50 protein-coding genes and 4 pseudogenes (2 of these 54 cut by a window edge) are annotated in these 55,751 nt (G+C 63.5%); 34 read left to right on the top strand and 20 right to left on the bottom strand.

The genetic code is table 11. The features are described 5' to 3' along the window. Nucleotides 1–529 carry the 3' portion of an IclR family transcriptional regulator gene (locus KDK82_RS13660; protein ID WP_012204816.1) on the top strand. 203 nt of this gene lie to the left of the window's left edge, so the window shows 529 of its 732 coding nt (coding positions 204–732); its start codon lies beyond the left edge, outside the window; it ends in the stop codon at nt 527–529. 24 nt (nt 530–553) lie between these two features. Here the strand turns inward: KDK82_RS13660 and KDK82_RS13655 are convergent, their stop codons facing one another. The 3 genes from KDK82_RS13655 to KDK82_RS13645 all read right to left on the bottom strand — a co-directional run bounded on the left by KDK82_RS13655 (nt 554) and on the right by KDK82_RS13645 (nt 2,660). Further along, the gene (locus tag KDK82_RS13655) at nt 554–1,474 is read right to left on the bottom strand and encodes a ZIP family metal transporter (RefSeq protein WP_012204817.1); all 921 of its coding nucleotides are present in this window, start codon (nt 1,472–1,474) and stop codon (nt 554–556) included. Nucleotides 1,475–1,509: 35 nt separating this feature from the next. Then, nucleotides 1,510–2,145 (bottom strand): superoxide dismutase, encoded by a 636-nt coding sequence (locus KDK82_RS13650; protein ID WP_012204818.1) that lies wholly within the window; start codon nt 2,143–2,145, stop codon nt 1,510–1,512. A gap of 62 nt (nt 2,146–2,207) precedes the next feature. Next, nucleotides 2,208–2,660 carry a hypothetical protein gene (locus KDK82_RS13645; RefSeq protein ID WP_224986008.1) on the bottom strand — a complete coding sequence of 151 codons (453 nt, stop codon included), beginning with the start codon at nt 2,658–2,660 and terminating at the stop codon, nt 2,208–2,210. 120 nt (nt 2,661–2,780) lie between these two features. Between KDK82_RS13645 and KDK82_RS32790 the strand changes: the two genes are divergently transcribed. Continuing rightward, entirely contained in the window at nt 2,781–2,939 is a 159-nt protein-coding gene (locus KDK82_RS32790; protein ID WP_179217904.1) for a hypothetical protein, read from the top strand. Here the strand turns inward: KDK82_RS32790 and fabI are convergent. Continuing rightward, entirely contained in the window at nt 2,936–3,736 is an 801-nt protein-coding gene (fabI, locus tag KDK82_RS13640) for an enoyl-ACP reductase FabI (RefSeq protein ID WP_012204820.1), read from the bottom strand. The genes KDK82_RS32790 and fabI overlap by 4 nt on opposite strands. A gap of 124 nt (nt 3,737–3,860) precedes the next feature. Here fabI and KDK82_RS13635 point away from each other — a divergent pair, with 124 nt between their 5' ends. The 4 genes from KDK82_RS13635 (at nt 3,861) to KDK82_RS13620 (ending at nt 9,759) form a co-directional block, all read left to right on the top strand. Then, nucleotides 3,861–5,678 carry an extracellular solute-binding protein gene (locus KDK82_RS13635; protein ID WP_088165195.1) on the top strand — a complete coding sequence of 606 codons (1,818 nt, stop codon included), beginning with the start codon at nt 3,861–3,863 and terminating at the stop codon, nt 5,676–5,678. A gap of 96 nt (nt 5,679–5,774) precedes the next feature. Then, nucleotides 5,775–6,803, top strand: coding sequence for a microcin C ABC transporter permease YejB (locus KDK82_RS13630; RefSeq protein ID WP_013803046.1), 1,029 nt, complete (start codon nt 5,775–5,777; stop codon nt 6,801–6,803). A 143-nt stretch (nt 6,804–6,946) separates the two neighbouring features. Then, complete coding sequence (locus KDK82_RS13625) at nt 6,947–8,074, top strand: ABC transporter permease (protein WP_225614193.1); 1,128 nt, start codon at nt 6,947–6,949, stop codon at nt 8,072–8,074. Further along, nucleotides 8,071–9,759 (top strand): ABC transporter ATP-binding protein, encoded by a 1,689-nt coding sequence (locus tag KDK82_RS13620; protein ID WP_088165193.1) that lies wholly within the window; start codon nt 8,071–8,073, stop codon nt 9,757–9,759. The genes KDK82_RS13625 and KDK82_RS13620 overlap by 4 nt, the downstream gene beginning before the upstream one ends. 18 nt (nt 9,760–9,777) lie before the next feature. Here KDK82_RS13620 and KDK82_RS13615 read toward each other — a convergent pair whose 3' ends face one another. Beyond that, on the bottom strand, nt 9,778–10,404 hold the full coding sequence (locus tag KDK82_RS13615) for a lipocalin family protein (RefSeq protein WP_034398350.1): 627 nt from the start codon (nt 10,402–10,404) through the stop codon (nt 9,778–9,780). A gap of 244 nt (nt 10,405–10,648) precedes the next feature. Between KDK82_RS13615 and KDK82_RS32785 the strand changes: the two genes are divergently transcribed. Then, the gene (locus KDK82_RS32785; RefSeq protein ID WP_012204826.1) at nt 10,649–10,810 is read left to right on the top strand and encodes a hypothetical protein; all 162 of its coding nucleotides are present in this window, start codon (nt 10,649–10,651) and stop codon (nt 10,808–10,810) included. Between the two features lie 88 nt (nt 10,811–10,898). On the opposite strand, the gene KDK82_RS13610 is transcribed toward KDK82_RS32785, so the two are convergent. Continuing rightward, nucleotides 10,899–11,234 (bottom strand): chaperone modulator CbpM, encoded by a 336-nt coding sequence (locus KDK82_RS13610; RefSeq protein ID WP_034392145.1) that lies wholly within the window; start codon nt 11,232–11,234, stop codon nt 10,899–10,901. Beyond that, nucleotides 11,231–12,226 carry a DnaJ C-terminal domain-containing protein gene (locus tag KDK82_RS13605; protein ID WP_088165192.1) on the bottom strand — a complete coding sequence of 332 codons (996 nt, stop codon included), beginning with the start codon at nt 12,224–12,226 and terminating at the stop codon, nt 11,231–11,233. The genes KDK82_RS13610 and KDK82_RS13605 overlap by 4 nt, the downstream gene beginning before the upstream one ends. 168 nt (nt 12,227–12,394) lie before the next feature. Between KDK82_RS13605 and KDK82_RS13600 the strand changes: the two genes are divergently transcribed. The 9 genes and pseudogenes from KDK82_RS13600 (at nt 12,395) to typA (ending at nt 23,492) form a co-directional block, all read left to right on the top strand. Continuing rightward, nucleotides 12,395–13,240, top strand: coding sequence for a c-type cytochrome (locus tag KDK82_RS13600; protein WP_088165191.1), 846 nt, complete (start codon nt 12,395–12,397; stop codon nt 13,238–13,240). Further along, a pseudogene (locus KDK82_RS13595) lies at nt 13,237–14,579 on the top strand (cytochrome c). The gene KDK82_RS13600 and the pseudogene KDK82_RS13595 overlap by 4 nt, the downstream one beginning before the upstream one ends. A 9-nt stretch (nt 14,580–14,588) precedes the next feature. After that, nucleotides 14,589–14,990: a thioredoxin family protein gene (locus tag KDK82_RS13590; protein WP_052155372.1), complete on the top strand. Its 402-nt coding sequence runs from the start codon at nt 14,589–14,591 to the stop codon at nt 14,988–14,990. 265 nt (nt 14,991–15,255) lie between these two features. Next, nucleotides 15,256–15,834: a ribosome maturation factor RimP gene (gene rimP, locus KDK82_RS13585; protein ID WP_012204832.1), complete on the top strand. Its 579-nt coding sequence runs from the start codon at nt 15,256–15,258 to the stop codon at nt 15,832–15,834. A gap of 87 nt (nt 15,835–15,921) precedes the next feature. Next, nucleotides 15,922–17,409 carry a transcription termination factor NusA gene (gene nusA / locus KDK82_RS13580; protein ID WP_012204833.1) on the top strand — a complete coding sequence of 496 codons (1,488 nt, stop codon included), beginning with the start codon at nt 15,922–15,924 and terminating at the stop codon, nt 17,407–17,409. Between the two features lie 23 nt (nt 17,410–17,432). Then, entirely contained in the window at nt 17,433–20,294 is a 2,862-nt protein-coding gene (infB, locus tag KDK82_RS13575) for a translation initiation factor IF-2 (RefSeq protein ID WP_013803037.1), read from the top strand. Nucleotides 20,295–20,300: 6 nt separating this feature from the next. Next, nucleotides 20,301–20,672 carry a 30S ribosome-binding factor RbfA gene (gene rbfA, locus KDK82_RS13570; protein WP_012204835.1) on the top strand — a complete coding sequence of 124 codons (372 nt, stop codon included), beginning with the start codon at nt 20,301–20,303 and terminating at the stop codon, nt 20,670–20,672. A gap of 4 nt (nt 20,673–20,676) precedes the next feature. Beyond that, nucleotides 20,677–21,642, top strand: coding sequence for a tRNA pseudouridine(55) synthase TruB (gene truB, locus KDK82_RS13565; RefSeq protein WP_012204836.1), 966 nt, complete (start codon nt 20,677–20,679; stop codon nt 21,640–21,642). Between the two features lie 23 nt (nt 21,643–21,665). Continuing rightward, the gene (typA, locus tag KDK82_RS13560) at nt 21,666–23,492 is read left to right on the top strand and encodes a translational GTPase TypA (protein WP_034398352.1); all 1,827 of its coding nucleotides are present in this window, start codon (nt 21,666–21,668) and stop codon (nt 23,490–23,492) included. Nucleotides 23,493–23,652: 160 nt separating this feature from the next. Here typA and KDK82_RS13555 read toward each other — a convergent pair whose 3' ends face one another. Next, entirely contained in the window at nt 23,653–24,540 is an 888-nt protein-coding gene (locus KDK82_RS13555) for a LysR family transcriptional regulator (RefSeq protein WP_034392165.1), read from the bottom strand. An 83-nt stretch (nt 24,541–24,623) separates the two neighbouring features. Between KDK82_RS13555 and KDK82_RS13550 the strand changes: the two genes are divergently transcribed. From KDK82_RS13550 to KDK82_RS13535, 4 genes are all read left to right on the top strand, one after another. Further along, nucleotides 24,624–25,820 (top strand): CaiB/BaiF CoA-transferase family protein, encoded by a 1,197-nt coding sequence (locus KDK82_RS13550; protein WP_088165190.1) that lies wholly within the window; start codon nt 24,624–24,626, stop codon nt 25,818–25,820. Nucleotide 25,821: 1 nt separating this feature from the next. Then, nucleotides 25,822–26,319, top strand: coding sequence for a MaoC family dehydratase (locus tag KDK82_RS13545; RefSeq protein ID WP_088165189.1), 498 nt, complete (start codon nt 25,822–25,824; stop codon nt 26,317–26,319). A 42-nt stretch (nt 26,320–26,361) separates the two neighbouring features. Beyond that, a complete protein-coding gene (locus tag KDK82_RS13540) occupies nt 26,362–27,393 on the top strand; it encodes a tripartite tricarboxylate transporter substrate binding protein (protein WP_088165188.1) in 1,032 nt (343 codons plus the stop codon). 142 nt (nt 27,394–27,535) lie between these two features. Then, entirely contained in the window at nt 27,536–28,627 is a 1,092-nt protein-coding gene (locus KDK82_RS13535; protein ID WP_088165533.1) for an enoyl-CoA hydratase/isomerase family protein, read from the top strand. Between the two features lie 74 nt (nt 28,628–28,701). Here KDK82_RS13535 and KDK82_RS13530 read toward each other — a convergent pair whose 3' ends face one another. Beyond that, on the bottom strand, nt 28,702–29,367 hold the full coding sequence (locus KDK82_RS13530; protein ID WP_088165187.1) for a TetR/AcrR family transcriptional regulator: 666 nt from the start codon (nt 29,365–29,367) through the stop codon (nt 28,702–28,704). Between the two features lie 156 nt (nt 29,368–29,523). On the opposite strand from KDK82_RS13530, the gene KDK82_RS13525 reads away from it, so the two are divergent. Continuing rightward, entirely contained in the window at nt 29,524–30,219 is a 696-nt protein-coding gene (locus KDK82_RS13525; protein ID WP_088165186.1) for a hydrolase, read from the top strand. A gap of 15 nt (nt 30,220–30,234) precedes the next feature. Here KDK82_RS13525 and KDK82_RS13520 read toward each other — a convergent pair whose 3' ends face one another. The 4 genes from KDK82_RS13520 to smpB form a co-directional block, all read right to left on the bottom strand. After that, nucleotides 30,235–31,074 carry an anti-sigma factor gene (locus tag KDK82_RS13520; RefSeq protein ID WP_088165185.1) on the bottom strand — a complete coding sequence of 280 codons (840 nt, stop codon included), beginning with the start codon at nt 31,072–31,074 and terminating at the stop codon, nt 30,235–30,237. A gap of 10 nt (nt 31,075–31,084) precedes the next feature. After that, nucleotides 31,085–31,651 (bottom strand): RNA polymerase sigma factor, encoded by a 567-nt coding sequence (locus KDK82_RS13515; RefSeq protein WP_088165184.1) that lies wholly within the window; start codon nt 31,649–31,651, stop codon nt 31,085–31,087. 30 nt (nt 31,652–31,681) lie between these two features. Beyond that, the gene (locus KDK82_RS13510) at nt 31,682–32,098 is read right to left on the bottom strand and encodes a hypothetical protein (protein WP_012204847.1); all 417 of its coding nucleotides are present in this window, start codon (nt 32,096–32,098) and stop codon (nt 31,682–31,684) included. 109 nt (nt 32,099–32,207) lie between these two features. Then, nucleotides 32,208–32,681, bottom strand: a complete 474-nt coding sequence (smpB, locus tag KDK82_RS13505; protein ID WP_013803027.1) for an SsrA-binding protein SmpB — start codon at nt 32,679–32,681, stop codon at nt 32,208–32,210. 168 nt (nt 32,682–32,849) lie between these two features. On the opposite strand from smpB, the gene KDK82_RS13500 reads away from it, so the two are divergent. Both KDK82_RS13500 and KDK82_RS13495 read left to right on the top strand, forming a co-directional pair. Then, nucleotides 32,850–33,302: a type II toxin-antitoxin system RatA family toxin gene (locus KDK82_RS13500; RefSeq protein ID WP_088165532.1), complete on the top strand. Its 453-nt coding sequence runs from the start codon at nt 32,850–32,852 to the stop codon at nt 33,300–33,302. Next, a complete protein-coding gene (locus KDK82_RS13495; RefSeq protein WP_012204850.1) occupies nt 33,295–33,639 on the top strand; it encodes an RnfH family protein in 345 nt (114 codons plus the stop codon). Before KDK82_RS13500 ends, KDK82_RS13495 begins: the two co-directional genes overlap by 8 nt. A gap of 44 nt (nt 33,640–33,683) precedes the next feature. Here KDK82_RS13495 and KDK82_RS13490 read toward each other — a convergent pair whose 3' ends face one another. Continuing rightward, nucleotides 33,684–34,241: a DUF4124 domain-containing protein gene (locus KDK82_RS13490; protein WP_088165183.1), complete on the bottom strand. Its 558-nt coding sequence runs from the start codon at nt 34,239–34,241 to the stop codon at nt 33,684–33,686. A gap of 136 nt (nt 34,242–34,377) precedes the next feature. Between KDK82_RS13490 and guaB the strand changes: the two genes are divergently transcribed. After that, entirely contained in the window at nt 34,378–35,853 is a 1,476-nt protein-coding gene (gene guaB / locus KDK82_RS13485) for an IMP dehydrogenase (protein WP_088165182.1), read from the top strand. Nucleotides 35,854–35,952: 99 nt separating this feature from the next. On the opposite strand, the gene ilvD is transcribed toward guaB, so the two are convergent. Next, a complete protein-coding gene (gene ilvD / locus KDK82_RS13480) occupies nt 35,953–37,647 on the bottom strand; it encodes a dihydroxy-acid dehydratase (protein WP_071955098.1) in 1,695 nt (564 codons plus the stop codon). Nucleotides 37,648–37,740: 93 nt separating this feature from the next. On the opposite strand from ilvD, the gene KDK82_RS13475 reads away from it, so the two are divergent. From KDK82_RS13475 to KDK82_RS13455, 5 genes and pseudogenes are all read left to right on the top strand, one after another. Further along, nucleotides 37,741–38,670: a LysR family transcriptional regulator gene (locus KDK82_RS13475; RefSeq protein ID WP_034364366.1), complete on the top strand. Its 930-nt coding sequence runs from the start codon at nt 37,741–37,743 to the stop codon at nt 38,668–38,670. A 142-nt stretch (nt 38,671–38,812) separates the two neighbouring features. Beyond that, a complete protein-coding gene (locus KDK82_RS13470) occupies nt 38,813–39,091 on the top strand; it encodes a type II toxin-antitoxin system Phd/YefM family antitoxin (protein WP_012204855.1) in 279 nt (92 codons plus the stop codon). Then, on the top strand, nt 39,088–39,522 hold the full coding sequence (locus KDK82_RS13465; RefSeq protein ID WP_012204856.1) for a type II toxin-antitoxin system VapC family toxin: 435 nt from the start codon (nt 39,088–39,090) through the stop codon (nt 39,520–39,522). The genes KDK82_RS13470 and KDK82_RS13465 overlap by 4 nt, the downstream gene beginning before the upstream one ends. Nucleotides 39,523–39,553: 31 nt before the next feature. After that, nucleotides 39,554–41,170, top strand: coding sequence for a glutamine-hydrolyzing GMP synthase (guaA, locus tag KDK82_RS13460; RefSeq protein ID WP_043820812.1), 1,617 nt, complete (start codon nt 39,554–39,556; stop codon nt 41,168–41,170). Nucleotides 41,171–41,536: 366 nt separating this feature from the next. Further along, nucleotides 41,537–42,478 (top strand): annotated as a pseudogene (locus tag KDK82_RS13455) (IS481 family transposase); the annotation flags it as partial. A 17-nt stretch (nt 42,479–42,495) separates the two neighbouring features. Here the strand turns inward: KDK82_RS13455 and KDK82_RS13450 are convergent. After that, nucleotides 42,496–42,735: pseudogene (locus KDK82_RS13450) on the bottom strand (transposase); the annotation flags it as partial. Between the two features lie 467 nt (nt 42,736–43,202). Here KDK82_RS13450 and KDK82_RS32080 point away from each other — a divergent pair. From KDK82_RS32080 to KDK82_RS13435, 5 genes and pseudogenes are all read left to right on the top strand, one after another. After that, nucleotides 43,203–43,389, top strand: a pseudogene (locus tag KDK82_RS32080) (DUF2274 domain-containing protein). Nucleotides 43,390–43,405: 16 nt separating this feature from the next. After that, on the top strand, nt 43,406–45,628 hold the full coding sequence (locus KDK82_RS13445; protein WP_143343467.1) for an ATP-binding protein: 2,223 nt from the start codon (nt 43,406–43,408) through the stop codon (nt 45,626–45,628). An 8-nt stretch (nt 45,629–45,636) separates the two neighbouring features. Continuing rightward, nucleotides 45,637–46,725 (top strand): response regulator, encoded by a 1,089-nt coding sequence (locus tag KDK82_RS32075; protein WP_143343466.1) that lies wholly within the window; start codon nt 45,637–45,639, stop codon nt 46,723–46,725. A gap of 154 nt (nt 46,726–46,879) precedes the next feature. Further along, nucleotides 46,880–47,749, top strand: coding sequence for an HNH endonuclease (locus KDK82_RS13440; RefSeq protein WP_256974479.1), 870 nt, complete (start codon nt 46,880–46,882; stop codon nt 47,747–47,749). A gap of 548 nt (nt 47,750–48,297) precedes the next feature. Next, complete coding sequence (locus tag KDK82_RS13435; RefSeq protein ID WP_143343465.1) at nt 48,298–49,596, top strand: hypothetical protein; 1,299 nt, start codon at nt 48,298–48,300, stop codon at nt 49,594–49,596. A gap of 518 nt (nt 49,597–50,114) precedes the next feature. Here KDK82_RS13435 and KDK82_RS13430 read toward each other — a convergent pair. The 4 genes in view from KDK82_RS13430 to KDK82_RS13415 are tightly spaced (each overlapping or abutting the next) and all read right to left on the bottom strand, a layout consistent with a single transcriptional unit that may run on beyond the window. Further along, nucleotides 50,115–51,068, bottom strand: a complete 954-nt coding sequence (locus KDK82_RS13430; RefSeq protein ID WP_088165179.1) for a PD-(D/E)XK motif protein — start codon at nt 51,066–51,068, stop codon at nt 50,115–50,117. Next, the gene (locus KDK82_RS13425) at nt 51,061–53,379 is read right to left on the bottom strand and encodes a Z1 domain-containing protein (protein WP_088165178.1); all 2,319 of its coding nucleotides are present in this window, start codon (nt 53,377–53,379) and stop codon (nt 51,061–51,063) included. Before KDK82_RS13425 ends, KDK82_RS13430 begins: the two co-directional genes overlap by 8 nt. Next, a complete protein-coding gene (locus tag KDK82_RS13420; RefSeq protein ID WP_218827080.1) occupies nt 53,379–55,400 on the bottom strand; it encodes an ATP-binding protein in 2,022 nt (673 codons plus the stop codon). Before KDK82_RS13420 ends, KDK82_RS13425 begins: the two co-directional genes overlap by 1 nt. Beyond that, a protein-coding gene (locus KDK82_RS13415) for a DNA cytosine methyltransferase (RefSeq protein ID WP_088165177.1) crosses the window boundary here: on the bottom strand, nt 55,397–55,751 show its final stretch. The gene runs 1,310 nt beyond the window's last position; the window shows 355 of its 1,665 coding nt (coding positions 1,311–1,665); its start codon lies beyond the right edge, outside the window — the gene reads right to left on this strand; the stop codon is at nt 55,397–55,399. Before KDK82_RS13415 ends, KDK82_RS13420 begins: the two co-directional genes overlap by 4 nt.

Genomic DNA, 55,751 nt, shown 5'->3' with positions numbered 1-55,751 from the left:
GGTGCTGCGCATGGATGACGGCCGCTACGCCGTGGGCCCGGCCGTGGCGCGGCTGAACACCGTCTATGCCCGGCATTTCTCGCTGGACAGCGTGGTCATGCCCGTGCTGCGCACTCTGGTGCAGGCCACGGGCGAAAGTGCGGCCTACCACGTGCGCCAGGGCCAGGACCGGCTGTGCCTGTACCGCGTGGATTCGCCCCATCCCGTGCGCGACCACGCACGCACGGGCGATCTGCTGCCGCTGGGCCAGGGCGCAGGCGGGCGCGTGCTGTCGGCTTTCGATGCCGAGCTGTACGCCGCATCGCGCGGCGGCAGCCGCACGCAACTGGCCCGTGTGCGTGCCGATGGCTACTGCGCCATGGTGGGAGACAGGCACCGCGAGATCGCAGGGATTTCTGCCCCCGTGTTCAAGCGCGATGGGGAATTGGCAGCGGCGCTGACACTGACCATGCCAGCCCACCGCTATGAAGAGCGCCACGCCCGCCATGTGCTGGCGGCGGCGCGGGAACTGGGGCTTTTGCTGCCCTGAGCCAGGCGTGCGCGGTGCGCTGGCTCAGCCCAGGGCCGTGTCCAGCACCATCATCAGCACGAAGCCCAGCATGAGGCCGCCCGTGGCAAAGGCTTCATGGCCCTTGCGGTGCGACTCGGGAATGATTTCGTGGCTGATCACGAACAGCATGGCGCCCGCTGCAAAGCCCAGGCCCCACGGCAGCATGGCTGCCGAGCCGCTCACGATGGCTGCCCCCAGCACGGCGCCCACGGGCTCCACCAGGCCGGAGGCCATGCCCAGCAACACGGCAAAGCTGCGCTTGTAGCCTGCGGCCAGCAGGGCCACGGCCACCACCAGGCCTTCGGGCACATCCTGTATGGCAATGCCCGTGGCCAGCGCATTGGCGCGCAATCCGTCGTTGCCCGCATAGCCCACGCCGATGGCCAGGCCTTCGGGCAGGTTGTGCAGGGTGATGGCGAAGACGAACAGCCAGGTGCGCTGCAGCTTGCGCGCGCCTTGCGGGTCCAGGCCTTCGCGGCCCTTGATGAAGTGCTCATGGGGCAGGAGCCTGTCCATGAGCATGAGGGCGGCACCGCCCATCAGGATGGCCGAACCTATGACCCCGCCAGCCGCCCAGCTGCCGCCACCGAACAGTTCCTGGGTGCGCACGGCCTCCAGTCCCGGCAGGATCAGCGAGAAGGCGCAGGCGGCCAGCATGACCCCGGCGCCAAAGCCGAACAGGGTGTCCTGCGTGCGCTCGGACAGGCGCTGGGACAGCATCACGGGCACGGTGCCCAGTGCGGTCGCCAGCGCGGCGGCCGAGCCTCCGGCCAGGGCCTGGAAGACCACCGGATGGTTCTGGGCGTAGGCCCAGAACTGGCTGGTGAGCGCCCAGGCGCCGGCCATCATGATGGCCAGGCCTATCCACAGGCGGATGTTGGACCGTACGCTGGTCTTGGAGCGGAAGCGTTGTGGCAGATCCATGCTGGTCGAGGTCAGAGGTTGGCGTTGCGGACCGTTCAGCCGCGTGCGGCGGCGTAGCGGCGGGCCACTTCGGCCCAGTTGACTACGTTGTAGAACGCCGCGATGTATTCAGGGCGGCGGTTCTGGTACTTGAGGTAGTAGGCGTGCTCCCACACGTCCAGGCCCAGGATGGGGGTGGCGCCGGAGCCGATGCCGGCCATCAGCGGGCTGTCCTGGTTGCCACTGCTTTCCACGGCCAGCTTGCCGTCCTTGCCCACCACCAGCCAGGCCCAGCCGCTGCCAAAGCGCGTGAGCGCGGCCTGGGTGAAGGCGGCCTTGAAGGCATCGAAGCCGCCCAGTTCCCGGTCAATGGCCTGGGCCAGTTCGCCCGAGGGAGCACCGCCGCCGCCCTGGTCCACCGGGGCCATCACGGTCCAGAACAGGCTGTGGTTGGCGTGTCCGCCGCCGTTGTTGCGCACGGCACCGCGAACGCCTTCAGGCAGCAGGGACAGGTCGGCGATCAACTGCTCCACGGGCTGGCTGCCGTGCGGCGTGTCCTTGAGCGCGGCATTCAGGTTGTTCACATAGGCCTGATGGTGCTTGGTGTAGTGGATCTCCATGGTCTGCGCATCGATATGGGGCTCCAGCGCGTCGTAGGCGTAGTTCAGGGGAGGCAGGGTGTAGTTGCTCATGTGGTTTCTTTCAGGGACTACGGGGAAAAAATCGGTGCGTTGCGATGTCTGTGCGGCGGCAATCAATGCGCCAGCCGGGGCGGCAGGGCCGCAGCCGTGCAGTCGAAGACGCGGGCCGAGGCCTGAAGCGCTGCATCGATGCGGGGCTGGCTGCCGTGCTGGCGCTGCCACTGCAGCAGGGCTGAATGGGTTTCGCGCATATGGCGCCAGGCGGCGCTGCACACGGCGGCCGCATGGTGGCGCGCATCACCCAGGGCCAGCAGGCCCTGGTGCGCCTCGCACAGGTATTCGATGGCCAGTGCTGGCTGCTGGCGCAATGCCAGCAACTCGGCCAGGTTGTGGTGGGAGACCACCCAGGCGGCCATGCAGTGATCGGCGTGTTCCGCCAGCAGCGGGCCGGCGATGAGGCGCTGCGCCACATGCAGGGCCTTCATCTGCATGGCGAGCGCGCTTTCGATCTGGCCTGCATGGAAATGCCCATGGGCGCGGCGCGCCAGCTGCTCCCATTGATTCAAGGATGCTTGGGAGGGTGCAGGGACGGGAGAGGGCAGACTGAGGTCAGAGGTTGCTTGCATATCTGCTGGCTCCGAGGTTTTCAGAGGTTCTTTGATATTGATTTGAGAATTGTATTATTCATGAGAATCATTCTCATTCAAAACAAAAATGACCGTATGCAATCCGATGTGTATTTCCTTTCGCGCATCGGCAGGATGCGGGTGCCTGGATTCCAGGCGAAAAAAAGCCCCGCAGGCGGCAATGCCTGCGGGGCGGGTCACAGTCTGGCGGTGACTTAGACCTGGTCGGCCGACAGGCCTGCGGTCTGGCTGAAGCCGCCGTCCACGTAGGTGATCTCGGCCGTCACGCCCGAGGCGAGGTCCGACAGCAGGAAGGCGGCCACATTGCCCACGTCCTCGATGGTCACGTTGCGGCGCAGCGGCGATGCATCGGCCACGCGGCCCAGCAGCTTGCCGAAGTCCTTGATGCCCGAGGCGGCCAGGGTCTTGATGGGACCGGCCGAGATGCCGTTGGCGCGGATGGCGCGGCCGTCTGCCGTGCGGCCCACGGCCTCGGCCAGGTAGCGCACCGAGGCTTCCAGCGATGCCTTGGCCAGGCCCATGGTGTTGTAGTTGGGGATGGAGCGCAGGGCGCCCAGGTACGACAGGGTCAGCAGCGAGGACTTGTCGTTGAGGTAGGGCAGGGCCGCCTTGGCCATCGCGGGGAAGCTGTAGGCGCTGATGTCGTGCGCGATCTTGAAGCCTTCGCGCGACAGGCCGTCCAGGAAGTTGCCGGCGATGGCCTCGCGCGGCGCAAAGCCGATGCTGTGCACGAAGCCGTCGAACTTGCCCCAGGTCGCGCCAAGGTCCGCGAACAGCTTGTCGATCTGGGCATCGTCTGCCACGTCGCAGTCAAAGATCAGCTTGGAGTCGAATTCGGCGGCGAACTCGGTGATGCGGTCCTTGAAGCGCTCGCCCACATAGCTGAAGGCCAGCTCCGCGCCCTGTGCATGGCAGGCCTTGGCGATGCCGTAGGCGATGGAGCGGTTGGACAGAACGCCCGTGATCAGCAGTTTTTTACCGGCGAGAAAGCCCATTGTTGTTCTCCAGAGAAAGTGAGTGGAAGTGCGCACCAGCTGGCGGCGATGGCCGGGGCCCGCGTCAGCGTTTGCCAGCGGAAGGGCTGGCTGCGTGGTGCAGAATTGTCGCATGCGCCATTGGATGATTTCTTCGCTGCTGCTGGCCTCGGCGTGTGCGCCGGCCTGGAGCTCGCATGCCTATGCCCTGTGGGGCGAGCCCCGCTATGCCGAGGGCTTCAGCCATTTCGACTATGTCAACGCCAAGGCCCCCAAGGGCGGCGAGCTGCGCCTAGTGAGCAATCTGCGCATCTCCACCTTTGACAAATACAACCCGTTCACCATCAAGGGGTCGTCGCCCGCCTATCTGGCGGAGCTGATGTTCGACACCTTGCTGTGGCCCTCGCTGGACGAGACCGCCACCGGCTACGGATTGCTGGCCGAGGATGTGCAGGCCGCGGCCGACGGCCTGTCCGCCACATTCCGGTTGCGGCCCCAGGCACGCTTTCACAACGGCAAGCCCGTGCTGGCCGCCGATGTCAAGTTCAGCTATGACACGCTGGTGGGCCCGCATGCACTGCCCGGCTACAGAACGCTGTTCTTCGATGTGGCGGGCGTCGATGTGCTGGACGAACGCACCGTGCGCTTTCGCTTCAAGCAGCCGAACCGGGAATTGCCGCTGACCGTGGGGGCCATTCCAGTGTTCAGCCGCGACTGGGGCGTGGAAAACGGCAAGGCCAAGCCCTTCGACCAGGTGGTGACGGACACGCCCATCGGCAGCGGGCCCTACAAGATAGGTCCCGTGCGATTCGGCAAGGACATCACCTATGTGCGTGACCCGGGCTACTGGGGCCGCGATCTGCCTGTGCGCGTGGGCACGGCCAATTTCGATCGCATTTCCGTCAAGATCTACCGCGACAACACGGCGAGGCTGGAGGCGCTGAAGGCCGGGGAGTTCGACCTCATGCGCTTTTACAGCGCCGGCGACTGGGCGCGTCGCCTGTACGGCAAGCGTTTCGACCGGGGCGAGCTGGTCAAGGGCGAGTTCAGCAACAAGCTGCCATCGGGATTCCAGAGCTATGTGCTCAACGTGCGCCGGCCTGTGCTGCAGGACGTTCGGGTGCGCCGCGCCCTGGGCCTGGCCATGGACTACGAGTGGATGAACCGGCAGATGTTCTACGGTTCCTACCAGCGCGTGCGCGGGCTGTTCGGCAACACGGCCTGCGAGACCCATGGCGAGCCCTCGCCAGAGGAGCTGGCGCTCATGGAGCCCTTGCGCAAGAGCATCCCGCCGGAGGCCTTCGGCCCCATGGCCGAGCCGCCGCGCACCGATGGCGACAGCTCGTTGCGCGGAAATCTGCGCCAGGCGCGGCAACTGCTGGCCAATGCCGGCTGGACCATTCAGGATGGCGTGCTGCGCAACGCGCGGGGCCAGGCCATGGAGCTGGAGTACCTGGACAGCAGCGACTCGGGCATACGCCAGGTCTCGCCCTGGATACGCAATCTGGAAAAGCTGGGCATCCGGCTGCGCTTTCGCTCGGCGGACTATGCGCTGTACCAGCAGCGCGTGGAGAAGTTCGACTACGACATCATCTCCATCGCCTACCAGGGCACGAACAATCCGGGCCAGGAATTCGCCGACCTGTTCGGCAGCCAGGCGGCGGCAACCGAGGGTTCCGGCAATTTCCCCGGCGTGAAGAACCCGGCGGTCGACGCCATGATCCGCCGCATGACCGAGGCCAAGACAGAGGCGCAACTGTTGCCTGCCTGCCACGCACTCGAACGCATCATCACGCACGGCCACTATCTGATTCCGCAGTGGAGCGCGGGCACGCACCGCATGGTCTACGACTCCTGGCGCCTGGTGCGACCGGCCGTGGTTCCGGCCTATGCGAAGGGCGAGAGCTGGGCCATGGACACCTGGTGGGCCCGCATGCCGGTGCTGACCGCGCCGCCTCCATGAGCCGGCGTTGCGGCTGTGTCGTTGCGATCCGTTGCATGATGAGGGCGTCCCCCGGCCGGGGCCCCTCCCCGCAATGGACATAATGCAAGACTTCTTATGTGGGCCTACATATTCAAACGCTTGCTGCTGATGGTGCCGACCCTGCTGGGCGTACTGCTGCTGACCTTCGTGGTCGTGCAGTTCGTGCCCGGTGGCCCGGTCGAGCAGTATCTGGCCGAGGCCAAGGCCAGCGTGGGCCGTGGCGGCGAAGGCGGTGGCCTGGCCTACCGTGGCAACCAGGGGGTGGACCCCCAGCGCATTGAGCAGATCAAGGCCCTCTACGGCTTTGACAAGCCGGCCCATGAGCGCTTCTTCCAGATGCTCGGGCAGTTCGCGCGGTTCGACCTGGGGCGCAGTTTCTTTCAGAACAAGGATGTCTGGCAGCTGATCAAGGAGAAGCTGCCGGTCTCGGCCAGCCTGGGACTGTGGACCTTTTTCATCAGCTACCTCGTTGCCGTGCCGCTGGGCATTGCCAAGGCCGTGCGGGCCGGCTCGCGGTTCGACTTCGCCACCACGCTGCTGATCCTGGTCGGCTATGCGATTCCGGGTTTCGTGCTGGGCGTGGCACTGTTGGTGATCTTTGGCGGCCAGTTGCAGTGGTTTCCGCTGCGCGGGCTGACTTCCTCCAACTGGGACGAGCTGTCCTGGGGCGCGCGCATTGTGGACTATCTCTGGCATATCGCGCTGCCGGTGACGGCCATGGTGGCGGGCAGCTTCGCCATCACGGCCATGCTGACCAAGAATGCCTTCCTGGAAGAGATCCGCAAGCAGTACGTGCTGACTGCGCGTGCCAAGGGCCTGTCCGAGCGGCAGGTGCTCTACCGCCATGTGCTGCGCAATGCGCTGATCCCCATCGTCACCGGATTTCCGGCCGCCTTCATCGGCGCCTTCTTCACGGGCTCGCTGCTGATAGAGACACTGTTCTCGCTGGACGGCCTGGGCCTGCTCAGCTATGACAGCGTGATTCGGCGCGACTATCCCGTGGTGCTGGGCACGCTGTATCTGTTCACGCTGATCGGCTTGGTGACCAAGCTGGTCAGTGACCTTTGTTATGTGTGGGTGGATCCGCGTGTACGGTTTGATTGAGCGCCCCCTGAACGGCTGCGCCGTCTCCGCCTCTTGCTTTGCGGGGGGAGCGTTCGGGCCATTGGCGGCTGGCGCAGGCCCTTGCCTGGTGTCCCTGACTTTGGGCGGTCGCGCCACTGTGATGCAGCAACATGGAAACTGAGATGCACTCCCTTGCCGCTCCAGGCGCAGGGCTGCCCGGGGCAGCGCCTGTACCGCTGGCTGTGGTGGCAGTGTCGCCGGCGCGGCGGGCCTGGATGCGGTTCAGGCGCAATCGGCTGGGGTATTGGAGCCTGGTCGCTTTTTGCGTGATGGTGGTGCTGAGCCTGGGCGCCGAGCTGATCAGCAACGACCGGCCCCTGGTGGTGCGCTACGAGGGCCAGACCTACTGGCCGCTGTGGAACGATTATTCCGAGAAGACTTTCGGCGGCGACTTTGAGACGGCCACCGACTACCTGGACCCCTTCATCCGCGACCGCCTGCGCCAGGGCGACAACTGGGCGCTGTACACGCTCAATCCCTATGGGCCACAGGCGCTGAACTACTTTGCGACCTCGCCCAATCCGGCGCCGCCCTCGCGCGACAACCTGCTGGGTACCGATGACCGGGGGCGCGATCTGCTGGCCCAGCTGATCTACGGGTTTCGCGTCAGCGTGCTGTTTGCGCTGGCGCTGACGGCGTCGGGCGTGGTGCTGGGCGTTGTGACGGGGGCCGTCCAGGGTTTTTTCGGCGGCAGGACCGATCTGGCATTCCAGCGCTTCATCGAGATCTGGGGCTCCATGCCCGAGCTGTATCTGCTGATCATCTTCAGCGCGGTGCTGGCGCCCAGCGTCTCGCTGCTGCTGGTGCTGCTGTCGCTGTTCGGCTGGATGGGCCTGTCGGACTACGTGCGTGCCGAGTTCCTGCGCAACCGCCAGCTGGACTATGTGAAGTCGGCGCGGGCGCTGGGCGTGGGCAATGGCGCGCTGATCTGGCGCCATCTGCTGCCCAACAGCATGACGCCCGTGGTGACCTTTTTGCCGTTTCGCATGAGTGCGGCCATCCTGGCCCTGACCTCGCTGGACTTCCTGGGGCTGGGGGTGCCGCCTGACACCCCCAGCCTGGGTGAGCTGCTGAACCAGGGCAAGAACAGCATCGATGCCTGGTGGATCTCGCTGTCCACCTTTGCCGTGCTGGTGGTGACGCTTCTGCTGCTGACCTTCATGGGCGATGCGCTGCGCGATGCGCTGGACCCGCGCAAGGCCGCTGCCAGCGATGCCGCCCCCGGTGTCGATGCAAAGGACGCCGCATGAACGCAGAGCAGCCGGCAATGGAGATACCTTCGCCCCCCGGCCGTGGCCGGACATTGCTGTCCGTGCGCAACCTGCGCGTGCGCTTCGGCAGCAAGGATGTGGTGCACGGCGTGAGCTTCGACCTGGCGGCAGGCGAGAAGCTGGCGCTGGTGGGCGAGTCCGGCTCGGGCAAGACCATCACCGCGCTGTCGCTGCTGCGGCTGGCTGGAGACGCTCAGCTGGGAGGCCAGGCCCTGTTCGACGGCCGCGACCTGCTGCGCCTGCCCGAGCGCGAGATGCGCGCCGTGCGCGGCGGCGACGTGGCCATGATTTTCCAGGAGCCCATGACGGCGCTCAACCCGCTGATGACCGTGGGCGAGCAGGTGGGCGAGGTGCTTCGCCTCAAGCAAGGGCTGACGCGAGCGCAATCCCTGGTCCAGGCCACCGAATTGCTGGCGACCACCGGCATTGCCGAGCCTGTGCGCCGCGCCCGCGCCTTTCCCCACCAGCTCAGTGGCGGGCAGCGCCAGCGCGCCATGATCGCCATGGCGCTGGCCAGCAGCCCGCGCCTGCTCCTGGCCGACGAGCCGACGACGGCACTCGATGTCACGCTGCGCGGCCAGATCCTGCAGTTGCTCGATGACCTGCAGCGCCAGACCGGCATGGCCGTGCTGATGATCACGCACGACCTGCATCTGGTACGGCGCTTTGCCGACCGCGTGGCGGTGATGGAGCGTGGACAACTGGTGGAGCAGGGCGGGGTGTCGGCGGTCATGGCGGCTCCGCGCCATGCCTATACGCGCAAGCTGCTGGCCAGCGTGCCACGCCGCGACCTGATCGAGGTGGAGGCAGGCGCCGAGGCCACGGCTGGCGAGCCGCTGGTGCAGGCCCAGGGCCTCAAGGTCAGCTATCCGGTGCCGCTGGCAGGCATGCGCGGATGGTTCGGCCAGGGGCGCTTCGTCGCCGTGCAGTCCGCAGACCTGGCGCTGTTGCCCGGGCGCACCGTGGGTGTGGTCGGTGAATCGGGATCGGGCAAATCCACGCTGGCCCAGGCCGTGCTGGGGCTGCTGCCCCATGAAGGACGGCTGCGCATTGCCGGCCATGCCTGGCAGCAGCCAGCCACGCGCAACTCGCCCGCCAACCGTGCGCTGCGGCGCAAGGTGCAGGTGGTGTTCCAGGACCCGTATTCATCGCTGTCGCCCCGGCTGACGCTGGAGCAGATCGTTGGCGAGGGCCTGCGCGTGCATGCGCCGTCGCTGAAGGCGCCGCAGCAACGCGACCGCATCGTGGAGATGCTGTCGGCCGTGGGCCTGACGCAGGAACAGTTTCCCGGCCTGCTTGACCGCTATCCCCACGAATTCTCGGGAGGCCAGCGCCAGCGCATCGCCATTGCACGCGCCCTGGTGCTGGAGCCCGAGGTGCTGGTGCTCGACGAGCCCACCAGCGCGCTGGATGTGACCATTCAGCAGCAGGTGCTGGGCCTGCTGCAACGGCTGCAGCGCGAGCGGGGCCTGGCCTATCTGCTGATCACGCATGACGTGGACGTGATCCGCGCCATGGCCCATGACGTGGTGGTCATGAAGGATGGCGCCATCGTCGAATCCGGCCCCGTCGCCCAGGTGCTGGGCGCGCCGCGCCAGGCGTACACGCAGCGGCTGGTGGAGGCCGCCGGCTTCTCGGGCGAAGGCATGCCCGAGGGGTTCTGAGGCCGCTGCCTGACCGCGCTACCAGCTGCCCGTGGGATTGACTCCGTCCTGCAGGATCCACTGGACCTTGTCCACGGGCACGCCCAGCAGCCGGGCCTGCGCCAGCAGGCGTGCCGCCACGCCGTCGGCCAGTTCGGGCGTGCGCGAAAGAATCCAGAAATAGCGCAGGTCCGATCCCACCACCATGGCCCAGCGGTACTCGGCATCAAGAGCCACCACGTTGTAGCCGCCGTAGAACGGGCCGAAGAAAGAGACCTTGAGCGCCGCAACGTCCGGGCCGTGCACCGTGCGGGCCTTGCCCTCGGAGGATTTCCAGCGCCGGTGGCGGGCGTCGTAGCCCCGGTTCAGCACATGCACCGTGCCGTCGGGAAGCTGTGTGTACTCGGCCTGGGTGCGCTCCAGGCCTTTTTCGAAACTGTGGTCGATGCGGGCCACTTCATACCAGCGGCCCATGTAGCGCTGGATGTCCCAGCCGCGCACCGGCTCCACGGTAGGAGGGATGGGCGGGTTGCGCAGGCCCTTCCACAGCAACGCTGCTGCGGCGGCGCCTACGGCAAGCCCTGCCAGGCCGGCCGTGGGCAGCACCCAGGCGGGGCGGGAAGTGGATGGGGTGGTTGACTCTGTATTGGGGTGGCGGGGTGACATGGTGCGGAACTCCGTGTTCAGGCAGACGTGCATGCCAGGGTCTTGCGCGCTTGGCAGCGTGCTCCTACTTTAGGACAGAAAACCGGGCCGCAGTGTAGGCCGGCGCTGCCTGCGCCGGTGCTGTGCGGGCCGCGCAACGCTGGAACTTTCCCTATGCCAGAGCAGGCCATGTGTTTTTTTGTGCGCGGTCATGCAGGTCTATGGCCTAATTGCGCGTTCTCATTTTTTTGAAGAAGGAAATGCCATGGGCAACAAGATCGTTACCGAAGCCGACCGCAAGTTCACTCCCCAGCCCCCCCTGCCCAACGGCGTCACCCTGCCGACGCCCGGCCGTGGCCAGCGCGTGAGCCGCGCCCGTGGCGCCCACACCCACACCAAGAAGAACCCCGGCAAGCGTCACCGCTGAGCACGGCGGGCCGCATGCGCGCCTGCTGCGGCCGCGTTCTGAAAGCAAAAGCCCTCTTTCGAGGGCTTTTGCTTTTGAGGCGGCGTTCTCAATGCTGCAGTGCCTGAAGCTTGCGGCGCAGCATCTGCACTTCCTCGATCAGGTCCGCCGTCAGCGCGGCCAGCTGAGGGTCGGCATCGAAGCTGTGCTCCAGATGGGCTATGCGGCGCGCGCGCACCAGGGTCTGGCTGCTGAAGCGCCACTGCGCCTGTGGCGCGGCCGCTTCGCCGGATGGCTCGTTTTCGCAGTACAGCACGCCGGTCTGCACACGCTCCACCACCCAGGCGGTGTTGCGCTGGCAGTGGCGGGCCAGATCCTGCAGGTCCAGAGCGCCTTCGTCCAGCAGTTCTGCGGGCTCGTAGAAGGGGTACAGCGGCGTGCTCATCGCGTGGCTCCTTGGCCCGCTGCGTGCTGGCGGGCATCGAACGAGGGAAAGGCCTGGGCCAGTGCTGCATAGGCCTGGCGCTGGGCGTCGGTCTTGGGCTCGGGCAGGGCGATGCCCAGCACCAGGTACAGGTCGCCCGGCGTGGCGGCGGGCAAGCCCTTGCCCTTGATGCGCAACTTGCGGCCAGCGCGGCTGCCTGCGGGCACGCTGACCTCGAATTCACCGGCAATGGTGGCCACGCGGACCGGGCCGCCCAGTGCGGCTTCCCACGGGGCCAGGGACACGGGCTGGTAGACATCCTTGCCTTCGGCCCACCAGCGCGGGTCGTGGCGCAGGTGCACTTCCAGCAGCAGATCGCCTGCCGGGCCGTTGCCCAGGCCCGGGCCGCCCTGTCCGGCCAGGCGGATCATCTGGCCTTCGCGCACGCCCTTGGGAATGCTGACCTGCAATTCCTTGTCGCGCGCCACGGGGTGTCCGTCGTCATCCAGCACCGTGGTGCGCAGGTGCAGGCTGCGCTGCGCGCCCTGGTAGCTGTCCAGCAGGTCCAGCTCGATGCTGGCGTGCTGGTCCTGCCCGCGCAGGTCAGGCGGGGAGCGATGCTGGCCGCCTCCGCCCGCATGGCGGGCACGCGCGCCCTGGCCGAACATCTGTGAGAAGAACTCGCTGAAGTCCGCGTCGCCCTCCGGCATGGCGCCGTCGCTGCTGCGAAAGTGAAAGTCCTGCCCTTCCCAGCCGGGCGGTGGCTGGAAGCCGCCGGCGCCGGGCCCGCTGCGGCGCGGCGCATCGGCCAGGGCGTCATAGGCTGCGCGCTTTTCGGGGTCCGACAGCACGGCATTGGCTTCGTTGACTTCGGCCATGCGCTCGGAGGCGTCCGCCTCCTTGCTGACATCGGGGTGGTACTTGCGCGCCAGCTTGCGGTAGGCCTTCTTGATGTCATCGGCACTGGCCTGCCTGTCCACGGCCAGGATGCGGTAGTAGTCCTTGTAATCCATGAATTTCCGTCCTCCGGCCCTTGCGGGCGATGTTCTGGACAAACCCGAAGGCAGCATAGCCCGGTCATGGCAGGGTCTCAACCGATGGGCCTTTTCCTGCTTGACTGGCATCTTGTGACGGGTTCATTACATTCGCGCGTCGGCAGGACGGAACAGGAGGCGTCGGACATGGCACATGGCAGTCGGTGGCGGGCTGGGCGGGGGCGCACAGGCTCCAGGGGATGGAGGGCCCTGCTGGGCGCATGGCTGGTGGCCGGCGCGTGTGGAACCTGCGGGGTGATGGCGCAGACCGCGCAGACCATGCAGCCAGCACCGGGCGTGCCCATGGCAGACCTGCCGCCCGCCGTGGTCAGCGCCCCGCTGCCCGATGTGGGGTCCATGGCCGCCAGGGTGCTGGCCTGCACGGCCTGCCATGGTCCCGAGGGCCGGGCCACGCCCAGCGGCTACTTTCCGCGCATTGCGGGCAAGCCCGCAGGCTATCTGTACCGCCAGCTCAAGAACTTCCAGCAAGGGCGCCGCAGCTATCCCGCCATGAACCGGCTGATCGAATTCATGTCGGACGACTATCTGCGCCAGATCGCCACGCACTTCGCAGGCCTGGAGCTCCCCTATGCCCCGCCCGTGCCGGCGCAACTGCCGCCCGCTGAACTCGCCCGTGGCGAGCAACTGGTCTTGCGGGGCGACGCGCAGCGCGGCCTGCCCGCCTGCGCTGCATGCCATGGTGAGCGGCTCATGGGTGCGGGTGACGATATTCCGGGCCTGCTGGGCCTGTCGCGCGACTATCTGAACAGCCAGATCGGTGCCTGGCGCTCCGGCCAGCGCAAGGCGGCAGCGCCCGACTGCATGGACCAGGTGGCCAAGGCGCTGACGGCGCAGGAGGTCGTAGCCGTCACGGCCTGGCTGTCATCGCGCCCCGCACTGGCGGCGCCGGGCGGACATGAAGCCCTGGCCCTGCCCATGCCGCTGCGCTGCGGCGCTGTAGCCGCCATTGCTGGCCAGGAGGGTAAGCCATGAACACCCTGGCAGAAAACGCGGCAAGCGGGAACACACACGGGCGACGGCGGCTGGCCAGGGTGGCAGGGCTGGCGTTGCTGATCATCGCCTTGCTGGGCGCGCTCCTGGTCTGGCTCAACCTGCGCGGTGAGCAGGGCGTGCACGCCTACGGCCATGGCGGCTGGTCAGGCGCGCGCGAAACGCCAACTGCCTTGATAGAGCGCGGTGCCTACCTGGCCCGCGTGGGCGACTGCGCAGGCTGCCATACGGCGGCTGGCGGCGCCGAGTATGCGGGCGGGCGGGGCCTGCCCACCTCGTTCGGCACGCTGTACACCAGCAATCTCACGCCTGACAAGGAAAGTGGCCTGGGGCTGTGGACGGCCCAGGACTTCTGGCGTGCAATGCATAACGGGCGGTCACGGGAAGGGCGCCTGCTGTATCCGGCCTTTCCATATGACAGCTACACCCATGTGACGCGCGCCGACTCGGACGCATTGTTTGCCTATCTGCAAAGCCTGCCCGCCGTGCGCGCGCAGGTGCCCCGGCATGCGCTGGACTTTCCCTATGGCTGGCAGGGCTCGCTGGCTGTCTGGCGCGCGCTGTTCTTCACCCCGCAGGATTGGCAGGACCGGCCGCAGAAGGCGGCTGCCTGGAATCGCGGTGCCTATCTTGCCCAGGGCCTGGGGCACTGCGCGGCATGCCATGCACCGCGCAACGGCATGGGCGCCTCGTCCCAGGCCATGTCCGGTGGCTTTGTGGCAGGGCAGGCCTGGTATGCGCCGTCGCTGCTTGACCCCGGCGAAGCCGGCGTGCGCGCGGGCCAGGAGTCCGCATGGGTGCAGTTGCTGCAGACGGGTTCGGGTGCTTCGGGATCGGCGTTGGGCCCAATGGCCGAAGTTGTGGCGCGCAGCACCCAGCACTGGCAGCCGCAGGATCTGCAGGCACTTGCTTCCTACCTGCAGGAGCAGGGCGCGGCAGCAGGCCCGCCCAGGAGCAGGCCTGCTGCCGCGCCCGTGCCATCCGGGCAAATGGCCTTGGGGCGGGCCATCTACGAGCGGCAATGCGCGGTTTGCCACGGGGCCGAGGGCCAGGGAACGCCGGGCGCGTTTCCCGCGCTTGCGGGCAATGCCTCCGTGACCCTGGCCGAGCCGCGCAACCTGTTGCTGGTGTTGCTGGAGGGGGCTACCCACCCTCCACCCGGCAGCAGCCGCAGCCGCACGGCATGCCACCTTTCGGTCATGTGCTGTCCGACGCACAGGTGGCCGCCGTGGCCAGCTATGTGCGCAACGCCTGGGGCAACAAGGCGGCGGAAATCGGTAACATGGAGGTTTATCGCGCCCGGGAAGGGCGTGGTTTCTGAGAGGCTTTCATGGATTCAATGGCCGGCAAGCTGCCGGACGACAGCGACGCCACCCGCCCCTGGTGGGTGGTTTGCCTGTGCGCGCAATGGTGTGGCGTTTGCAACCAATACCGAAGCACGTTTGCGGAACTGGCAAGCCAGTTCCCGCAGATGCGCTTTGTCTGGCTTGATGTCGAGGACCGCGAGGACGTGGCCGGAGACCTGGACATCGAAACCTTCCCCTCGCTGCTGGTGGCCGATGGCGAGCGTGCACGTTTTCTGGGGCCGGTGCTGCCCCAGGCAGGGGTTGTGGCGCGCATGCTGCAGTCACTGGCCCAGGACCCGGGCGCGGCCCCTGCCGATCCCGCCGAGGCGCAGGCCCTCTTGCGGCGGCTCCAGTCGGCGCAGGCGCTGGAGCGCGTTGGCGCCTGACGCCGGGCCAAGGGTGCGCGGGCGGGCCTGAGCACCCCGTCCTGTCCCCGCTTTTGTGCGGGGCGGGCTTGGCCTGAAGGTCGTTTGCGGATACAATGGCATATTCACGACCAAACGGGCGGGTACCAACCGCCCTTTTTTTTGGGCGATCTTCGGGCGACCTTCGGGATTGCCATGGGGCTCGGCGCTGTTGGGACATGGCTGCTGCCAATGTTTCAGGGGCGTTCCGGGTCTTTTGTGTTTGCAGGACTGAATTTAAATACACGTGGCACTACAGCAAATCGTTGAACAAACCGTGACAGGTCTGGGCTATGACCTGGTGGAAATAGAACGCTCGGCGGGCGGGCTGTTGCGCGTCACAATTGATTTGCCTTGGCAGCCCCCGGTGGAGGGCGGGCCGGTGGTGCCGGAGCAGTTCGTGACAGTCGAGGACTGCGAGAAGATCACGCGCCAGCTGCAGTTCGCGCTTGAGGTTGATGGCGCAGATTACACGCGCCTTGAGGTCTCCTCCCCTGGTATCGACCGCCCCCTGCGGCACGAGCAGGACTTCACCCGCTTTGTCGGTGAAGTCATCGACCTGACCCTCAAGGAGCCCATCGGCGCCGCCGCTGAAGGGCAGGTCAGCGCCAATCGCAAGAAATTCCGCGGCACGCTGGAGCGTGCCGAAGATGGTGGCTGGCAGATCGTCTGGAGCGACGAGCCACCCGTCAAGCCTGGCCAGAAGGTCAGCAAAAAGCGTGTTCCCGCGCCCCTGCAGGCGCTGGGCTTCACTCTGGAGGAGCTGCGCGAGGCGCGTCTGGCTCCCATCGTGGATTTCAAGGGGCGTTCTGCCAAGCCGGTCTGATCGGAGCAGGCAGGGTACGTCGAATCATTGGGGCAGGAAGGGCACTGCCATCCCCTTCCTGTGTGATTGAAATAGGAGAGTCGTCGCATGAATCGCGAATTGTTGATGTTGGTAGAAGCCATTTCGCGCGAAAAGAACGTGGAGCGCGATCTGGTGTTCGGTGCAGTGGAATCGGCCCTGGCCCAGGCCACCAAGAAGCTGTACCAAGGTGAGGTGGACATCCGCGTGGCCATCGATCGCGATAGCGGTAACTACGACACCTTCCGCCGCTGGCTGGTGGTGCCCGATGATGCGGGCCTGCAAAACCCCGATGCCGAAGAAATGCTGATGGACGCACAGGACCGCGTCCCCGGTATCTCCGAAGGCGAGTACATCGAGGAAGAGATCGAGTCGGTGCCCATTGGCCGCATCGGCGCCATGGCGGCCAAGCAGGTCATCCTGCAGAAGATCCGTGACGCCGAGCGCGAAATGCTGCTCAACGAGTTCCTGTCGCGCGGCGACCGGATCTTCACGGGCACCGTCAAGCGCATGGACAAGGGCGACATCATCGTCGAGGCCGGCCGTGTCGAAGGACGCCTGCGCCGCAACGAGATGATCCCCAAGGAAAACCTGCGCAACGGCGACCGCGTGCGGGCCATGATCATGGAAGTGGACGCCACGCTGCGCGGCGCGCCCATCATCCTGTCGCGCTCGGCGCCCGAGTTCATGGTCGAGTTGTTCCGCAACGAAGTGCCCGAGATCGAGCAGGGCCTGCTGGAGATCAAGAGCTGCGCTCGCGATTCCGGCAGCCGCGCCAAGATCGCCGTGCTCAGCCATGACAAGCGTGTCGATCCCATCGGCACCTGCGTCGGCGTGCGAGGCACCCGTGTCAACGCCGTCACCAATGAACTGGCTGGCGAGCGCGTGGACATCGTGCTGTGGTCCGAAGACCCTGCACAGTTCGTGATTGGCGCGCTGGCTCCGGCCAATGTGTCGTCCATCGTTGTGGACGAGGAAAAGCATGCCATGGACGTGGTGGTTGACGAGGAAAACCTCGCCATCGCCATCGGCCGTGGCGGTCAGAATGTTCGCCTGGCTTCCGAGCTCACCGGCTGGAAGATCAACATCATGGACGCGGCTGAGTCTGCGCAAAAGCAGGCGGACGAGTCCGCTGTTGCGCGCCAGCTGTTCATGGAAAAGCTCGATGTGGACGAGGAAATCGCCAACATCCTCATCGAGGAAGGTTTCGAGACCCTGGAGGAAGTGGCCTATGTGCCGCTGCAGGAAATGCTCGAAATCGAGGCGTTCGACGAAGAGACGGTGAACGAGTTGCGCACCCGGGCGAAAGATGCACTGCTGACGCAGGAAATCGCGCACGAGGAAAACGTGGGCAAAGTGTCGCAGGATCTGCTGACGCTCGAGGGAATGACTCCGGAGATCGTGGACAAGTTGGCCGAGGCCGATGTGCACACCCGAGACGATCTGGCCGATCTGGCCATCGACGAGTTGACCGAGCTGACCGGGCAGACCGAGGAAGAAGCGAAGGCTTTGATCATGAAGGCGCGTGAACACTGGTTCACCGAAGGGCAAGAGTAAGGTCAGGGAGGTTCAGAGCATATATGTCCAGTAATACGGTTGCCGAGTTTGCAAGAGAGCTCAACAAGACCCCTGACACGTTGCTGCAGCAGCTCAAGGCTGCAGGCGTCGCCAAGGACAACGCATCGGATGCGTTGACCGACGGTGACAAGCAGCAACTGCTCAGCCATCTGCAGGCCAGCCACGGAAGTGGCGCCAAGAAGATCACGCTGACCAAACGGTCCACAAGCGAGATCAAGCAGGCCGATTCGTCGGGCCGCGCCCGCACCATCCAGGTGGAAGTGCGCAAGAAGCGCACCTTCGTCAAGCGTGACGAGGTCGCCGAGGGCGCCTCCGATCCCGCTGTCGTTGCCGCTGCCCAGGAGCAGCGCGCGGCATCGGAGCGCGAGTCCCAGGATCTGGTGCGCCGCGAAGGGGAAGCACGTCGCCAGGCCGAAATGATCGGCCGCGAGGAGGAAGAATTGGCACAGCAACGCCGTGAGCGCGAAGAGCGCGAACTAGTTCAACAACGCGAACGAGAAGCCGAAGAGCGCGCAAGCGCCTATGCGGCTGCAGAAGCCGCAAAGATCCTCGAGGCCAACCGCGCGAAGCAGGAAGCTTCGCGTGAGCAGGCTGCAGGCCAGGCCGCGCGCGCCGAAGCCCAGGTTGCGGCTCGCGTCAAGGCCGAGGAAGAGTCCAAGGCCCGCGCGGCCGAGGAAGCCGAACGCGCCAAGGATCTGGAAGACCGCCGCCGCAAGGCGCTGGCCGAGGCCGAAGCCATTCGCGCCATGATGGCTGCGCCCAAGAAGGTGCTCGTGGCCAAGAAGCCTGAAGAGCCCAAGCCCGTTGCCAAGCCTGCAGCGCCCGCTGCCGGCGATGCCAAGAAGACCACGCTACACAAGCCCGCTGGCACGACCGCCGGTGGAGCCGGTGCGCGTGCGGGTGCGCCTGCCGGTGCCGGCAAGGAAGTCAAGTCCGCCAAGCTCTCGTCGAGCTGGGCTGGCGATGGCAAGAAGAAGGAAATCAAGACCCGTGGCGACAGCTCCGGTGGCGTGGGTGGCCGTTCCAACTGGCGCGGCGGCCCGCGTGGCGGCCGTCGTGGCAATGACCGTCATGACGGTCAGCACCAGAGCGCGGCAGCGGAATTCCGTGCCATCGAAGTGCACGTGCCCGAGACCATCACCGTGGCCGAGCTGGCGCACAAGATGTCGGTCAAGGCGTCCGAGCTGATCAAGGTGCTGATGAAGATGGGCCAGATGGTCACCATCAACCAGCCTCTGGACCAGGACACGGCCATGATCGTGGTCGAGGAAATGGGCCACACGGCCAAGGTCGCCGCGCTGGACGATCCCGAAGCCTTCACGGCCGAGGAAGTGTCCCAGCAGGAAGCTGCCCAGGAGTCGCGTGCTCCCGTGGTCACCGTCATGGGCCACGTGGACCACGGCAAGACCTCGCTGCTGGACTACATCCGCCGCACCAAGGTTGCGTCGGGCGAAGCCGGTGGCATTACCCAGCACATCGGTGCCTACCATGTGACGACGCCCCGCGGCATCGTCACCTTCCTGGATACCCCGGGCCACGAGGCCTTCACGGCCATGCGTGCCCGTGGTGCCCAGGCCACCGACATCGTCATCCTGGTGTGCGCGGCCGACGACGGCGTGATGCCCCAGACCAAGGAAGCCATCAAGCACGCGAAGGCGGCTGGTGTGCCCATCGTGGTTGCCATCACCAAGGCCGACAAGCCCGATGCCAACCTCGACCGCGTCAAGCAAGGCCTGGTGGCCGAGCAGGTGGTGCCTGAAGAGTACGGCGGCGAGTCCCCGTTCATCGCCGTGTCCTCCAAGACCGGCCAGGGCATCGACGAGCTGCTGGAGCAGGTTCTGCTGCAGGCCGAAGTGCTGGAGCTGACCGCTCCCGTGGAAGCCGCTGCCAAGGGCTTGGTCATCGAAGCCCAGCTGGACAAGGGCCGCGGCCCTGTGGCCACGGTGCTGGTGCAGTCCGGTACGCTGAAGGTGGGCGACGTGGTGCTGGCAGGCCAGACCTACGGCCGCGTGCGCGCCATGCTGGACGAAGACGGCAAGCAGACCAAGTCTGCCGGCCCCTCCATCCCGGTGGAAATCCAGGGTCTGTCCGACGTGCCCCAGGCCGGCGACGACTTCATGGTGCTGCAGGACGAGCGTCGTGCCCGCGAAATCGCGACCTACCGCGCCGGCAAGTTCCGTCACACCAAGCTGGCCCGCCAGCAGGCTGCCAAGCTCGAGAACATGTTTGCCGAAATGGGTGCAGGCGAGGTCCAGACCCTGCCCATCATCATCAAGGCCGACATGCAGGGCTCGCAGGAAGCGCTGGGCACATCGCTGCTCAAGCTCTCGACCGACGAGATCCGCGTTCAGCTGGTCTACTCGGGCGTGGGCGGCATCAGCGAGTCCGACGTGAACCTGGCGCTGGCCTCCAAGGCCATCATCATCGGCTTCAACGTCCGGGCCGATGCCCAGGCGCGCAAGACGGCCGAGAGCAACGATGTGGACCTGCGCTACTACAACATCATCTACGACGCAGTCGAAGAGGTGAAGGCGGCCATGTCCGGCATGCTGGCTCCCGAGCGCAAGGAAGAGATCATCGGCATGGCCGAGATCCGCACCGTGTTCGTGGCTTCGAAGATCGGCACCGTGGCCGGCTCGTACATCACGCAAGGCCAGGTCACGCGCAATGCGCATTTCCGCCTGCTGCGCGAGAACGTGGTCATCTACACGGGCGAGATCGAATCGCTCAAGCGCCTGAAGGACGACGTCAAGGAAGTCAAGGAAGGCTTCGAGTGCGGTATCAAGCTCAAGAACTACAACGACATTCGCGAAGGCGACGTGCTCGAAGTGTTCGAGATCAAGGAAATCGCGCGCTCGCTGTAATTCGCCATGGCAACACGCAAGTCCGCTGCGCCGAATCGCAGCTTCAAAGTCTCTGACCAGATCCAGCGTGATCTGGCAGAGCTGATCGCGCGCGAGTTGAAGGACCCGCGCGTGGGCATGGTCACGCTGCAAAGCGTGGAGGTGACTCCGGACTATGCCCACGCCAAGGTCTACTTCAGCCTGCTCGTGGGCGATCCACAGGCGACGCAGGAAGCGTTGAACCAAGCCGCAGGCTTCCTGCGCAATGGCCTGTTCAAGCGCCTGCATATCCACACAGTGCCCACGCTGCACTTCATCTACGACCGCACCTCCGAGCGTGCGGCCGACATGAACGCCTTGATCGCCAAGGCCGTTTCTTCGCGCGGAAAGGAAGAGTAGCCCCATGAACGCGCCACGCACAAGGGTGCAGCGGCGCCCTGTGCATGGGGTGTTGCTACTCGACAAACCGCTGGAGCTGTCCAGCAACGACGCCTTGCAAAAGGTCAAGTGGTTGCTGCGCGCTGAAAAGGCCGGACACACCGGCACGCTGGACCCGTTGGCCACCGGCGTGCTGCCGCTGTGCTTCGGTGCGGCGACCAAGTTCAGCCAGTTGCAGCTTGAAGCTGCCAAGACCTACGAGGCGATTGCGCGCCTGGGCCAGACCACGACCACGGCCGATGCCGAGGGCGAGGTGCTGCGCGAGCGCGCCGTTGACCTCGCCGCCCTCACGGCCGAGCGATTGGCCGCCGTGCAGGCGCAGTTCACGGGTGCGATCCGCCAGGTGCCACCCATGTACAGCGCCCTAAAGAAGGACGGCAAGGCTCTCTATGAATATGCGCGTGCCGGCATCGAAGTCGAGCGCCCGGCGCGCGAAGTGACAATCCACGCACTGGAGCTTTCGCTGACGCAAGACAGCGAAGGCCTGCCTGCGATCCGGATGCTGGTGACCTGCAGCAAGGGCACCTACATCCGCACGCTGGCCGAGGACGTGGGCGAGGCCCTGGGCTGCGGCGCGCACCTGCGCGCGCTGCGCCGTATCGACACCGGGGGGCTGGGTGTCGAGCGCTGTATCTCGCTGGAGGCGCTGGCCGCCATGGGCGAGGGCGAGCGTCTGCAGCAGTTGCAGCCTGTCGACGCCTTGCTGGCCAGCCACACGGCTGTCACGCTGGGCGAGCAAGATGCGGCCCGTTTTCTCACGGGCCTGCCCCGCAAGGGCGCTTGGGCCGATGCCGAGGCGGTGGCTGTGTATGGCGAGAACCCACAGGCTCTGCTGGGAGTGGGGCGCGTGGTGCGTGGGGAACTGATCCCCGGGCGCCTGCTCAGTTCACTGGAAATTCAACAGATTTTGGAAGACACGCCGCGCCCATGACGCAGCGGCAATGGGAAAACACTATGAGCAAACAAATCCGCAATATCGCGATCATCGCCCACGTGGACCACGGCAAAACCACCATGGTGGACCAGCTGCTGCGCCAATCCGGAACCTTCGCCGAACACGAGAAAGTCGTGGACACGGTGATGGACAACAACGCCATCGAACGCGAGCGTGGCATCACCATCCTGGCCAAGAACTGCGCCGTGAGCTGGAACGAGACGCACATCAACATCCTCGACACACCCGGCCACGCGGACTTCGGCGGTGAAGTGGAGCGTGCCCTGTCCATGGTGGACGGCGTGGTGCTGCTGATCGACGCGCAGGAAGGCCCCATGCCCCAGACGCGCTTCGTGACCAAGAAGGCACTGGCCCTGGGCCTGAAGCCCATCCTCGTGGTCAACAAGGTGGACAAGCCCGGTGCGCGTCCCGACTACGTGGTCAACGCCGCCTTCGACCTGTTCGACAAGCTGGGTGCCACCGACGAGCAGCTGGACTTCCCCGTGGTGTACGCCTCGGGCATCAACGGCTGGACCTCGCTGGAAGAAGGCGCTCCCGGCGAACAGTGGGGCCCCGACATGTCGGCCCTGTTCGACACCATCCTGAAGCACGTTCCCGCCGTCAAGGGCGATCCTGCCGCTCCGCTGCAAATGCAGATCTCGGCGCTGGACTACTCCACCTTCGTGGGCCGTATCGGCGTGGGCCGCATCACTTCCGGCACGCTCAAGCCTTCGACCGACGTGCTGGTCATGGAAGGTCCTGACGGCAAGAGCTACAAGGGCCGCATCAACCAGGTTCTGAAGTTCCAGGGCATTGACCGCGTGCAGGTGACCGAAGCCGGTCCCAGCGACATCGTGCTGGTCAACGGCATTGCCGACCTGGGCATGGGCGTCACGCTGACCGACCCGCTGAACCCCCAGCCGCTGCCGATGCTCAAGATCGACGAGCCCACGCTGACCATGAACTTCTGCGTCAACACCTCGCCGCTGGCAGGTCGTGAAGGCAAGTTCGTGACCAGCCGCCAGATCTGGGACCGCCTGCAAAAGGAACTGCGTTCCAACGTGGCCCTGCGCGTCAAGGAAACCGACGAAGACGGCATCTTCGAAGTGTCGGGCCGCGGCGAACTGCACCTGACCATCCTGCTGGAAGAAATGCGCCGTGAAGGCTACGAGTTGGCCGTGTCCAAGCCCCGCGTGGTCTACCGCGACGTGGACGGCGTGCGCCACGAGCCTATCGAGCTGGTGACGGCCGACATCGAAGAAGGCCACCAAGGTGGCGTGATGCAGGCCCTGGGCGAGCGCAAGGGCGAGCTGGTCAACATGGAACCCGATGGCCGCGGCCGCGTGCGCCTGGAGTACCGCATTCCTGCGCGTGGCCTGATCGGCTTCACCAACGAATTCCTGAACCTGACCCGTGGTTCCGGCCTGATCTCCAACATCTTCGACAGCTACGAGCCGCACAAGGGCGAAATCGGCGGCCGCAAGAACGGTGTGCTGATCTCCATGGACGAAGGCGAAATCTTCACCTACGCCCTGGGCAAGCTGGACGACCGTGGCCGCATGTTCGTCAAGGCCAACGATCCCGTGTACGAAGGCATGATCATCGGCATCCACAGCCGTGACAACGACCTGGTGGTCAACGCCACGCGTACCAAGCAGCTGACCAACTTCCGCGTGTCCGGCAAGGAAGATGCCATCAAGATCACTCCCCCGATCGACCTGTCGCTGGAATACGCGGTGGAATTCATCGAGGACGACGAGCTGGTGGAAATCACCCCCAAGAGCATCCGCGTTCGCAAGCGCCACCTGTCCGAGAACGAGCGCAAGCGCGCTTCGCGCGGCGCATAAGCGCTGTAGCGACCAGGGCGCACGCAAGCCGCATGGCTTCACCGCCCTGACTGTCAAAGGCCGCATCTGCGGCCTTTGTCTTTTGTGGCGTGCCGTTCAGGCGAGCGGGCGCAACGGCAAAGGAACTGCTGCTGCTGCCGCTACTGCTTGCAACTGCTTGCTACTGCAGCTGCAGCAGCAACTCGCGCAGGCGCTGGCCGGCCGCTGCGCTTTGCTGCGGATTGAGCGCCAGGGCCAGGCCGATGGAGGGCAGGTTCTCGGTATCTGCCAGTGCGCGGAACACCACCCCCGGCGTGCTGCCCTTGGCCACCACGGCTGGCACCAGCGCCACGCCCAGGCCCGCACCCACCAGGCTGACCAGGGTCTGCGCCTGCACGGCATGCTGCTTGACCTGTGGCATGAAGCCCGCGTTCTGGCAGGCCAGCACCACCAGCGCATGCAGGCCTGGCACCTCGCTGGGGCGGTAGTTGATGAAGGGCTGGTCCGCCAGATCCCGCAGCCGCAAGGCGGGCCGCTGCAGCAGCGGGTTGCCTTCGGGCAGCACGGCTACCAGCTCGTCCTTTTCCACGGGCGTGATGGACAGGTCGGTGGCCTGCGTCACCGGGTAGCGCAGCAGGCCGGCATCGAAATCGCCGCTGGCCACCTGCGCGCAGATCTCGCGCGTGGTCGATTCGGTCAGCACCAGGTCGATCAGCGGATATTCGCTGCGAAAGGCCTGCACCAGCCGCGGTATCAGCGAGAACGTGGCCGAGCCTATGAAGCCTATGTGCAGCCGCCCGCGCTCGCCGCCGGCCGTGGCGCGCGAGACCTCCTGCATCTGGCGCGCATGGTGCAGGGCCAGCTCGGCACTTTCCAGGGCCGCCTGGCCTGCCTCGGTCAGCGCCGTGCCCCGGCGGTCGCGCTGGAACAGCTGCACGCCCAGGCTGTCTTCCAGCCTGCGGATGGATTGGGACAGCGGCGGCTGCGACATGTGCAGCTGCTCGGCCGCTTGCCGGTAGTTGAGCGTGCGGGCCAGGGTGACGAAGTGACGCAGTTGGCGCAGGTCCATTGATATCTCCCGTGTATCAGAGATGCTGAATTAAGTCTTAGACGCAGCTTTGAAGATATCAAATACTGGCTCCCTGAAGCAACATGGAGACCACAGTGCAGGCTGCGTTGACAGGGATTCGGGTGCTGGATCTGTCCAGCGTGGTGTTCGGGCCGCTGGCCAGCCAGGTGCTGGCCGACTACGGCGCCGAAGTCATCAAGATCGAGCCGCCGGCCGGCGACTCCACGCGCCATACCGGCCCGGCCGTGGAGCCCGGCATGGCAGCCATGTTCATGGGCACCAACCGCAGCAAGAAGAGCGTGGTGCTGGACCTCAAGCAGGAAGAGTCGCGCCAGGCCCTGCATGCGCTGCTGGCCACGGCCGATGTGTTCATGCACAGCATGCGTCCGCAAAAGCTGGCCCCGCTGGGCCTGGACCCCGCAACGCTGCGCGCGCGCTATCCGCGCCTGGTCTATGCAGGCCTGCATGGCTTTGGCGAAGACGGCCCCTATGCAGGCATGCCCGCCTATGACGATGTCATCCAGGGCATGAGCGGCCTGGCCGACCTGATGGAGCGCCAGACGGGCGAGGCGCGCTACCTGCCCACCATTGCGGCCGACAAGACCTGCGCCCTGGTGGCCGCGCATGCCGTGCTGGCTGCGCTGTTCCAGCGCGAGCGCAGCGGCCATGGCTGCTTTGTGGAAGTGCCCATGTACGAGACCATGGTGGGCTTCAACCTGGTCGAGCATTTCTACGGCATGCACTTCAGCCCGGCGCTCAGCGGCGCAGGCTACCCGCGCGTGATGGCGCCCTGGCGCAAGCCCTACCGAACGCTGGACGGCCACGTCTGCATGATGCCGTACACCGATGCGCACTGGCAGCGCTTCTTCGCCGCCGTGGGCCAGCCGCAGCTGGCCCTGGACGCGCGCTTTGCCAGCCAGGCCAGCCGCACGGCCCACATTGCCGAGCTGCTGGAGACCGCTGGCGAGCATGTGGCGCTGCATGGCACCCAGTACTGGCTGGACACCTGCCAGCGCCTGGAGATTCCTGCCGCCCCGGTAGCGCGCATGGACGATCTGCCCGCCGATCCGCACCTGCAGGCCACGGAGTTCTTCGTACCGCTGCACGACCCCGCCATGGGCACGGTGCACCTGCCGCGTTCATCCGTGCGCATGGATGGCCGGCAGGCCCCCATGGGCATGCCACCGCGCCTGGGCGAGCACACGGCGGCGCTGCTGGCCCAGGCGGGCTGGAGCGTCGAGCGCATCGCCGGCCTGCAGATCACGCAACAGGAGACATGAGATGACAGTGAACACCCCGCAGCCCCACCCCGGCGGCGCCTGGAACGCCGTGCCCCGCATGGGCCAGGGCTTTTTCTGGCAGGACCTGCAGGTTGGCCAGCAGCTGCGCACCTTCCGCCGCACCGTGACCGAGTCCGACCTGGTCGCCTTCATCAACGCCACGGGCATGCTGGAGGCCATCTTCATCGAGGAGGGCTACGACGGCGGCGCCATTGCCGGCCGCCCCGTGCCGGGCGCCATGACCTATGCGTTGATCGAAGGCTTCATCCTGCAAAGCATGATCCAGGGCACGGGCCTGGCCATGCTGGAGCTGCACCAGAAGATCCTCGGCCCCGTGCTGGTGGGCGACACCATCGAGGCGCTGGTCGAAGTCACCGCCATCAGGCCCACCTCCAAGGGCAACCGCGCCGTCGTCACCTCGCGCATCGAGGTCTTCAACCAGGGCCACCAGAAGGTCATGGAATACACGGCCGTGCGCCTGCTGGCCGGGCGCAGCTAGGCGGCCACAAGCATTCCCATAACGACATCAGGAGACAAAAGCATGGACAAGCAGATCGACAAGGCGGCCCGCAAAAGAGGGCGCCGCATGGCGCTGGTCACCCTGGCGGCCCCTATTGCGGCGGCAGCGGCGGTGGCAGTGGGGGCGGCACTGCCCGGTGCCGCGCTGGCGCAGCAGCCCTGGCCCAGCAAGCCCATCACGATGGTCGTGCCCTTCCCGCCGGGCGGGCCCACCGACCTGGTGGCGCGTGTGCTGGCCCAGCAGGTCGGCCAGCAACTGGGCCAGACCGTGATCGTGGACAACCGGCCCGGAGCCAATGGCAACATCGGCAATGCCCTGGTGGCCAAGGCCGCGCCCGATGGCTATACCGTGCTCTACAACACCTCGTCCATTGCGCTGAGCCCGTCGCTTTACAAGAAGATGAGCTACAACGTGGGCAAGGACCTGATGCCTGTGGCGCTGACGGCCGTGGTGCCGCTGGGCCTGGTGGTCAACCCCAAGCTGCCGGTGAAGAACGTGCAGGAGTTCGTGCGCCATGCCAGGGACAAGACCGGCCAGCTGTCCTATGGCTCGGCCGGCAACGGCAACGTCACCCACCTGGCGGCCTTCCAGGTCGTGCAGCACTACCAGATCGAGGCCAGCCACGTGCCCTACAAGGGCAGCGCGCCGGCCGATGTGGATCTGGTGGCCGGGCAGATCGACTTCATGACCGACACCATCAATTCCGTCGCACCCTTCATCAAGGAGGGGCGGCTCAAGCTGCTGGCCGTCAGTTCCTCCAAACGCCTGCCCAACTTCCCCGATGCACCCACGCTGGCCGAAAGCGGCATGTCCGGCTTCGAGGCCGGTGCCTGGCAGGGCGTGATGGTGCCGGCCAAAACGCCGGCCGCCATCATCCAGCGGCTCAACCAGGAGCTGATGCGCGCGCTCAAGGACCCGGGCGTGGTCGAGAAGCTGCAGCTGCAGGGCGCCGAAGGCCTGGGCTCCACGCCCGAGGAATACGGCGCCTACATCCGCAGCGAGATCAAGCGCTGGGCCGGCGTGGTCAAGAGCACGGGCGTCTCTCTGGACTGAGTGCGGGGCGTTGCGGCACCTGTCGCGCAGTTGCGCATATTGGCACCTGTTTGTCAGGGGTGGGCGCGGTTTTTCAGCTATGGTTGCGGCTCATTGCCCCGGGCTGCCGGGGCAGGGCATGCATAGCAACAAGGAGCAAGATATGACGGGAGCTGCCGGCGAAGTCCTCAGCGAAGTGCGGGGCCGCATGGGCATGATCACCTTGAACCGGGCCAAGGCGCTGAATGCGCTGTCGCTGGGCATGGTGCGCGATCTGCTGGCCACCCTGCTGGCCTGGCAAAAGGATGAGCAGGTGCTGGCCGTGGCCATCCGAGGCATGGGCAAGGAAGGGGTCTTCGGCGCCTTCTGCGCGGGCGGGGACATCCGCTTCCTGCATGGCGCGGGCAGCACGGGCAATCCGCAGCTGGAGGACTTCTTCACCGAGGAGTACGCGCTCAACCACCTGATCCACACCTTTGGCAAGCCCTACATCGCCTTCATGGACGGCATCGTCATGGGCGGCGGCATGGGCATCAGCCAGGGCGGCACGCTGCGCATCGTCACCGAACGCACCAAGATGGCCATGCCCGAGACGGCCATCGGCCTGTTCCCCGATGTGGGTGGCGGCTACTTTCTCTCGCGCTGCCCGGGTCACGCGGGTGAGTGGCTGGCGCTGACGGGCGATGTGATCGGCGCGGCCGATGCGCTGGACTTCGGCCTGGCCGATGGCTACCTGCCCTCGGACCAGCAGCCTGCGCTGTGGGACGCGCTGGCCGACGGCAGCTTTGCCGATGCAGCGGCCGTCGAGGCCCTGGTGAAGTCGAAGTTCACGGCCCCTGCCAAGCCAGCGGCCCAGCCCCGCGCCGAGATCGACCGCGTGTTTGCCCTGCCTACGGTGGCTGCCGTAGTCGAGGCGCTTGAAGCCACCGATGGCGAGTGGGCCCAGCACACGGCTGCCACGCTGCGCAAGCGCTCGCCGCTGATGCTGCACGTGGTGCTGGAGCAGATCCGCCGTGCCCGCGGCATGACGCTGGCCCAGGACCTGCGCATGGAGCGCGACATGGTGCGCCACTGCTTCTACCTGCGCCCGGGCCAGAGCGAGACCATCGAAGGCATACGCGCACTGGCCGTGGACAAGGACCACCAACCGCGCTGGAACCCCGCGCGCATCGAAGACGTGCAGGACGCGCAGTGGCGTGCCTTCTTCGACAGCCCCTGGCCCGCGCACTCGCACCCGCTGGCGGCGCTGGACTGATCGCGGCGCAGAGCGTTCAGCGTTCAGGCTTCCAAAAGGCCATCCGGCGCCATGCCGGGTGGCCTTTTTTTCATTCAACGATCCGCAGGCTCCATGCGGCAGGAATGGCCTGCCAGCAGCCGTACCGCGTCGTCAATGCGCGGGCCCGGATCCCATTCGGGCACGGGCGGCGTCAGGCCCAGGGCCATCTGCCGCAGCGGTTCGGCAATGACCATGGACAGCAGCAGGTCGCAGACGACTTCGGGCTGTTCGGCCCGCAGCAACCCCTTGCTGCACTGGCGCCGCAACCAGTCCACCAGCATGCCGCGGCCGCGCTCTATGCCGTTGCGCTGGTAGACCTCCAGCAGCTCCGGCTTGGCGGGGAAATCGGTGGTGAGCAGGCGGAACATGCCCACCGCCTCGGCCGACAGCACGCGCGCGGCAATCACGCGCAGGATCTCGGCCAGCGCTGGCGCCACCTCTGAGGCCGACTGCGCATCGGCCGACAGGGCAGGGCGGAAACCGTCGGTCCAGCCGCGCACCACCAAGGCCACCAGATCCTCGCGGTTGGCGGCAAAGCGGTAGAGCGTCTTCTTGGCCAGCCCTGCGCGCCTGGCCACGGCTTCCATAGTGGTGGCGGCATAGCCTTCGTTGAGCAAGAGCCAGGTGGCGGCGGCCAGGGCGGCGTCGTTGGCCTCGTGCTCGGGCCGGGCCGGCCGCCCGCGCGGCCTGGGGGCCGCAGGAGTGATTTCGGATTCCATTGGATTTCTTGTCGTTCCGTTCGGTGTTGTGCAGGGGCGGGCCTGGTTGTGCAGCATTTTGTTACCCGGCAGGGATTATCCGATTGTTTGGAAACGTTTAGCGTTTCTTTAATATAAGATGGCTTTTCCTCATCAACCCAGGAACGGAAAACACCCATGAACCCCCATGCCTTCGAGCCCGACATTTCCCGCATCGACGAGCTGCTGCACATCACGCCGCTGCGGCTGGAGACGGGAATCCAGCGCCTGCCCAGCGGCTGCCTGGTGGTGGCCTGCCGCACCGACCTGCATGGCTGCAGCGGCCGCATGCTGGACTGGTGGTTCAAGTTCTTCGAGACCACGCAGCACATCAAGTGGTGGCATCCGCACGACCACATCGCGCATCGCGGCTGGGATGCGCAATGGAAGAAGGGCGAGAGCTACATCGGCGCGTCCATCGAGGCCGTGGAGTCCCTGGCCGACATTCCGCCCGTGGCGGCCAGGCTCAAGTTCCACGACCCGCGCGAGCTGTTCGACCCTGCGCAGCTGGAGCTGGCCTTTGCCGAAGAACGCGCATCGGCCGCCGTGTATGCGCGTATCGGCTTCGGCGAGCATGTGCAGCTGGACGCCGGCGGGGACCCCATGGACGGGCAGATGGTGCACCTGGCGCGTGACACGCCTTTTGGCTGCGTGCTGCGCAGCCGCTTTTTGCTGGGCCAGTCCTGCGCCGACCCAGCGGCCGAGCTGCCCGACGCGCTGGGCCTGGGCCTGCTGCGCCATTGCTACACGGAGTTCACCTACCTGTCGCGCTTCCTGCCCTCGCTGTACTACGGCGAGCATGGCAACGGCGAGGCGGCGCCGCTGCCCTGGTAGCCGTGCCCCAAGGCTTCAAAGCTGCTGGTGCACGGCCGTGGCCAGCTGCAGCAGCCGGTTGCGCGGCAGGGCGCCGCTGAGCGCATAGCCAAAGCCCTGGTCCACCCAGTAGAAGCTGGGCACGGGGCCGTCGCTGCTGAAGCGAAAGGCGGTCTCGCCGCGCGTGGCCGGGTCCTCCAGCGCACCCAGGTACAGGGTGATGCGCTCGCCCGCCGCGTCCTGGTACATGAACTGGGCGCGTGCGCCGCTGTCGCCGGGCAGCAATCGGCCGCCCACCAGCTCATAGCCCAGGTCCGTGAGTGCCGGCAGCTTCAGCGGCCGGCCCAGGCGCTTGGACAGCCACTGCAGCAGATGGGCCTGCTGCGCGGCCTCCACCTCGACCGGGTGGCGTTGCTCGGGCTGGTAGACCGCGTGGGCGACGGCCGCCTGGTGGGCGAAGCGGGCCGGGGTGGCGGCAGCCAGCGTGGCCGCCGTGGATGGCGCGGTGGCGGGCACCGCCTGCTGCCCATGCACCAGCCAGCCCAGGCCGAAGGCCAGCATCCAGCCCGCGGCCATGCCACCCCAGCGCCACCACTGCTGCTGGCGCTGGTGCAGGCCCTGCAATTGTTCGGCGGCGGCGCGCATTTCGTCGGGCATGCCGGGTTCATCCCGGGCGGCATGCAGGGCGCGCAGCAACTGGCGCTGGCGTTGCCATTGCTCCACGCGCGCGGCACTGTCTTCGTCCAGCTGGTCGCGCAGCGCCTGCGCCTGCTGCGCGGGCAGGCGGCCATCGACCAGGGCGTGCAACTGCTCGTCGGAAATGGGCGGGGGCAAGGGCAAGGAAGATGAAAGAGGGGTGGGGGCGGATGCAGTCATGGCGGCCTCGTCATTTGAGCCGGCGCAGCGCGGGGGCTGCGGCTTGGGGTGTTGCGGCCTTGGCAGTCGGTGCTGACTGTGCAGGCGCTGCAGAGGAGGCCGAGGTGGCCGATGGGGCCTCCATCAATTCGCGCAGCCGGGACCGTGCGCGCGACAGGCGCGACATCACGGTGCCCAGGGGCAGCTGCAGCACGCGCGCCGTGTCGGCGTAGCTCATGTCCTCCACGCTGACCAGCAGCAGCACGGCCCGCTGCTCGGCGGGCAGGCGCTGCAGGCAGCGCTCCAGGTCCAGGGCCGCATCGCTGCTGTCCTCGGGTGCGGCCAGGGTCTCGGACAGGCTGTCTATGTCCAGCCACTGCCCGCGCGCGGCAGAGCGCCGCTGGTTCAGGTAGAGGTTGTGCATCAGCGTGAACAGCCAGGCGCGCAGATCGCCGTCGGGGCGCCACAGCAGCCATTTGCGGCAGGCACGCTCCAGCGTGTCCTGCACCAGGTCGTCGGCGGCCCAGGCATCGCCTGCCAGCAGCCGCGCATAGCGGCGCAGGCCGGGCAGGTGCTCCAGGATCTGGCTGCGGTCCATGGGCAGGTCCGAAGGCGGATGCGGCTGGAATCAGGGGCGTGCGGTATGCCAGACGCCCATGACGCCGTCGCCCGTGGTGTCACCGGCCTTGCCGTCCTTCACCCAGTAGTACAGCGGCTTGCCCTTGTAGGCGATCTGGCTGCTGCCATCGTCGCGCTGGATCACGCTGTAGTTGCCGCCGGACGGCGCCTGCTTGCCCATCAGCGGCGGCCAGTTGGTCGCGCAGGGGCCGTTGCAGACGGACTTGCCGCTGCCGGCCGTGTCCTTGTCGAAGGTGTAGAGCGTCATGCCGTTGGCGCCGACCAGCATGCCGTTTTGCACGCTGACCGCGCTGGGCGGGGTCTGGCCAGAGGCGTTGGCCGCAGGCGCGGAATAGCAGCCTGCCAGGGTCAATGTCAGGGCTGCCGTGAAGGCACAGGTACCAAGTTTCATGCCGAGCTTCTTCATCGCTGTCTCCGGTGCTTGCCGGCGCGCGAAATTGCGGCCGGACACTGCAATGAACACTGGGCCGTGCCGGTTTATTCCGCAGCAGTGCAAAAAAAGCTGCGGATGCCCGTCAACGGTTGAAGCTCTTCATGGCGCGCTCGACCTCGCGCTTGCCTTCGCGGTCCTTGATCACGTCGCGCTTGTCGTGCTCGGCCTTGCCCTTGGCAAGGGCGATGTCGCACTTGACGAAGCCGTTCTTCCAGTGAAGGTTGATGGGCACCAGCGTGAAGCCCTTTTGCTCGACCTTGCCGATCAGGCGCAGGATGTCGTCCTTCTTGAGCAGCAGCTTCTTGATGCGCGCCGCGTCGGGATTGACGTGGGTGGAGGCGGTCTTGAGCGGGTTGATCTGGCAGCCGAGCAGGAACAGCTCGCCGTCCTTGACGATGACGTAGCCGTCGGTCAGCTGCACCTTGCCGCTGCGCAGTGCCTTCACTTCCCAGCCGTGCAGCACGATGCCGGCCTCGAAGCGTTCCTCGAAGAAGTAGTTGAACGCGGCTTTTTTGTTGTCGGCGATGCGCGACTGTGTTTCAGGTTTCTTGGCCATGGAGTAATAGATGCGGCGAAAACCTGGAGATGAAAGCTCTCCATACAATACTGGATTGCCGTCTCGCCTCCGTGCGGGATTTTAGTTTCGCCTTGCCGTCATTGTGACAGCCGTATGCGCCATGACCGCGCAGCCGGTGTTTTGCATGCCGTGCAGCCCGCCCCATTCATGAAAAAAGTCAACAAGTCCGTCCTGATCTGGTACAGCCCCCAAGAAATGTTTGCCCTGGTGACGGACGTGGCCCACTATGCCGACTTCCTCCCCTGGTGCGACCAGGCCAGGGTGCTGGAGCAGGACGAGCAGGGCATGACGGCCGAGGTGGGAATTGCATTCGGCGGCATGCGCAAGTCCTTCGTCACTCGCAACACGCACAGTGCGCTCGACGATGGCGGGCGCCAGGTCAGCATCCGCCTGATCAAGGGGCCGTTCTCGCGGCTGGAGGGCAACTGGATGTTCCGCCCCGTGGGCGACGGCTCGCAGCGCGCCTGCCGCGTGGAGCTGCAGCTGGACTATGGCTTTGACAACATGGCGCTGGCCGCCGTGGTCGGCCCGGTGTTCGACCGCATCGCGGGCTCCATGGTCGATGCCTTCGTCAAGCGCGCCGAGCAGGTCTATGGCTGAACCCCGGCCGTTTCTGTGCATCACGCTGGCATGCAGCCCGCGTGCCGGTGAAGTTGTTGAGCTGACCCTGCAATTGCCGGCCGGCGCCTCGATTGCCGACGCAGTCGAGGCCGCTGGTGGCTGGCAGGCGCTGGGCTTTGCACAGGAGGGGCCCGCTGGCCTTTGGGGCCGCAGCGCACCATTGACGCAAGGCTTGCGCGACGGCGATCGCGTGGAGCTGTACCGGCCCTTGACCGTGGACCCCAAGGTGGCGCGCCGCGAGCGTTTCGCACGCCAGGGCGCTCGGGCCACGGGGCTGTTCCAGCGCCAGAGGCCTGGAGCCAAGGCCGGCTACTGAGCCGGCCCGCACGGGCCGGGTTGGGACCGAGCCGGATTCGGCACTCAGCGCACTGCGCCGCAATCGGAGGCGATGATGGCGTCGGCGCGCTTGAGTTCCGCATCGCGCGTGGCGTCGTCCATGAAGCCGCGCTCGCCCTGCTCATTCGTGTAGCCCAGCAGGCGGCCCGAAGACAGCGCGGTCTTGGACTGCTTGGCGCGTGCGCAGTTGTCCTGGCGCTGCTTGGCAAGCCGTTCCTTTTCTGCCTTGGCCTTGGCGGCCTCCTGGGCTTCGGCCTTGCGCTTTTGCTCTTCCAGGGCCTTGTCGGTGCCTGCGGGCTTGGTGTCCTTGGCGGCGGCGGCAGGCGCCGCCTGTGCCGTTGCATCTGCAGCGGGCTGCGTGGCCGCATCTGTAGCCGCCGGTGCAGTGGATGGCGCCGCCGCTGCTGGAGCGGGCGCGCTGCCGCCAGGCTGGCGCAGGATGTTCTTGGCCGGAATGTCAGGGGGGGGCGCGCGGTCGCTGAAGACCTTGCGGCCTGTGGCGTCGACCCATTGCCACTGGGCGGCTGCGGACAGCGAACAGGCGGCAAGCGCGGCTAGCAAAACAAGCTTGGTGGCATGCATGGTGATTGGGGTGATCGGGCCGGTTGCAGGTAGCAATAGCAGGAAATGATGGCGGGCAGCGATAGCGGGGAACAATGGCCTACAGCATACATTGTGATCCGGCGCACGGGTACAATCCTTCTTTTGGAGCTCTCACATGCGCCTTCTCGGTAAAGCCCTGACCTTCGACGACGTCCTCCTGGTCCCCGCTTTCTCCCAGGTCCTGCCCAAGGACACCTCGCTCAAGACGCGCTTTTCGCGCAACATCTCCCTGAACATCCCCCTTGTGTCCGCCGCCATGGACACCGTGACCGAAGCGCGTCTGGCCATTGCCATCGCGCAAGAGGGCGGTATCGGCGTCATCCACAAGAACATGACGGCAGAGCAACAGGCTGCCGAAGTGTCCAAGGTCAAGCGCCACGAATCCGGCGTGGTGCACGACCCCGTGGTCATCACCCCCGAGCACACCGTGCTGCAGGTGCTGCAGCTGTCCGAGAACCTCGGCATCTCCGGCTTTCCCGTGTGCGACGGCGGCAAGGTGGTCGGCATCGTCACCAGCCGCGACCTGCGCTTCGAGACCCGCTACGACGTCAAGGTCAGCCAGATCATGACGCCGTGCGAGCGCCTGATCACCGTCAACGAGAAGGACGGCACCACGCCCGTGGAAGCCAAGGCCCTGCTCAACAAGCACAAGCTCGAGCGCATCCTGGTCGTGAACGACGCCTTTGAACTCAAGGGCCTGATCACCGTCAAGGACATCACCAAGCAGACCACCTTCCCCAACGCAGCGCGTGACAGCGCAGGCCGCCTGCGCGTGGCCGCCGCCGTGGGCGTGGGCGAGGGCACCGAGCAGCGCGTGGAGCTGCTGGTCAAGGCCGGCGTCGATGCACTGGTGGTGGACACGGCCCACGGCCACAGCAAGGGCGTGATCGACCGCGTGCGCTGGGTCAAGCAGAACTACCCGCAGGTCGATGTCATCGGCGGCAACATTGCCACTGGCGCCGCTGCGCTGGCACTGGCCGAGGCAGGCGCCGACGCCGTCAAGGTCGGCATCGGCCCCGGCTCTATCTGCACCACGCGCATCGTCGCCGGTGTGGGCGTGCCCCAGATCATGGCCATCGACAGCGTGGCCCAGGCCCTGCAAGGCACGGGCGTGCCGCTGATCGCCGACGGCGGCATCCGCTTCTCGGGCGATATCGCCAAGGCCCTGGCCGCTGGCGCCTCGACCATCATGATGGGCGGCATGTTCGCCGGCACCGAAGAGGCTCCGGGCGAAGTCATCCTGTACCAGGGCCGTTCGTACAAGAGCTATCGCGGCATGGGCTCCATCGGCGCCATGCAGCAGGGCTCGGCCGACCGCTACTTCCAGGAATCGAGCACCGGCAATCCCAACGCCGACAAGCTCGTGCCCGAAGGCATTGAAGGCCGCGTGCCCTACAAGGGCTCCATGGTCTCCATCGTCTACCAGATGGCCGGCGGCGTGCGCGCTGCCATGGGCTACTGCGGCTGCGCCACCATCGAAGAGATGAACAACACGGCCGAGTTCGTGGAGATCACCGCCGCAGGCATCCGTGAATCGCACGTGCATGACGTGCAGATCACCAAGGAAGCGCCGAACTACCGCGCCGACTGATCCAGGTCCAGCGCCTTGGCGCGAGATGGAAAAGAGGTCCGGGCAGCCGCTGCCCGGACCTCTTTTTTTCGTGCGCTCACGAAGCTCAGATGGCGACGTTCAGATGGCGAAGTTGTCCAGCACCGCGCCCGAGCTGGCGCTCGATGCGTTGAACGCGAACTTGGCCTGCACGCCCCGCGTGTAGCGTGGCGCGGGGGCCTTCCATGCCGCACGGCGCTGGGCGAGCACGTCTTCGGGCACGTTCAGCTGCAGCTGCAATGCGTGCGCGTCGATGGTGATCGAGTCGCCCTCGTGCACCAGCGCGATGGTGCCGCCCACGGCCGCTTCCGGCGCCACGTGGCCGACCACCATGCCCCAGGTGCCGCCGGAGAAGCGGCCATCGGTGATCAGGCCCACGCTCTCGCCCAGGCCGGCGCCGATCAGGGCGCCCGTGGGGGCCAGCATTTCCGGCATGCCGGGGCCGCCCTTGGGGCCCAGGTAGCGCAGCACCATCACGTCGCCGGCCTGTATCCTGCCGTCGAGGATGGCCGCCAGTGCCGATTGCTCATCGTCGAACACGCGTGCCGGGCCGGTGATGACCGGGTTTTTCAGGCCCGTGATCTTGGCCACCGCACCTTCCGGACTCAGGTTGCCCTTGAGGATGGCCAGGTGGCCCTGCGGGTAGAGCGCATCCGAGAGGGGGCGGATGACCTGCGGGTTGGGCGGTTCGTCAGGCACGCCGGCCAGTGTCTGGGCGATGGTCTGGCCCGAGATGGTGATGCAGTCGCCGTGCAGCAGGCCCGCATTCAGCAGGATCTTCATCACCTGCGGGATGCCGCCCGCCTGGTGCAGGTCCACCGCCAGGTATCTGCCGCTGGGCTTGAGATCGCACAGCACCGGCACCCGCTGGCGGATGCGCTCGAAGTCGTCGATGGACCAGGGCACGCCGGCCGCATGGGCGATCGCGAGAAAGTGCAGCACGGCATTGGTGGAGCCTCCGGTCGCCATGATCACCGAGACCGCGTTCTCGATGGACTTGCGCGTCACGATATCGCGCGGCTTGAGGTCCATCTTGATGGCCTCGATCAGCACCCTGGCGGATTCCTTGGCCGAGTTCTCCTTTTCATCATGGGGATTGGCCATGGTGGAGGAGTAGGGCAGGCTCATGCCCAGCGCCTCGAACGCGCTGGACATGGTGTTGGCGGTGTACATGCCGCCGCACGAGCCCGTGCCGGGAATGGCGTGCTGCTCGATGTCCTTGAGCTCCTGGTCGCTGATCTTGCCTGCGGCGTTTTCGCCAACGGCCTCGAACACGCTGACGATGTTCAGGTCCCGGCCTTTCCACCTGCCGGGCAGGATGGTGCCGCCGTAGACATAGATGGCCGGCACATTGGCGCGCAGCATGCCCATCATGCCGCCCGGCATGTTCTTGTCGCAGCCGCCGACCACCAGCACGCCATCCATCCACTGGCCGCCCACGCAGGTCTCTATGCAGTCGGCGATCACCTCGCGGCTGACCAGCGAGTACTTCATGCCTTCCGTGCCCATGGACATGCCGTCCGAGATGGTCGGCGTGCCGAACACCTGCGCGTTGCCACCGGCTTCCTCGATGCCTGCTATGGCCGCGTCCGCCAGCCTTTGCAGGCCGGAGTTGCACGGCGTGATCGTGCTGTGGCCGTTGGCCACGCCGACCATGGGCTTCTTGAAATCCTCTTCCTTGTAGCCCATGCCGTAGAACATGGAGCGGTTGGCTGCGCGCGCCTTGCCTTCGGTGATGTGGGCGCTTCGGCGGTTGATCTGGTTCGGCGGGGTCATGGCATGTCTCTCGTTGTGGGGGTTGGATGAGTATGGGCCGACTGATTCATCTGATCCAATCCTATTCATCGGCATGATTGATATGCTGCACATATGAATGAGCCCCCCATTGATCTGCGCGTCTGGCGGCAATTCCTGGCCGTGGCGGACGAGCTGCACTTCGGCCGCGCCGCATCGCGCCTGCACATGACGCAGCCGCCGCTCACCCAGGCCATCGCCCAGCTGGAGCGCAGCCTGGACGTGGCGCTGTTCGAGCGCTCGAGCCGCCACGTCGCGCTGACGCCGGCCGGCGAGGCGCTTGTGCCGCAGGTGCGTGAGCTTCTGGCGCGGGCGGCAGCGCTGCCCGGGATTGCGCGGGCTGCGGCAGCGGGAGAAGTGGGGCGCGTGCGGCTGGCCTTTGTCTCCACCATCGGCTTCACCCGGCTGCCGCTGTGGGTGCGGGACTTCGTTGCAGGCACGCCCGGTGTGGCGCTGGAGCTGGTCGAGGCCACCAGCGATGTGCAGATGGAGGCATTCGAGCGTGGGCAGATCGATGCCGGGCTGATGCTGCATGCCCCCGGGCATGCGCCGGCCGGCCTGGAGCGCCTGGCCGTGGGACGGGAAGCCATGGTGCTGGCCCTGCCGCAGCAGCATGCGCTTGCCGGTGCGGACAGGCTGATGCTCGACGAAGTGCTGGAGCAGCCGCTGGTGATCTTTCCGCGCCGCATCATGCCCTCGCTCCATGACGCGGTGACGGATCTGTACCGACGGCACGGACATGTGCCGCGCATCGCGCAGCAGGCGATACAGATGCAGACCATCGTGAACCTGGTCTGGGGCGGTATCGGCCTGGCCTGGGTGCCCGCCAGCGTGATGCAGTTCTGCAGGCCCGGCGTGGTCTACCGCGAGGCGGTTTTCGCCAGCGCCCGTGCAGGCAGCAAACCCGTTGCCCTGCCGGTCTGCGAGACCAGCCTGGCCTGGCCGGCCGGAGCCATGTCGCCCGCGCTGGCGCGGTTTGTCGGCTTCGTGCGCGAACAGCGCTGAGTGGCGTTCACCGACAGCCCTCCCCGAGGCAAGGCCCGCGAATATCCGCATGGTTCTGGTCTGAATTTTTGGAAATTCTGGTCAGAATGATAGAATTCGGGCCAGGCCGGACACCAGGCCTGCTTTTGTTTTCAGCCCCGCCATGCAATCTGTCGGTATCTACGAAGCCAAGACCCGTTTCTCCGCCCTGATCGAACTTGTCGAGCAGGGCGAGGAAGTGCGCATCACCCGCCACGGCAAGGAAGTGGTGCGCATGCTGCCGGTGCGCCGCCGCCCCGTGATCACCGACGAGCAGATCGCCCGCGAGCTGGAGCAGATGCAGGCGCTGCAGGCCACGGTGCGGCCGGCCCAGCCGGCACAGTCGGCACAGGCGCCGGACTCCACCACCCGACTGCGCCACGCAGGCCGGAGCCAGGCATGACCTCTTTCGTGCTCGATGCCTCCGTCACCGCCGCCTGGCTGCTGCCCGATGCCGCCAGCGTGCACACCCAGCGCCTGTATACCCGCATCCGCCGCCACGAAGTGGACCCGCAGGCGCCCAACCTCTGGCAGTGGGAGTGCGGCAACCTGATCGCCTCGGGCGTGCACGGCGGCCGCATTCCGCACAGCTCGGTCGAAGGCCTGTGGGGCGTGCTCGAGGCCATCCGCCACCGCGTGGAACTGCACGAGTTGGCGCCCGCCCAGCACAAGGCCGTGCTCGACGTGGCGCTGGACACCCGCCTGCCGGTCTATGACGCGGCCTACCTGTGGCTGGCGCAGTCGCTGCGCCTGCCGCTGGCCACCTTTGACGCGGCCCAGGCCGCCGCCGCGCGCAAGCGCGGGCTGGCGCTGCTGGCCCCTGAAGATTTCTGATCCCCTCCCATCACCTTTGCCTGAGATGACCATGCAACACGACAAGATCCTCATTCTTGACTTCGGCTCCCAAGTCACCCAGCTGATCGCCCGCCGCGTGCGCGAAGCCCATGTCTACTGCGAAGTCCACCCCTGCGACGTGAGCAGCGACTGGGTGCGCGAATTCGCCGCCGACGGCCGCCTCAAGGGCGTGATCCTGTCGGGCAGCCACGCCAGCGTCTACGAAGTGGACGACCGCGCCCCCGACGCCGTGTTCGAGCTGGGCATTCCCGTGCTGGGCATCTGCTACGGCATGCAGACCATGGCCACCCAGCTGGGCGGCAAGGTCGAAGGCTCCCACACCCGCGAATTCGGCTACGCCGAAGTGCGCGCCCATGGCCACACCGAACTGCTCAAGGGCATCGAGGACTTCGCCACGGCCGAAGGCCACGGCATGCTCAAGGTCTGGATGAGCCACGGCGACAAGGTCACCGAGCTGCCCCCGGGCTTCAAGGTCATGGCCTCCACGCCGTCCTGCCCCATCGCCGGCATGGCCGACGAGGCGCGCCGCTTCTACGCCGTCCAGTTCCACCCCGAAGTCACGCATACCGTGCAGGGCGCGGCCCTGCTCAACCGCTTCGTGCGCGAGATCTGCGCGGCGAATGCCGACTGGATCATGGGCGACTACATCGAGGAAGCCGTTGCCAAAATCCGCGAGCAGGTGGGTGACGAGGAAGTCATCCTCGGCCTGTCGGGCGGCGTGGATTCGTCCGTTGCCGCAGCCCTGATCCACCGCGCCATCGGCGACCAGCTGACCTGCGTCTTCGTGGACCACGGCCTGCTGCGCCTGAACGAAGGCGACATGGTCATGGAAATGTTCGAAGGCAAGCTGCACGCCAAGGTCATCCGCGTGGACGCCAGCGACCTGTTCCTGGGCAAGCTGGCCGGCGTCAGCGAGCCCGAGGCCAAGCGCAAGATCATCGGCGGCCTGTTCGTGGACGTCTTCAAGGCCGAAGCCGCCAAGCTGAAAGCTGGCGACGGTGGCCACAAGGGCGCCACCTTCCTGGCCCAGGGCACCATCTACCCCGACGTCATTGAGTCGGGCGGTGCCAAGAGCAAGAAGGCCGTCACCATCAAGAGCCACCACAACGTCGGCGGCCTGCCCGAGCAGCTCGGCCTGAAGCTGCTCGAGCCCCTGCGCGACCTGTTCAAGGACGAAGTGCGCGAACTCGGCGTGGCCCTGGGCCTGCCGCGTGAAATGGTCTACCGCCACCCCTTCCCCGGCCCGGGCCTGGGCGTTCGCATCCTGGGTGAAGTCAAGAAGGAATACGCCGACCTGCTGCGCCGCGCCGACGCCATCTTCATCGAAGAACTGCGCAACTGGACCGACGATGCCACCGGCAAGAACTGGTACGACCTCACCAGCCAGGCCTTCACCGTCTTCCTGCCCGTCAAGAGCGTGGGCGTCATGGGCGACGGCCGCACCTACGACTACGTCGTGGCCCTGCGCGCCGTGCAGACCAGCGACTTCATGACCGCCGACTGGGCCGAGCTGCCCTACGGCCTGCTCAAGAAGGTGTCTGGCCGGATCATCAACGAAGTGCGCGGCATCAACCGGGTGACCTACGACGTTTCGACGAAGCCGCCGGCGACGATCGAGTGGGAGTGAAATCAGGTCCTTCGGGGACTATCGCCAAGTATCGAGAGGACTTCGTAAGTTATTGATTTGAAAGAATTTTGACTTCGAAGGCTATCGATGGCTATCGCCAGCCAGCGCAAGCGGTTGGCGGTGGTCGTGACGTTAGATCCTTGGGACTCGATTGAGACCCTGCTGTTGATGATCCATACCTAATCGGTCTTTGACGGTAAAACTCCACCCGATATGCCGTATTCATGCGGCTTTCGGGGCATCAGCGGGCCTCCGGACCCTTGACGGTAAAAGCCGTCACGATTTCAGGAGAAAACCCGATGCTTACGGATGTGCGGTCCCAGGAAGTCATGGTGCATTCTTCAGCCTGGGACAGGAGAAAGCACTATGGCAATCCGCCTGCATGGCAGCGCCCGCACGACGCCGCGTATCCGCGCAGAACTCCAGCTAGCGACCGGCTCCCATCGGTCCTTGGCCAAGCTCTACGGCACCAACCCCAAGACCGTGGCCAAGTGGTGTGCGCGCACCTCGGTGCTCGATGAGCCCATGGGTCCTCGGGACAGAGCAAGCCAGCATCTTTCCCAAGAGCAAGAACCCCTGGCAATTGCGTTACGCAAGCAAGGGCATCTGTCGCTGGACGATCTCATGGGGCAACTCCTGGAGACAGCGCCCAAGCTCAGCCGCAGCGCCTTGCATCGATGCCTGCAGCGTCACGGAATCAGCCGACAACCCGCAACGCACCTGCCACGAAGGCACGGAAAGTTTGAAGAAACGACGCTCGGCTTCGTGCACATCGACAGCGCCGAAATGAAGATCTCCAGCGGCAAACAGCACATGTTTGTTGCCATAGACCGCGTCACAAAATTCACGCATGTCGCGTTCTTTGACAGGGCCACGAAAGCCAATGCAGCACAGTTCCTTCGGCAGGTGCTTGTGGCCTTCCCGTACCGCATACATACCGTTCTGACGGACAACGGCATGACCTTTACGGGACAAGAACGCTTCAGAGGCGGCGTCACCGACACATGCATCGGTCACATCTTCGAGTGCATCTGCAAGTTCAATGGCGTCGAGAAAAGGCATACCAAGCCGTACCACCCCTGGACGAACGGCATGGTCGAGCGCATGAACCAGACCATCAAGGAATCCACGATCAAGGCCTACGAGTACGAGCGGCTGGAGCAGCTACGGGAACATGTCCAGGCCTTCGTTCAAAGCTACAACTTCGGCAAGCACTTGAAGGCGCTCAGGTGGAAGACACCATTGCGGGCGATTTGCGAGGCATGGGAAAAAGATCCAAGCCGCTTTAGACTTCATCCGCACCATCTCACTGTGGGGCTGAACATCTTAACCTCGCGCTCCAGTTCCTTCATTCGCTGCGCTTCGCTGGTCGTGACGTCTTCGCGCACACCTGCATCGACCTCAGCGGATTTGACCCATTCGTTCAATGTCTGCGGCACACAACCAATCTTGGAGGCAATGGATTCAATGGCGACCCACAGCGATGGGTACTCGCCTCGGTGCTCTAGCACGATGCGTATGGCACGCTTGCGCACCTCAGGTGAAAACTTGTTTGACTTCGTCATGGCTCAATCCTCTCAGAGTGTTGGGCCTCCTCGAGAACCGGGGCGATTCAGGCAGCTGCGAGCTATGGGTAGAGCCGCATGCATGTGGCATAGAGCCAGATCATTCTGCCGGGAGCATGCCCTCTCTGACCCTGGGCAACTTACCTGGCTTCAATTCGGGCGGGCGTGCCGGCTAGATTAGGGCGTGCTGACTCAGGGGCAGAGTCTCGGCCGGCGCGGTGCTGACAGATCCAAAGAACTGTCAGGATGACAATCGCGTGGTGATCATAGGGCGGACAGTTTGCTGGACAGCGTGATTCAGGTCAATGCAGAGATGACCTCGTGCCCCATCTAACCGACCGTGACGCACGGCCTGGACTGCCAATGCAGGTGATGGTGAACCGGGATCTTGTCCTCATGCCTTGCCAGCACTTGTTCTTCAACACAGGAAAACCCCAAAGAGCGTCTAAACAAAAATTCGTCTTTCGTTGCCCAAGAACGAGCTTGTCAAGCTTACATTGGTGCGTGCCGCGAAGCTGAAAGCGTATGCACATGCCTATGGTGATGGGCGCTACTGTCGATGCGCGGGTTCTGATACCGCATATGCTGGATGCCTTCATGCTTGGCGATCGTCGTTTTCGAAAAGCAAGGCAGGTAGCCGAAAGACTGACTTGAATGTAGGAGGTGATGGGTGACTGTAGAGAGTGACAGCCCTCAGGGCAAAGCCTTGCGCCCCAGGGCCCGAATCATGCGTACGCTCGGTGAGGAGCTGATAAGCAGTGAAGTCGTTGCAGTAATTGAGCTTGTCAAGAACTCCTACGATGCCGAGGCGGGATACGTAAGTATCCGCTTTGACGGCAAGTTGGAAGTAGGGGAAGGGTCCGTGTCGATCGAAGATGACGGACACGGAATGAGCTTGACGGTTGTAGAGGGCTCATGGATGGAACCCGCAACCAATAATAAGAAGGTTCAGCGCTCAAGCCATATCCTGAAACGCCGATTTCTTGGTGAAAAAGGAGTCGGGCGATTTGCGGCGGCTAGATTGGCAACCGACCTGGAACTGACGACTCGTGCCCTCGAAAGTGACAAAGAGGTATATGCATATTTCGATTGGTCTCAATTTGACAATGAGGATGCGTATCTCGATCAAATTTTGATTCTTGCTGAAGAGCGAGTTCCGCAAGAATTCGTTCGGGGAAGGACGCGTCCTTTCGATGCTCCCGGGCCTCACGGCGATCTTCGCCGGGATGGAAGCCACGGCACGCTCTTGAAAATGAATGGGCTGAAACGTGCGTGGGGTGATAAAGAGGTCTACTCTCTAAAAAAGAGTTTAAGTCGACTGATTTCTCCGTTCGATGGAGAAAAGGGCTTTAAAATATTTATTCAGCTGCCCGGCGACTATGCTGAGCAACCACGTGAGCTTGAGCCTCCAGAGGTCCTTAAATATCCTCATTACACCTTGTCTGGGAGAGTCGATAAGCATGGCGATTTCGAGTTTCGAGCAGAATTACATGCTTCTTCGATCGTAGAGGCATTCACAGGGAAGCTGGTTAATTCGGATGTTAAAGACAGAGGTGTTGTTGAATTTGTTGACGGAAAAGGTGGACGCCCTCTCGTTTGTGGTCCATTTTCTTTTAATATTTTAGTCTGGGATCGGGATCAGCTCGATAACATTGATCAAAAACTTGGTACTGGTATTCATGATATACGGCGTGACCTTGATTCCATAGCCGGAGTAAGCATATTTCGCGATGGATTCAGAGTGCTGCCATACGGGGAGGCTGAGAATGACTGGTTGAAGCTCGATATTCGTCGCGTGCAAAATCCAACCATGCGTCTCTCGAATAATCAGATTACTGGTTATGTGAAAATTGGCGCCGATGAAAATCCGCTACTCAAGGATCAAAGTAATAGAGAGGGGCTCGATAACAACTCCGCCTATTCGGAACTGCAGGAGATTATAAGACTGGCATTATCCAAACTCGAAAGTCTTCGTTTTAGAGATAAAAAGAGTGCCGGTGCAGATGATGCATCTCGAAAATCCGATGGTGCATTACTTGCAGTCCCTGATACCGCCAAACTGCGCCAGCTAATCTCCACAGGGGCGGATAGCGCTGAAACTTTACATCTGTTCGATGAAACAACTAAAGCATGGGAAAATCAGGTCGGTCGAATTCGTGAAGTGTTGTCGCGATATCACTCACTCGCTACGCTCGGTCAGCTCGTAGATAAAGTTGTTCATGACGGGCGTCAGCCGCTATCTACGATCCAGACGCAGTCATCATTGCTGATCGAGAGCCTTTCAAAGGCACTAAAGAAGCTGGATGGCTCTAGTGAATGCGGCAAGTATCTTGAGGGAATTCATGCTCGTCTTTTGCGTGTCAAGGACGCCGCGGGATTGATTGATCTAGTGCTCAAAAGAATTGAGCCTCTTGGCGGGAGAAAGAAGGGGCGTCCGACAAAAGTATATATAAATGAGATAATAAAAAACGCTTTTTCGCATTTTCAAGCTGATATTGAGAGTCTTGGTATCAATGTGACATTGCCTGCTGCTGATGATCTGATTCAGGTTGATGCGCATGAGTTGCAAGAAGTTCTTATTAATCTTATTGCCAATAGTGTTTACTGGCTTTCGAATGTTCCAAAAGGCCAGAGAGCAATTTTGGTGCAATGCACAAGACCTGCTCCTAGGGAGCTCGACATAATTTTTGCCGACAGTGGACCCGGGGTATCCAAGGGAAACAAGTCTGCAATTTTTGAGCCCTACTTCAGCACAAAACCGGATGGTGTCGGGCTGGGCCTTGTAATAGCTGGAGAGATGATAAGAGATTACTACAATGGAAGTCTTGAATTGCTTAATTCAGGGCCGTTGCCGGGTGCCGTCTTTCGAATTAAACTTCGCAAAAGGGTGTAGGGGTATTTATGCCAAGAGTTCTGTGTTTTGATGATAAGCCTGAAATTCTCGAAAATATAAAGGAGATAATTTCTTCATGGGATGATAGCCTGCACGGAACGTTCGAGGTCTTCGGTGAAAGCGATTTCAATTCAGTTGTTGAACGCCTCAAAGTCGAGCGTTTTGATCTGGTGACTTTGGATCTCCATGGAGGTAACGACCCGGATCCATTGAAGGACGATGGTGAGCAAGGTGCGCAGGAGGGGCTTCGGGTTTTGAACGAATTGCGGAGCGTTCGGTTTATTCCCGTTGTTTTCTATACCGGGTATGCCGAAAAGATCAAGTCGCTTGAGTCCGGTGTGGTAAAGATCGTGAAGAAGGGTGAAAATGATCTTGATGGCGTAAGAAATGCAATCGATGCGTTGTACTCGACGGGTGTGTCTCGGCTTTTAAGCAAGATCGAAGAAGAAAATACTCGATATTTGTGGGACACTATTGATAAATCTTGGGGTGATATACAAATAGATGGTGGCGTCGAAGATTTGGCGTATTTGGTGGCGCGTCGGCTCGGGGCCAGACTAAGTCGTGAGTTTATCAAGGAATTTCTTCAGCACGATCCCGAGAAAGTTTCCCCTATTGAGGTTTATATTTATCCGCCGCACGATGAATCAATAAAGACCGGTTGTGTAGTTCGTAAAGATGGCGGATTTTGGTTGGTGACCACCCCCGCTTGTGATTTTGTCCAGGGTAAGGCTGAATCAATACTTTTGGTTGCGGCAAAGCCACTTTCCAGCTTCAGTCAATACCAAGAGTGGGTAGTTAATAAGCGGGATAGTGCTGAACAAAAAAATCCTGCGTACAACAAGCTATATTCTTTGATTGGAAATAAGGCAGGGGATCGCTACAGATTTCTACCTGGTACATTCTTTGTTGAAAATTTGGTGGTCGACTTTCAAGAATTGAGGCAAATTCCCTTCGCTGATTTAAAGCACTCAGAGGTCGTTTGTAGGGTCGACAGCCCTTTCAGGGAAGAGCTTCTCAATCAATTCTCCAGGTATTATGGGCGAATGGGAGTCCCGGACTTGCACATCCCATCACTAATTAATTCTTTTAAATAGTGACTTTTGGTTGTTGAGGTGCAGCTATATGGGCGGACGAGGCCGCCAGCGTGCTGCTAGTTCGCCTTTCTTGGCTCAAGATTTTTCGTCAATTTTTTGGAGCTAGGTGGCGATGGTTGGAATGTCTCCGGGGTCTCACTGCATGAATATTAGCTTGAGAAAGTCGCGTGATATATTGATCCTCTCCAGGGGCGATGCTGTCACGAAGAGAAATCTTTTTGATCTTATTCAGTACTCGAAAGTGGAAGGCTCTCAATTTTGGGATGGAGTTGAGAATAGGATTGGAAACACACCTCAGCAAGGGATAAATTGGATTGGTCTGAATCCGAGCTGCATTGCCGTTTTGATAAAAACCAGGGTTGGTTCGTACGATGAAGACGGGTGGGTCGAAGGTAGTGAAGATCTCTATCGATACTCTTTCAAGTCTGTGAAAGGTCGTATTTCATACGCAGAGAAAGCCAATGCGGTTTTGATTAATCAGCTGAAGATTGGCTACCCGATTCTTTTGTTCATTGAATCTCGAGATCGATGGATTTATCAAGGAAGTTTCGGAGTTACGGAACTCCATGATGGCTTTGTAGTACTCAGCAGGGGGGCTGTGTCTACTGCGCTGTCTGAAGAACAGCTGCTGGAAGAAATCGATGTCTCGTACATCGAGGGCGACAGGAGGTACGTTACTCATCTCATGGCAGAGAGAAACAAGAAAGTGGTTTCTATCGTAAAGTCAAAGCAGGGCGCTGCATGCGATATCTGTGAGCTTCATTTTTTTGAGCGGTACGGGGTTGAGTGCATTGAGGCTCATCATAAGAAGCCTATATCGACCTATTGTTCGTCATATATTGTTGCCCCTTCGGACTTTGCGTTACTTTGCCCTAGTTGTCATAGGGCGGTGCACAAGTACATGAGGGTGTATGGTGGAAATTATCTCGACATAAAAAAATCTATAGTCGAAAATTTTGGAAAAATGCGTGATATAGATGTGCATTGGGAGAGTGGTGGCGACTTAACACAGCCTGTTTTATGAGATTGGATCCCAAGGTGTCCTTGATCGAAAGATATAACACTGCAATCTATTTTCTGACGATTGATCCTTCTTTGCTGTAGCCATCTAAAGAGTCTGGACTAGTCAGCGAAAGAATTAGTCATGATATTCACTGCCGTTTCTGCCCGATGAGTGCACAACCAGCCGTCGATCTCCTTTCGAAGATGCTGATCGACCAGCAAACACGCGCGGCCAGCTACTTCGCGGGCTACGAGCGATTGGCCATCACGGAGGTGTTCCGGACGTTGGACATGTGCGCCTTTGCTTTCCGGATGGCCCCTAACAGGGAGTACCTCCTTCAGCGAGACCAAGCACGCCACTGGATGTTGGCAGGCGCCGCTCCGGCGTTGAAGCCACTGCTCAAGGGGGTCGCCGAGATCGAGGGGCCTATGTCCTGGGGACCATCCTCCACAAGGTGGACCAGGGTCGTGGAGGACCATCTGCTGCGATGCGGACAGCTGACTTGGCTACACCGCCTGGCCAGTCTGGAGAGATACGGGCTCAGTCACACGACTACCGGAGCCTCGAAGATGCGCATCGAAGTCGTACCCGACGAACTTGAGGCTGCCGACCGCGAAGCATTGGAGTGGCTGAGCTTCCAAAAGCTTGATGCTGCTGGCGTTCGAGGGGAGCTTGACTTGGCAAAGGGCCAGTTGAAGCGACTCCGAAGGCGACTTGACAAGAAGTCGGGTGCAGATATGGGCGGCTGGTTCATTCGGTATTCGGGTGACGATGAACTGTTTGAGCGTAGCCTCCGGCGGGTACGCGATCTCGAGCCTATCTGGCATGAGACCGAGGCTCTCCCCGATGGTGCGATGATCGGCGGGAAGACCTTTCGAGAGTGGAAGGATGCCTGCTGCGTTGCCGCAGCAGCAGTTTTGCACCACATTGAATTTTCCACTCGCCTCAAGACGACTCATCCGGGCATCGACCTACGAGACCTGTTGACTATGTTCATCAGGCGCGATGACCTTGAGCGCGTATGGCAGGAGCGTGGGCTTGAGCCCGAATGGATCAGAGCGGTTTCTCAGGCCATGACGCTTGACTGCCAGTCCATAGAGGAGGTGCTGCTGCACCATGACACGCCGTTCCCCTTCTACGTGGACATGGGGCGCGAATTCATCCTTGCTCCATCGCTGTCCGCGTTGCTTAACCCATTCGTTGGAGTCGTGAGGCATCTGAGGTCATGCTACCGCGGTGACTGGGATCGCGCGGTAGATACCCGGGAGGCGGTATTTCGCTCAGATCTTGCGGCAATCTTCAAAGAGCCGCGCTATGCCGTGCTGCCTTCGGGTGTCCTCCTCCGTCGCCCTGATGGCACCCCGCTGACCGATGTCGATGCTGTGGTGCAGGACCAAGTAAGCGGCACCGTGGCACTCGTACAGCTGAAGTGGCACGACATCTTCGGCAACTCGCTCCGGGAACGGGAGAGTCGAAAGCGGAACCTTCTCGCCGCGAACCAATGGGTCGAACGCGTCGCGGGCTGGGTAGGAGAGCGCTCGTCGGGCGAAATCGCGATGGCGGTCGGCATGCCCGTGGCCGAATGCCTGCAGGCTGAGAAGCCGGTCATTCTGGTCGTAGCCCGCTACGCGGCACGTTTTTCGGGCGCTGGTGCATGTGACTCCCGGGGAGCTTGGCTGTCCTGGCCCGAACTGGTCCGAGCCGCCACTTCAGATGCTCGAGAAATTGACATCTTGCGGTACGTCGCAAACGCCTTTGGGGGTGTAGACCGCAGCTCTTGGCCAAGCAATGACGACCTGGAAGCTGCTTCCTGGCGGCTGCGGTTCCCGGGGCTGGATGTCGAGGTGGTCCGGCGCACCACAGCGTAGTGCATGGGTGTCAAGCCGGATTGCGTTCTGCAGCCGTCTGTTCAATCGTGCCAGCACTGGCCTGGGGCCGGGATGGCGCCGTAGATGGGAAAGCTTGGTCGTTTCCAGGCGGCCTGCTGTGCGCTACGATGTACCCTGATGATAATCAGCCGGAAAGTGTCGACGCCCCCGCAAATCGCTCTATAACATGCGCCAGCAAAAGGTGCGTGTTTTTGACGGGGAAAGGCGACAGTAAAGGTTCGGTCGATCATCAAAAATCCCTTTAATCACGCGGGCTTGCGAGTCCCGTTGATGATGGGCTGGGAGTGATTGCGTAATAGGAAACTGCTGGAACTGTCTGGCAGTATTTCAACCTCAAGCCCGCGTCACGGCGGGCTTTTTGACATCTCGGTGGCGTTTGGCGCGACTGACCTATCCCCCACGGGATGGCCGATAACAAAGAGCCAGCGGCCAGCGTATCTACGATACCGCCATGACTTACGCCAGAATGGGTTATCAGGTCAATCCATAGTGGAGGATCAGGCGGTCAGAAGTACTTCCTGTACTTCGGAGACATCGAGCGATGGCAGGCTTCCGACGTTGATGCTGTACTTGATACCGGTCACACCGGGTGGCGGCATGTAGTCATCGGGGAGTCTGGGGAAGTTGCCGGCGACCTCGAAGACATGAACATCGCGGAATGTGAACCGGAGGAGGGCTCCGGTCTGTCGCAGGCCCTCATGCCAGCCGAGCTGAGCCAGGCGTGAATCGAAGACGTCGAGCGCATGCCCGTCGGATCCCAGTTTTTCCCGAATTTCATCGACGCGGTCTGCCAGCGTTTCGTCGCCGCCCAGACTTCGCTCCAGCATGACGCTGACAAACAGGAGACGTTTGCTGGCAGGTGCCTTCAACTGATCGAGGCGGGAGATCTCATGCTTTGGCTCCGAGCGTGTTGTGGTTTTTACTTCGATATGAACACCCTGGCCGACGAAATCATGACGTTCGCTTTCGGGGCCGCTCCAGAGGTGGCTGACGCGCGGGCCGAGGGTCGGGAGCAACACATTGGACAGCACCCAGAGTTCGCCGAAAAGACCGATCTGCTCTGCCGTGCTGAGGTCAGGTGCAAGCGGGCGCAATGCCGCGCGCATCTCGTCGATGATCCGTTCAACCGAGACAGCAGGATCGCGGCCCTCGATGCGGATGGCGTAGAGGACCTTGTTGGCTACTAGCGTAAGCAGCTCTTCATGGTGACTGCGAGCGGAGACATCCAGCCAGGTCTGTCCGCCTTCAAGGATGCGGACCTGAAGGCTCTGCAGGTCCGGCGGCAGGTTTTGTGGGGCAACATCGATTGCCAGCAGCAGGTGCAGCCGTCCTTCGACTGACACTCCGATGAGCGCAGCTTCCAAGTCTTCTGCCGCCTGCTCGTAGATGTCCTCATGTGGAAGTCGCTGCTCGCGCAGGCTTGCCCAACGGGCCTGTGTGATCTCAACCATGGCGGATCCCGCGGTTCACGACAAACCGTTGCTCGCCATCCGTGGTGCGGGGCAGCGACAGCGCGAGGCCCAGCACGGCCTGTGCCGGCGCGCGGAGCGGTTCGGGATCGAGGGGGTAGAGCAGGAGCAGGCCCTGCTGCGCAGGTCGATCTTCACGCATTGCGCGGGCATTGAAGCCAGAGGCAGCGCGGTAGTTTTCCGGCCCGCCATGCAGGTCAACACCCTCGTGACGAGGATCGATAAGGATTCCGATCGATTCGTTGGCTTGCAACGAACGTCGTACAAGGCCGAACGGCCTCCCACCCAGCAGAACTTGGCGTTCCCGCTGTGGGTTAGCTACGAACACAGTCCAGTTCGTCAGCTCTCCCTTTTCAGCGCGTTCCAGGATCCAGTTGGCAATTTCGGCACCCTGGAATGCAATGCTGTTCGGGTGTCCCTCATAACGCTGCAGGAACAGTGCGATGTCCTCGGCCGGCACATCGTGTGCGATGGAGCCGCCGTGTGCATCGTGTGTCGGGGGATGTTGTCGCAGCAGGGCGGACGCCAAGTCAACGTTCCGCTCCAGCAATTCCCTGTCCTGCATGGGAAACAGAATGGTCTGCGGGTTTTCGCCAGACCATGACCGTGCATCATCTGTCTGCATCCGGCTCTTGTTTTTGCTGGTTAACAGGAGCTTTGAATGGGCGCGCATCCGGATGGCCATCTGGTCTGGCCTGCGGCTGGCCTTGTTCAGTGCGGTGATGGAGTCGCGCAGGGATTCCTCAACCAGCGCCAGCTCGACAAACCACTGAGCAATGCCCTCGGTTGTCCAGATGCGGATCAGGTCTTCGTAGCCTGTCCTGAAACCATACCAGCGGGCCATCTGAAGCAGCGCGTCCGCCAGCGTTGTGGTGCGCAGGAAGTAGGAGATCGTCAGTCCCTCAAGCGTCAGGCCGCGCGACAGCCGATTGCCGCCCACTGCAACGAGCTGGCGCCCGGGCTTGGCCTCGTACTCCAGTTCGTCGCCCGTCGTGCTGTTGAGTACGACGACGACCAGACGGGCCAGGTTTGTCACTGCTTCTTCCAGGAGATCCTCTTCGCTGCAGGGCAGATCGACCGGTCCCAGTCCTGCGAGCGTTGACCGGAACATCTGTTTGAGCACACCGGGTTCGGCACTCTCATGATGGAACCAGTTTCGGACCTGCTCCTCGATCGCTTCACCAATGCGCAGCTGGTCCTGCTGGAACTGAGATACGTGCACCAGCATCGTGTTCGGCTTGCCCGATTGTCCGCGCAGCAACCTGACGGCGCCGACCAGCGCAAACGTCAAAATGGCATCGGCGAGCGACTGAGGCAGATCCAGCGGAGCTTGGACAACGATCGCCTCGCTTCTTTTGTGCTGCTTCGACTTCAGAGCTTTCACATCCGCCGGGTCTACGGGGCGCAGTATGTCTCGACCCTGCGCACTGATGCCGAAAAGCTCCTCCGTCCCTGTGTAGCCGTCCGGCCGCGGAAGCTGCACGACGAAGTCCTTGGGGAACAGGTCTTCGCCGACTTGGTGGTCACTGGCGTCGGGGTCAATGAGGATGTTGGCGAATGGCGTTGCCGTGTAGGCGATATATGTGGCCCGTGGAATCTTTCTGAGAATATCGCGAATCAGGGCGTTGGTCAGTGATGGGGCCGTGTCGTCATCCGGCTCGGTGTCCGTGTCAATGCTGGGGTCGCGTCGATTTCCGCGCGTGTTGATGGAAGCCTGATCGGCTTCGTCATCGATGAGAAGAACCGGTACGTGGGCTAGTCGGCCTTCGAGTTTGCCGAACCACTGGTTAAGCCGCTTCAGGATCGGCGTGATTTTCTTGGCGACAATCAGAACGGTACCTGTCGATGCAAATCCGTCAGCTATTTCCGGTTCACGAAAGTCTGAAGTCTCATCGGTCAGCGTGATCCAGTCGACGCCAGTCCTGGTCAGCTCCAGATCCAGGCGTTTCTGCGTCTGGTTCCGCAGCGAATCGTGGATGCCGGAAAGAACGATGATCAGGCGATAGCCGACATCGGCCGCGCGCGCTGCCACAGCTGTGAAGTTGGCTGTCTTGCCGGACTGGACATAGCCGACGACCAGCCCGCGGCACTGGAATTCTGGCCGAGCGATCGGCGTGGTCTTTGAGATGATCCGCAATGACTCTTCCGCGACCGAAGCAATCTGGTGCGGTTTCCATTTGGGCTGGGACCGCAGACAGGCTTCATGTCGGGACCAGTTGGTCCAGACGGTTCCGTCAGTCCACAGGGCGAGCCTGGGCTTCAGTGTGAGGGGATACGGAAGCCGGGCCTGCATCAGGCCTTGTCCGTCAGTTGGTCGGGGACACCGGCTGACTCCAGTGCGCGAAGGAATTCGGAGAGGGCAGTCTTGGCCTCGGCATCCTTGTCGATGCGCTGCACGAGCGTCACCAGCGTCGGCATAAGCGGGGAGACCTCGACTTCTTCCCCCTTGAATCCGGTTTTGCGTTGCCATGGCTTGTCGCCGCTGCTGACAAGTCGGATTGCAGTCCTGTCTTTCTTCGCTGCGGGGGCAGGAGCAGGAGCCGTCACTGGGGAGCCTCCCGCTGCTGTCGTTGGCTGTACGAAGCCGCTTGGCGCTGGCGTGCCTGTCGGCGACTCAGTCTTGCCGCCTCCTTTCGGTGCCGGCGCAGGTTTTTCCTTCTTGTTGTACCGGAGGCGGGCTGCTGCACGAGGACTTTTGATCAGGTCTTCGAGAGGCTTGATGATCGCAAAGGGAAGGCGTATGAGCTGCTTGCTGATATCTACCTGCAACTGCTCGTCTGCCAGCCTGTCGAAGTCGACTGCGACACGAATGAGTTTGGTGTGCTCATCCTTGGCGAAGATATCTTCCCAGCCACCCCATTTAATGAGGCGGTCAAGTCGGTAGAAGTACAGGCCCTGGGCATCGTTAGCACGGCCATTCAGGGTGTGGCGGTCACGTTCCACGCGTTGTTCCAGAGGCGGCAGATCCTTGATGTACTCGTCGAACTCTGCCTCGTTTGGCGTGACGTACGCACGAACATAGAGAGCCGCCGTCTTGTCCGAAGCAGAGCCTGGTAGCTCGATGCGATGCTGGTCGTACTCCTTCGTAAGCGGGTGCCCCATGGGGTTGTTGGCGCGCAGGACGTCACCGTTCAGCCGAATGACGATCTTCTCGCGCCCGCGAGCCTTGCCTTCAAGGTACCGGTGGAAGACAAGTTCGAGGTGTGACCTGATGGCAGCGAGCTCTTGCGCATAAGGGGAGCCTGCCTTGCCCCTGGAAGGCTCCATTGAGGGGCGCATCTGCGTGAGCAGCACGGCTGTACCCGAGTCGCCGATGTCTACTGCCGAGGCATGCTCGGGAGCTGCCGGGTCGTTCAGGAGCGACCAGCGGCGCGTCTTGGCGAGATGTTCCTTGTCCCAGGTGAGGGTCGTGGTCTCGTTTCCTGCGGCTTTCGACACCACCGTCAATCGATCGGCCTGAGACCAAGCCGCGCCCTTCAGCCCGTAGCCGAACTTGCCCAGGTCGCCGTCGTCGTATTCACGCTGGTGTCCGATCTTCATAGCGTCGCGCAGACCCGCTGGAGTCATCCCCGTACCGTCGTCGCGAATACACATCCACCGGCCACCCACATTGGGATTCGGGAAGGTGATGTCGATCTCTCGCGCGCCATGCGACAGGCTGTTGTCCACCAGATCGGCCACGGCGCTGGGCAGACTGTGGCCGGCACGCGCCAGGATCTTGAAAAGGCCAAGCGGGTCCGGTGCGGCGTCGTCGTCGTCGTCGCGATTGTTGTCGTTTTCTTTTTGTGGCGTAACGGACACTGTTTCTCCCTCCTTGAATAGCTGCGGGAACTGATCCGAAAGCACGGACTGGCAGTGCAGGCCTTCATCACCGTACAACGCGATCATTGCGGACTTGCCGAGCCGAGCACTTTCGCCATGGCCGAGAATCGAGGAATAAGCAGGGTGGTCTGCGGGTATGACAACCCACGATGCACTGGCCGGAGTGGTCGAGGCGTCGACGACCATTGCAAACAGAACCCCAGGGTCCACAAATCTGTAGAAAGGGCTCGTCGGGCAGTCGCCTTCGAACCTCCAGTTTCGGTTCTGGCGCTTCAGCCAGGATGCAACCTCCACGACGGTGTGTTCGTCTTCCAGGCGTCGGCAGTTGATAGCAATGGTGTCCTGGTCTTCGGCAGAGGGAAAGACTTTGTCTACGACATTCCAGTCGAAGTTGATTGCGCGCTGCTTGGCGCGTTCCTTCCCCTGACGGCGGTACTCATGAAACATGCCGAGTTCGGAAGGTTTCAGCAGTCGGAGGATGGTGAACTTCACTTCGATCCCTCGGTGGTCTTGATCTGTGATGGGTCCAGGCCCAGCAGGGATACACGTATATCTGGAGTCTCGGGGGCGCCCAGACACTCCCGGATTCCACGAGCAATGGCATAGGCAAACAGCGGCGGCACGGCGTTGCCGATCTGCTTGAATGCCGGATTCATCGACCCCTTGAAAACGAAGCCGTCCGGAAAAGACTGGAGCCGCGCAGCCTCGCGGACTGTGATGGTGCGTGCCTGTTCCGAGTCGAAGTGAATGTGGGAATAGGAGTCCTTGCCGAGGTGCGCCATCAGCGTACGTACAGGGGCATCGGCGCGGAGCTTCCACCACTTGTTCGGAAACTTTCCTGGG

The sequence above is a fragment of the Delftia sp. K82 genome, from assembly GCF_002193035.1.
Classification (GTDB): Bacteria; Pseudomonadota; Gammaproteobacteria; order Burkholderiales; family Burkholderiaceae_C; genus Comamonas; species Comamonas acidovorans.
The sequence above is the reverse complement of the archived record's forward strand: the minus strand, read 5'-3'. Positions and strand labels throughout refer to the sequence as shown.

Excerpts from the sequence above, each read along its gene's own strand:
- KDK82_RS13655 (WP_012204817.1), bottom strand. The coding sequence starts at position 1,474 with ATGGATCTGCCACAACGCTTCCGCTCCAAGACCAGCGTACGGTCCAAC.
- KDK82_RS13650 (WP_012204818.1), bottom strand. The coding sequence starts at position 2,145 with ATGAGCAACTACACCCTGCCTCCCCTGAACTACGCCTACGACGCGCTG.
- KDK82_RS32790 (WP_179217904.1), top strand. The coding sequence starts at position 2,781 with ATGAGAATCATTCTCATTCAAAACAAAAATGACCGTATGCAATCCGAT.
- fabI (WP_012204820.1), bottom strand. The coding sequence starts at position 3,736 with ATGGGCTTTCTCGCCGGTAAAAAACTGCTGATCACGGGCGTTCTGTCC.
- KDK82_RS13635 (WP_088165195.1), top strand. The coding sequence starts at position 3,861 with ATGATTTCTTCGCTGCTGCTGGCCTCGGCGTGTGCGCCGGCCTGGAGC.
- KDK82_RS13630 (WP_013803046.1), top strand. The coding sequence starts at position 5,775 with ATGTGGGCCTACATATTCAAACGCTTGCTGCTGATGGTGCCGACCCTG.
- KDK82_RS13625 (WP_225614193.1), top strand. The coding sequence starts at position 6,947 with ATGCACTCCCTTGCCGCTCCAGGCGCAGGGCTGCCCGGGGCAGCGCCT.
- KDK82_RS13620 (WP_088165193.1), top strand. The coding sequence starts at position 8,071 with ATGAACGCAGAGCAGCCGGCAATGGAGATACCTTCGCCCCCCGGCCGT.
- KDK82_RS13615 (WP_034398350.1), bottom strand. The coding sequence starts at position 10,404 with ATGTCACCCCGCCACCCCAATACAGAGTCAACCACCCCATCCACTTCC.
- KDK82_RS32785 (WP_012204826.1), top strand. The coding sequence starts at position 10,649 with ATGGGCAACAAGATCGTTACCGAAGCCGACCGCAAGTTCACTCCCCAG.
- KDK82_RS13610 (WP_034392145.1), bottom strand. The coding sequence starts at position 11,234 with ATGAGCACGCCGCTGTACCCCTTCTACGAGCCCGCAGAACTGCTGGAC.
- KDK82_RS13605 (WP_088165192.1), bottom strand. The coding sequence starts at position 12,226 with ATGGATTACAAGGACTACTACCGCATCCTGGCCGTGGACAGGCAGGCC.
- KDK82_RS13600 (WP_088165191.1), top strand. The coding sequence starts at position 12,395 with ATGGCACATGGCAGTCGGTGGCGGGCTGGGCGGGGGCGCACAGGCTCC.
- KDK82_RS13590 (WP_052155372.1), top strand. The coding sequence starts at position 14,589 with ATGGATTCAATGGCCGGCAAGCTGCCGGACGACAGCGACGCCACCCGC.
- nusA (WP_012204833.1), top strand. The coding sequence starts at position 15,922 with ATGAATCGCGAATTGTTGATGTTGGTAGAAGCCATTTCGCGCGAAAAG.
- infB (WP_013803037.1), top strand. The coding sequence starts at position 17,433 with ATGTCCAGTAATACGGTTGCCGAGTTTGCAAGAGAGCTCAACAAGACC.
- rbfA (WP_012204835.1), top strand. The coding sequence starts at position 20,301 with ATGGCAACACGCAAGTCCGCTGCGCCGAATCGCAGCTTCAAAGTCTCT.
- truB (WP_012204836.1), top strand. The coding sequence starts at position 20,677 with ATGAACGCGCCACGCACAAGGGTGCAGCGGCGCCCTGTGCATGGGGTG.
- typA (WP_034398352.1), top strand. The coding sequence starts at position 21,666 with ATGAGCAAACAAATCCGCAATATCGCGATCATCGCCCACGTGGACCAC.
- KDK82_RS13555 (WP_034392165.1), bottom strand. The coding sequence starts at position 24,540 with ATGGACCTGCGCCAACTGCGTCACTTCGTCACCCTGGCCCGCACGCTC.
- KDK82_RS13550 (WP_088165190.1), top strand. The coding sequence starts at position 24,624 with ATGGAGACCACAGTGCAGGCTGCGTTGACAGGGATTCGGGTGCTGGAT.
- KDK82_RS13545 (WP_088165189.1), top strand. The coding sequence starts at position 25,822 with ATGACAGTGAACACCCCGCAGCCCCACCCCGGCGGCGCCTGGAACGCC.
- KDK82_RS13540 (WP_088165188.1), top strand. The coding sequence starts at position 26,362 with ATGGACAAGCAGATCGACAAGGCGGCCCGCAAAAGAGGGCGCCGCATG.
- KDK82_RS13535 (WP_088165533.1), top strand. The coding sequence starts at position 27,536 with ATGACGGGAGCTGCCGGCGAAGTCCTCAGCGAAGTGCGGGGCCGCATG.
- KDK82_RS13530 (WP_088165187.1), bottom strand. The coding sequence starts at position 29,367 with ATGGAATCCGAAATCACTCCTGCGGCCCCCAGGCCGCGCGGGCGGCCG.
- KDK82_RS13525 (WP_088165186.1), top strand. The coding sequence starts at position 29,524 with ATGAACCCCCATGCCTTCGAGCCCGACATTTCCCGCATCGACGAGCTG.
- KDK82_RS13520 (WP_088165185.1), bottom strand. The coding sequence starts at position 31,074 with ATGACTGCATCCGCCCCCACCCCTCTTTCATCTTCCTTGCCCTTGCCC.
- KDK82_RS13515 (WP_088165184.1), bottom strand. The coding sequence starts at position 31,651 with ATGGACCGCAGCCAGATCCTGGAGCACCTGCCCGGCCTGCGCCGCTAT.
- KDK82_RS13510 (WP_012204847.1), bottom strand. The coding sequence starts at position 32,098 with ATGAAGAAGCTCGGCATGAAACTTGGTACCTGTGCCTTCACGGCAGCC.
- smpB (WP_013803027.1), bottom strand. The coding sequence starts at position 32,681 with ATGGCCAAGAAACCTGAAACACAGTCGCGCATCGCCGACAACAAAAAA.
- KDK82_RS13500 (WP_088165532.1), top strand. The coding sequence starts at position 32,850 with ATGAAAAAAGTCAACAAGTCCGTCCTGATCTGGTACAGCCCCCAAGAA.
- KDK82_RS13495 (WP_012204850.1), top strand. The coding sequence starts at position 33,295 with ATGGCTGAACCCCGGCCGTTTCTGTGCATCACGCTGGCATGCAGCCCG.
- KDK82_RS13490 (WP_088165183.1), bottom strand. The coding sequence starts at position 34,241 with ATGCATGCCACCAAGCTTGTTTTGCTAGCCGCGCTTGCCGCCTGTTCG.
- guaB (WP_088165182.1), top strand. The coding sequence starts at position 34,378 with ATGCGCCTTCTCGGTAAAGCCCTGACCTTCGACGACGTCCTCCTGGTC.
- ilvD (WP_071955098.1), bottom strand. The coding sequence starts at position 37,647 with ATGACCCCGCCGAACCAGATCAACCGCCGAAGCGCCCACATCACCGAA.
- KDK82_RS13475 (WP_034364366.1), top strand. The coding sequence starts at position 37,741 with ATGAATGAGCCCCCCATTGATCTGCGCGTCTGGCGGCAATTCCTGGCC.
- KDK82_RS13470 (WP_012204855.1), top strand. The coding sequence starts at position 38,813 with ATGCAATCTGTCGGTATCTACGAAGCCAAGACCCGTTTCTCCGCCCTG.
- KDK82_RS13465 (WP_012204856.1), top strand. The coding sequence starts at position 39,088 with ATGACCTCTTTCGTGCTCGATGCCTCCGTCACCGCCGCCTGGCTGCTG.
- guaA (WP_043820812.1), top strand. The coding sequence starts at position 39,554 with ATGCAACACGACAAGATCCTCATTCTTGACTTCGGCTCCCAAGTCACC.
- KDK82_RS32075 (WP_143343466.1), top strand. The coding sequence starts at position 45,637 with ATGCCAAGAGTTCTGTGTTTTGATGATAAGCCTGAAATTCTCGAAAAT.
- KDK82_RS13435 (WP_143343465.1), top strand. The coding sequence starts at position 48,298 with ATGCGCATCGAAGTCGTACCCGACGAACTTGAGGCTGCCGACCGCGAA.
- KDK82_RS13430 (WP_088165179.1), bottom strand. The coding sequence starts at position 51,068 with ATGGTTGAGATCACACAGGCCCGTTGGGCAAGCCTGCGCGAGCAGCGA.
- KDK82_RS13425 (WP_088165178.1), bottom strand. The coding sequence starts at position 53,379 with ATGCAGGCCCGGCTTCCGTATCCCCTCACACTGAAGCCCAGGCTCGCC.